This is a genomic window from Bradyrhizobium vignae (assembly GCF_004114425.1).
In the GTDB taxonomy this organism is placed as follows: domain Bacteria; phylum Pseudomonadota; class Alphaproteobacteria; order Rhizobiales; family Xanthobacteraceae; genus Bradyrhizobium; species Bradyrhizobium vignae.
This window is the reverse complement of the sequence record NZ_RDQF01000026.1, coordinates 1-56807: the sequence shown is the minus strand read 5'-3', so window position 1 is coordinate 56807 and position 56807 is coordinate 1. Positions and strand designations below refer to the sequence as shown.

Sequence of the window (56807 nt, the reverse complement as noted above, 5' to 3'; positions counted from 1 at the left end):
ACCGCCTGCTTGCCTATGACCGCGCCACCGGCCGTGGCGTGGTGCTCTCCTACGACTTCGCCTGGAAGGGCAAATCGACGGAAGGCCTGCCGCGCGAGACCGCCGACAGCCCATATCTGAAGACACCGCGCCAGGGCTTTGCCGATCACGCCCCCGGCGAATATCAGGCCACCGTCGAGACCGCGCGCGCAGCCTTCGCGCGGGGCGATCTGTTCGAGGCGGTGCCGGGCCAGCTGTTCGCCGAGCCCTGCGACCGCTCGCCGGCCGAAGTGTTCCAGCGCCTCTGCGTCATCAATCCGTCGCCCTATGGCGCGCTGATGAATCTCGGCGAGGGCGAGTTTCTCGTCTCGGCTTCGCCCGAGATGTTCGTGCGCTCGGACGGCCGCCGCGTAGAGACCTGCCCGATCTCGGGCACGATCGCACGCGGCACCGATGCGATCGGCGATGCCGAGCAGATCCGCCAGCTCCTGAACTCGGAGAAGGACGAGTTCGAGCTCAACATGTGCACCGACGTCGACCGCAACGACAAGGCACGCGTTTGCGTGCCCGGCACCATCAAGGTGCTGGCGCGCCGCCAGATCGAGACCTACTCAAAGCTCTTTCACACCGTCGATCACGTCGAAGGCATGTTGCGTCCCGGCTTCGACGCGCTCGACGCCTTCCTCACCCATGCCTGGGCGGTGACCGTGACCGGCGCGCCGAAGCTCTGGGCAATGCAGTTTGTCGAGGATCACGAACGCTCGCCGCGGCGTTGGTATGCCGGTGCAATCGGCGCGGTGAATTTCGACGGCAGCATCAACACCGGCCTCACCATCCGCACCATCCGCATGAAGGATGGCCTCGCAGAGGTGCGCGTCGGCGCCACCTGCCTGTTCGACTCCGATCCCGCCGCGGAAGACCGCGAGTGCCAGGTCAAGGCGGCTGCACTGTTCCAGGCGCTGCGCGGCGATCCGCCGAAGCCGCTGTCGACCTTCGCGCCCGATGCCACCGGTTCGGGCAAGCAGGTGCTGCTGATCGATCACGACGACAGCTTTGTCCATATGCTCGCCGACTATTTCCGCCAGGTCGGCGCCAGCGTCACCGTGGTCCGCTATGTGCATGCGCTCGACATGCTCAAGCAGAAGAGGTGGGATTTGCTGGTGCTCTCGCCCGGTCCCGGACGTCCTGAGGACTTCGGGATCAAGAAGACCATCGATGCGGCGCTGGAGCAGAAGCTGCCGGTGTTCGGCGTCTGCCTCGGCGTGCAGGCCATCGGTGAATATTTCGGCGGCGAGCTCGGCCAACTCAGCCATCCCGCCCACGGCCGGCCCTCGCGGGTCCAGGTGCGCGGCGGGCGCCTGATGCGCAACCTGCCGAACGAGATCGTCATCGGCCGTTATCACTCGCTCTTCGTCGAGCGCGATAGCATGCCGGAGGTGTTGTCCGTCACCGCCAGCACCGAAGACGGCGTCGCCATGGCGCTCGAGCACAAGACCCTGCCGGTCGCCGGCGTGCAATTCCATCCGGAATCGCTGATGTCGCTGGGCAACGAGGTGGGCTTGCGTATTGTCGAGAATGCGTTCCGGCTGGATGCTGGGACGAATTGAATGAGTGTCGTCATTGCGAGGAGCCCGCGACAAAATTGCGAAGCAATTTTGCGCTGGCGACGAAGCAATCCAGACTGCTGCCGCGGAGAAGAACTGGATTGCTTCGCTTCGCTCGCAATGACGGTGGAGAAGCCAGAGCGAGATAACCATGACCTTTGACCACGACATCAAGGCGAGCGTCCGCACCATCCCGGACTATCCGAAGCCCGGGATCATGTTCCGCGATATCACGACCCTGCTTGCGGATGCCCGCGCGTTCCGCCGCGCCGTGGACGAGCTCGTCAATCCCTGGGCCGGCAACAAGATCGACAAGGTCGCCGGCATGGAAGCCCGCGGCTTCATCATCGGCGGGGCGGTGGCGCACCAGCTCTCGGCCGGCTTCGTGCCGATCCGCAAGAAAGGCAAGCTGCCGCACACCACCGTGCGCATCGCCTATTCTCTCGAATACGGCATCGACGAGATGGAGATGCATGTCGACGCCATCCAGCCCGGCGAGCGCGTGATCCTGGTCGACGACCTCATCGCCACCGGCGGCACCGCCGAAGGCGCGGTGAAGCTGCTGCGCCAGATCGGCGCCAACGTCGTCGCCGCCTGCTTCATCATCGACCTGCCCGAGCTCGGCGGCGCCACCAAGCTGCGCGCCATGGACGTGCCGGTGCGCACGCTGATGACGTTCGAGGGGCATTGAGCGGACAAGAAATACAGTCCGTCTTATAACGCCATTGGCTGCGGCCTCGGTTCACCTCTCCCCGTGGTCGACCGTGGTCGGGAAAGATGGGCACCAAGTCGGCGGCCCAAGAAGCCTACGATCGTTGCAGGATCAGGCTGAGCTCGAGCTCCCGGAAGGCGATGTAATTCCGCCGGGTCCATTGGTGCAGCTCGGTGGAAGAGTCCTTCTCCTGGCGCAGATAGCCGGTGAAGGAGAAGGTCAGCCGGTCGATATAGGTTTTGAGGAAGCCGGGCAGCGCCGGTAAGCGGAACAGCCGGCCGCCTTCCATCGCGGCCGGCAATTCGCCGCGCACGACATATTCGTTGTCGACCGTGATCAGATTCATCCGCGGGATCTGCCCGCGCAGCATCTCGTGGGCGCGGGCCGAGACGCGGTCTGTGTCCGCGACGAACAGGATCTGCGGCGCGACGTGGCGGCGTGCGGCTTCCTTCAGAAGGCCGATCTCCTCGGTCATCTTGAAGAATTCGTCGAAGGCATGGAAGCCGAGATCGATCACCTTGGCGAGGCCGTCATCGACGATGACGCGGTCCATCAGCTGCATCTTGCCGTAGGTGTCGGTCACGTCGGCGGTCTCGGTGATGCCAGGCAGGTAGTCCAGCAGCGACGGCTCCTTCAGGTTGACGTCGAAGGCCGCGACATTGCCGTTCTTGAGCAGCAGGAATTCGGCGAGCAGCCGCGCCAGCAGGGTCTTACCGACCTGCGGGCGGGGCGAGCAGATGATGTAGACGGGCGTTGCGGGCATTATGGACTATTATTTGAGCCAACTCGTCGCCCAATCCAGCCGTATCCGCCCAATGGCCGCAACTATTTTTCGCTGTTGCGGGTCACCGGCTTCGAACCGACGATGTCGGTCAGGCGGATGCGGTCGAACTCGCTCCAGACGTTCGCCAGCCAGTGCCGGACATAGCCGCGCAGCACGAACGAATAGTTGGCGGCATCGTCGTTGATGCCCTTGTTGGCGACGAATTTCAGGAACGGGACGGAAGACACCTCGACCTGCTCATAGGCCATTTCGTTGAGCTTGGGGATGGTCAGCTCGGTCGCGTCCTTGATGCGGTGGAAATACGAATTGTAAGTCGCCTGGTCCCACTGGAAGAACTGGGTGTCATTGATGAAGTTCTTCACCAGGAAATATTTTGCGCCGCCCATGAAGCCGGCGGTCTCGGCGATCTCCTCCAGCGAGGCGATCGAGGGTCCCAGGATGTGGAACACGGCAAAGGTGATCTGGCCGGCCTTGGCGGCGTCGAGGAACCCGATGTCGCGCAGCGAGGCCAGCGCCGGCGAGAGCAGGCCGGCGCGGACATCGATCACGGTCACCGACGGGCTCACGGTATTGAGCGTGTCGAAGATCTTCATCTGGTCGGCCGTGGTCGTCATGTCGACGATCTCGGTGATGTCGGGGTGGAAGCGCTTCAGGGTTCCGCGCGGAGACTCCGTGTCGAACGCGCGCGTCGGCACGTTGTTGGCTGAGAAATAATCGAGCAAGGTACGCGACACCGTGGTCTTGCCGACCCCGCCCTTGTCCGCGCCCACCACAACCACTGCCGGCTTTGCCATTGCTGTCCCCTAACGCGCCCCCGATCGCGAGGTCGCAATCGGCCAGGCCCCAAATCGATGTCCCAAAAGACGTCCCAGGTCTGCTGTTGGGCGCGAACATGGCAGAAACAAGGGAGAATTCAATTCCTTGCGCCCCTGTTGCGGCAATTCCCGAGGTTTTTCCCTATCGGTGTCAAACCTGCCACGAACGGCGCCCGATCGCGTGGCTCAGTGGCGGCCCCATGGTCCCATCGGATTGGCTGGAAGGACGCCTGAGGGGCTTGGTGTGGGAACGGGCGGCGGATTGGCCGGAGCGGCTGCATCGCCCCATGGCCCGTGCGACAGCGGCGGTGGGGTATCTTGCGCTCCGGGCTGTTCCATCTCGGGTTGATCAGTCTCTTCAGTGGGGCCTGGCAGGGGACCAGGGTCACGGCCGCCGGCGAACTTGACCAGCGCATCGACCCGGGACTGCACGGAAGGGTGGGTGGCGAACAAATCGGCAAAGCCTTCGCGCGGATTGTCGACGCAGAGCTCCATCACGGCCGAGGTCGCGCCGGGCAGTTCGCCGCGGCCCTCGATCTTGCGCAGCGCCGAGATCATGGCATCAGGGTCTTTCGTCAGCTCGACCGAGCCGGCATCGGCGAGATATTCGCGCGACCGCGATAGCGCGAGCTTCACCACCTGCGACAGCAGCCAGGCCAGAACGATCAGCACGACCGCGATGATGATGACGATGATCGCGCCGCCGCCGGAGCTCTTGCTGTCGCTCGACGACGAGGACGACCGCGACGACGAGGAGGAGCCCGAGGACCATGAGCCGCCGGAGCTCGGGCTCCAGTCGAAGCTCGTGAACAGGCGGAAGAACAATTCGCCGAAGAAGCCGACCGCACCGGCGATGATGACGGCGACCACCATGAGCTGCACGTCGCCGTTCTTGATGTGGGTCAGCTCGTGGCCCAGCACCGCCTCGATCTCCTTGTCGTTCAGCGCATCGAGGAGACCGGTGGTGACGGTGATCGAATATTGCCGCGGATTGAGGCCCGTCGCGAACGCGTTCAGCGCCGGGCTCTCCATGATCTTCAGCTTCGGCATGGTGATGCCGCGCGAGATGCAGAGGTTTTCGAGCAGATTGTAGAGCCGCGGCTGTTCCTGCCGGGTCACGTCGTGGCCGCCGGTCACGGCGTCGATCATCGACTGGTGGAAGAAATAGGCGATCACGACCCAGGCGGCCGTCACGATCGTCGCAACGGGCGCCGCGACGATCAGGTCGTGGAAGGCGCGTTTCAAATAATAGGCGACAGTCTCGTTGCCGTTGATGACGACCTCGGCGACCAGCGCGCCGGCATAGACCAGCACATAGACCAGCACGAACAGGCCGGCGAGCAGCAGCATCGAACGAAACTTGTTCGAGGCGATGTGCGTGTAGAGACCATACGCGGCCATGGCTGCTTCCGTTGGCTTCCGTCATTCCGGGACACGCCAACGGCGTGAACCCGGAATCCAGAGCTTAGTGTCTCGCTCGAGGTTCCGGGTTCGCGTCTTCGACGCGCCCCGGAACGACGAAGGTGAGGGGTCATGTTGCAATCAGAACTTCACCTGCGGCGCCGCCTCGACCTCGGTGCGGCTCGTGCCGAGATCGAAGAAGTCCTTCCTGGTGAAGCCGAACATGCCGGCGAACAGGGCGGCGGGCATCTGCTGGATGCCGGTGTTGTATTCCTGGACCGCGTTGTTGAAGAAGCGACGGCTGGCCGCGATCTTGTTCTCGAGATCGGAGAGCTCGGATGCGAGCTGCTGGAAATTGGCATTGGCCTTGAGGTCGGGATAGGCTTCCGACAGCGCGATCAGCCGGCCGAGTGCGCCGGAGAGCTGGTTCTCCGCCGCGGACACCTGAGCCGGTCCCTGCGCCGCCATCGCCGAATTGCGCGCCTTGATGACATCGTCGAGCGTGCCGCGCTCGTGCGAGGCATAGCCCTTCACGGTCTCGACCAGGTTCGGGACCAGGTCGTGGCGCTGCTTGAGCTGCACGTCGATATCGGCAAAGGCCTGGCCGACGCGCTGGCTCAGCGCCACCAGGCGGTTGTAGGCGCTGAAGGCGAACAGCACGAGGACGACGATGACGCCGAGAACGATCCAGCCGGTCGACATGAAGAACTCCTGAAGCGGGAAGAAGCAGGCGCTAGGGTAGACCAAATTGGCGCAGGGCGAGAGCCCCGGCATGGAGGGAAGGTAAGGCTTGGTCGGACGAGGAACCGTCCGAGTTCAAGGGAAGCACGGCCGGCGGAATTAACTTTCGGACATGATCGCATCGCCCCAGCGCCAGCGCCGGGCGTCGGCATAGGCCGTCTTGTCGCGCCGCGGGACTTTCGTCAGCGCGACCCCAGCCTCGGTGCAGAGCTTGGCCGTGATCTCGGCCTTGCCGACATCCGGCGGCGCCAGCACGCGCGCGGCGCGCGTCGCCGGCGGCGCGCGTGTCAGGGCGACGTAGATGAAGCGCTCGTCCTCGAACGGCACCTCGGCGCCCTTGATCTGGCGATGCGCCTGGGAGCGCGGCAGGCGTTGGGAGAAATGGCACCAGTCGGGCGGGATGAGCGGGCAGGGTCTGTCGTGAGGGCAGGGGGCGGCGACGTGGGCTCCGGCCGAGATCAGTTGTTGCCGGAGCGCGAGGATGCGGGCATAGCCCGCGGGCGTGCCGGGCTCGATCACGACCAACGCATGGCGCGCTTTCGCCCACATCGCTTCCGCAAGCTTGCGCTGGTCGCCTTCGTTGAGCTCGCCAATGACGTAGCTGGCGACGACGAGGTCGGCTTGCGAGACCTCGGCGAGGTTGCCGCCGGCATCGCCGGGAAGATGGCGACACTCCGCGAGGCGCGTGCTGTTGCGCGCCAGTTCCAGCGCGAGCCGGCTCAGCGTGGCGTTGGCGTCGAGCAGCGTGAAATCGCGCAGCGACGGAAAGGCTTCCGCGGCGGCCCAGCTCGCGGTGCCCGGACCTGCGCCGACGTCGAGCAGCGTTTCAGGCGCAAGGCCAGGCGCGATCTCGGTCAGCGCATTCAGGCTGGCGGCCACGGCCGCGTAGGTCGCCGGCATCCGCGCCAGCGCATAGGCGAGCGCATCGGCCTCCGATTTGATGGTGCCGGAGCCGCCGCCGGCGCGATAGGCGGTCGAGATCTTTTGCGATCGCTGTGCGGCGTCGGTCCGCGAGAAGCCCTGGAGCTTGCCGTCGAGGGCGGCCTTGAGTTCAGCGGGGAGAATGGGCGAGATCATGTTTGCCCACCGTCATTCCGGGGCGCGCGCAGCGCGAACCCGGAAGTTCGAGATTGTAGCGCGAGATTCCGGACTCTCGCCCCGCGAGCCCCGGAATGACGCCGGAGATATCACGCCACGTTCTGGTCGAGGATCTCCACGGCCTCTTGCAGGCTCACCGAGACGAGCTGCGAGACGCCGCGCTCGGCCATGGTGACGCCGAACAGCCGGTTCATCCGCGCCATCGTGATCGGGTTGTGCGTGATGATGATGAAGCGCGTGTCGGTCGAGCCGGTCATCTCATGCAAGAGGTTGCAGTACCGTTCGACGTTGTGGTCGTCGAGCGGTGCGTCGACTTCGTCCAGCACGCAGATCGGCGAGGGATTGGTGAGGAACACCGCGAAGATCAGCGCCATCGCGGTCAGCGCCTGCTCGCCGCCCGAGAGCAGCGACAGCGTCTGCGGTTTCTTGCCCGGCGGCTTGGCGATGATTTCGAGACCGGCTTCCAGCGGGTCGTCGCTCTCGATCAAATGCAGCGCGGCCTCGCCGCCGCCGAACAGCTCGACGAACAGGCGCTTGAAGTGGTTGTTGACGACGTCGAACGAGGTCAGGAGCCGCTCCCGCGCTTCCTTGTTCAGGCTCTGGATACCCTGGCGCAGCCGCTTGATGGCTTCGACCAGGTCGTCGCGCTCGGTGACGAGGCCGGTGTGCTGGGTCTCGACCTCGCGCAGCTCTTCCTCGGCGCGCAAATTGACCGCGCCGAGGCGCTCGCGGTCGCGGCGCATCTTTTCGAGGTCTTCCTCGATGTCGTGCAGCGGCGGCAGCTCCGCGCCCGGCTCGATCTCGGCAAGGCCGGCGACGGCCTGCGGCTCGACTTCGAGCATGTCGCGGATCTCGCGCTCGATGTCCTCGAGCCGGCGCCGCGCGCCTTCCATGCGCTCCTCGGCGCGCGCCGTGGCCTCGCGAGCGCTGGAGAGCGCTTCGAGCGTCAGCTTGGCGACGCGATCGGTCTCCGCCATCGCGCTTTCCGCGGCGGCGAGCGCGTCGGCGGCCATGCGGCGGTCGTTCTCGGCGTATTCGATCTCGGTGATCAGCGCGCTGCGCTTCTCGGCGAACACTTGCGGTGCGTTTTCGAGTTCGCTGCGCTCGATCGTGAGTTCGGCGATACGGGCCTGGATGGTGTCGATGTGGGAGGCCGCGCTCTCCTTGCGGTTCTGCCACTCGGTGCGTTCGGCGAGGATCGCCTGCACGCGCCTGTCGGCGAGCTCGGCCTCGCGTGCCAGCGCCTGCGCCTCGGCGCGGACCTGGGCGGCCATGCGGCGGTGGCCCTCGATGTCGCTGCGGACGGCGGCGAGCTGGGTCTCGGTGTCCTCGCTCGACGGCAGCTCGCTGATGCCGGCCGCGGCATATTCGTAGGCGGCCTCGGCCTCGGCGCGATCGGCGGCGAGACGGCTGTGCGCTTCCGACAGCGTCGCCTTGCGGGCGGCGTGGCGGCTGATCTCGCGCTCGGCATTGGCGTGGCGCTCGCGCGCGACGTTGAGCTCGCGCTGCGCGGCGCGCCAAGCTTCGCGGCTGGCACCTTCGGTGCTCGCGGCCATCTGCAGCTCGGACTCGGCGTTTTCCAGCGCCTGGCGCTTGATCTGCGCGTCGATGCGGGCCTGCTCCAGCTCGTTCTCGATATCAACGAGGCGGGCGCGCTCGGCAAGACGCCGTGCGGCGCCGGTCGGGGCGTGCGCCGCGGCGACAAAGCCGTCCCAGCGCCAGACGTCGCCTTCGGGTGAGACCAGCCGCTGGCCAGTCTTGAGCTGCGAGACCAGCTCGGCGCCGCGCTCGCGCGGCACCACGCCGATCTGGGCCAGGCGGCGCGCCAGCTCGGCCGGCGCCTGCACGTGATTGGAAAGCGGCACGGCGCCCTCGGGCAGCTCCGGATCGCCCTCGGTGTGTCCGACATTGGTCCAGCGCATCGGCGCTGACGGATCGATCGGCGCGTCGAGATCGTCGCCGAGCGCGGCGCCGATCGCCTTTTCAAATCCCTTGTCGACAGTGATGCCGTCGATGATCGGCGGCCACAGGTTCTTGGTCTCGCCGTTGACGATCTTGGAGATGGTGCGCGCTTCGGTCTCGAGCCGCTGCACGCGCTTGTCGGCTTCGACCAGCGGCGCGCGCGAGGATTCCAGCGTCTGACGCGCGGCAACGTGCGCGGCTTCGCTCGCCTGCGCCGCGGCTTCGGAAGCTGCCAGCGTCTGCTCCGCGGTCTCGACCAGTGCGGTCAGCTCATCGAGATCGCCGAAGCCGCCGGTCGCCTCAGTGAGCTTCTGCTCTTCCGCGGCGACGTTCGCGATCTCCTGGTCGAGCCGGGCGAGCTTGTCGCGGTGGGTGCGGACGTTGGCTTCCAACTGGTTGCGCTTGGCGGTGAGGTCGGCGAGCGCGGTGGTCAGCTCGGCGAAGCGCTGCTCGGTTTCGGTCAGCACCGCCTCGGCTTCGGCGACGCGCTCGTCGACGCCGGAGCGCTTCTCGACGCGCGACTTGATCTCTTCCTTCAGCTCGGCGTCTTCGGTGTCGAGCCGCTGCAGCGCGACGTCGGCATCCATGGTCTGCTGCTGGGCGCGCGAGATGTCGCCTTCGAACTGGGCGAGGCGGCGCTCGAGCTCGGCGACGCGCTCCTTGGCGCGCTCTTCCTCGCGGTCGAGCTGTTCGCGGGCATTGGTGAGGCGTTGCAGTCCGGCGGCGGCGCGCGCTTCGGCATCGCGCAGCGCCGGCATCTCGGCGGCGCGGATCGCCTGAATGCGGGCGGCTTCGGCCTGGTGCTGGGTGCGCTCGGCCATCTCGCGGACGGCGAGATCATGGGTCTGGCCGGATTCGTTGACGTCGGCATGGGCGCCGATCCAGCGCAGATGGAACAGGGTGGCCTCGGCCTTGCGAACCTTGGCCGCGACCTCGCGGTAGCGCACGGCCTGGCGGGCCTGCTTCTTCAGGCCTTCCATCTGCCCGGAGAGCTGGCCGATCACGTCCTCGACGCGGGTGAGGTTGGTCTCGGCCGCCTTCAGCCGCAGCTCGGCCTCGTGACGGCGGGCGTGCAGGCCGGCGACGCCGGCAGCATCTTCCAGCACGCGGCGGCGCTGCTCGGGCTTGGCCTGGATGATCTCGCCGATCTTGCCCTGGTGGACGAGGGCCGGCGAACGCGCGCCGGTGGCTGCGTCCGCGAACAGGATCTGCACGTCGCGCGCGCGCACGTCGCGGCCGTTGATGCGATAGACCGAGCCAGCCTCGCGCTCGATGCGACGGGAGATCTCGAGAATCTGGCTGTCGTTCATCGCCGCAGGCGCGGTGCGATCGGCATTGTCGATCGTCATCGTCACTTCGGCATGGTTGCGCGCCGGACGGTTGCCGGAGCCGGCGAAGATCACCGCGTCCATGTCGGCGGCGCGCAGCGACTTGTACGAGGTCTCACCCATCGCCCAGCGCAGCGCTTCGACGAGATTCGACTTGCCGCAGCCGTTGGGACCGACCACGCCGGTCAGACCGGGCTCGATGACGAAGTCCGTAGGCTCAACGAAGGACTTGAAACCGTGAAGGCGCAGGCGGGTGATTTTCATAAGCACGCATCTCTGTTGGCAGGCACGAATCCCCCTGCCGGGACAATACCATGGAAGGCAATGTCGCTATCCGGGCGAGTCGCGCGAGGCGCCTCATGCGGCTGGACAATGGCCGCGGTGCGCCGCGAGGGCAACCGGCGAAAGCCGCTTTTCCCAAGGGATTTATGCCGGGAAAGATACGGCTTTCGAGATGCGAATCAGGATCTTGACGAGCGAATCAGCTCTTCAGGAGCGGATTGATCTTCTTGGCGAACTCCTCGAACGAGGCTTCGCCCTTGATCTTCTCGCCGTTGATGAAGAAGGTCGGTGTCGAATCCACCTTCAACACGTCGCTGGCATATTTCTGGTCGGCGGCGATCTTGTCGAGCAGCGCCTGGTCCTTCAGGCAGGACTCGACCTGCGGCTGGGTGAGGCCGGCCTGCTTGCCGATCCGCGTCAGGGTCTCGGTGGTGTTCTTCACCACCCAGTCGTTCTGCTGGCGGAACAGCATGTCGGTGACCGCGAAGTATTTCGGCGCGTCGTCCTTGGCGATGCAGCGCGACAGCATGGAGCCGGCGGCGGCTTTGATGTCGAGCGGGAACTCGCGGAAGATGTAACGCACCTTGCCGGTGTCGATGTATTCCTTCTTGATCTTCGGGAACACCTGCTCGTTGAAGGCGGCGCAGTGCGGGCAGGTCATCGAGGCGTATTCGGTGATGGTGACGGCGGCGTCCTTCGGGCCGAGCGCCATGTCGGGCAGCGACACCGGCTTGGCCACATCGGCGGCGGACTGCGCCATCGCGTCGGAAATGAACCGCAGCGGCGAGATCCCGGCGAGCGCGGCAAGCCCGGTCAGCGACAGCATCGTGGTGAAGGCGCGGCGGGTGATGATCAAGGTCGGCTCCCGGGATTGGCAAGGTTCGCCCGAGGTTCCCCTTCGGGCGGCCTGTCGCTAGCTTGAAACGTCGCCTGAGGCAATGGCAGGCCGCAGGCACGGGTTCAGTTTGGGCGCGGAATGAGGCTCAATTTCGCTTGATGGCGGCCCCGAGCCGCGCCAGCGCCGTCTTCAATTGCTCATCTTCGATGTCGGTGAGGCTCTCCGCCACCTTGGCGACCGCCTTGGGGTCTGGCGGGCCGGGCCGCTTCCGGCCCCTCGGCCGCGACAGGGGGGCCTGGCGGAAGGCCAGCTTGCCGACCGCGCTCCAGCCGAAGAAGCGGTTGACCCGTTCCAGGATCACGTCGGCCGAGTGCTGGATCTCCAGCGCCATCGGCCCCTCGACCCGCAGCACCAGGGTTGCCGGCTCCTGCGGCTGACCCTCGACCGGGCGTGGCCATTGCATCTTGAGTGGCTCGGCATGGGCCGCGATCTCGGGCCCCGCAATCTGCGCCCACCGCGTCACCAGTTCGCGTGCGGCGAAGCCCTGCTTGGCATAGGCCTCGGCAAAGACGTCATTGAGCAGGATCCCGAGCGGTTTTGCGCTGATGGGACCGGGCTTGAAGATGGGGCCGGATTTGGACATGGCGGGCTTTATAGCACCTCGGGCGGGCCACCACGAAGAAAGACGTGGATGCCCGCGACCAGCGCGGGCACGACGTGGAGAGATTGGCATGGGGCCGTTACAGTGAGCGCATGAGCCGCAGATCCGCCCTGAACCTCAAATCGAAACCAATTCGACCGGAGACCTCATCGCGTCCGACGCTGCTCCTGCAATGGTACGATCGCCATCGCCGCCGACTGCCCTGGCGCGCCGCGCCCGGGGAGGCGTCGGACCCTTACCGCGTCTGGCTCTCCGAGATCATGCTGCAGCAGACCACGGTGAAGGCGGTCGGGCCCTATTTCGAAAAATTCGTCGCACGCTGGCCCGACGTTACGGCGCTAGGGCGGGCCTCCCTCGACGACGTGCTGCGGATGTGGGCCGGGCTCGGCTACTATTCGCGCGCACGCAATCTCCACGCCTGCGCGGTGGCGGTGGCGCGCGAGCACGGCGGCGTCTTTCCCGACACTGAGGAAGGGCTACGAGCGCTGCCGGGGATCGGGCCCTACACGGCGGCGGCGATCGCGGCGATCGCCTTCGATCGGCGCACCATGCCGGTCGACGGCAATATCGAGCGCGTGGTATCGCGCCTGTTCGCGGTCGAGGACGAGCTGCCGCAGGCAAAACCTTTGATCCAGCAACTGGCGGCGACGTTGCTGGCGGATTCCCGCGCCGGTGACAGCGCACAGGCGTTGATGGATTTGGGCGCCTCGATCTGCACGCCGAAGAAGCCGGCCTGCTCGCTGTGCCCGCTGAACGAGGACTGCACGGCGCGCGCGCAAGGCTCCCAGGAGACGTTCCCGCGCAAGGCGCCGAAGAAGAGCGGGACGCTCAGGCGCGGCGCCGCCTTTGTGATCACGCGTGGCGACGAACTGCTCGTCCGCTCGCGGCCCGAGAAGGGCCTGCTGGGCGGCATGACGGAAGTGCCGGGCTCGGACTGGCTGGCCGGCCAAGAGGACGCGGCGGCGAAACAGCAGGCGCCGGAGCTGAAGGGGTTGTCGCGCTGGCAGCGCAAGGTGGGCGTGGTCACCCATGTCTTCACGCATTTTCCTCTGGAGCTGGTGGTCTACACGGCGCAGGTGGAAGCCCGCACCCGCGCGCCCGCTGGCATGCGCTGGGTACCGATCGCGAGCCTCGCGGACGAAGCGCTGCCCAACGTCATGCGCAAGGTGATTGCGCACGCACTGGATGTTTGATCGGCCCGTGCTCCTGACAGCACGCTGGCAGCAGCGCTGCGCTATCACGGCGCGATGGAGCCTCGCATGGTCAAGACCGCGCTCGACGATTTTCCAAGGCCGCCCTGCGCCGAGTTGCTCGGATGGCGCCTGCTCGATGCCCGTCCGGAGGAGGGCTGGATCAGACTGGGCTTCGAGGCCAAACCTGAATTCTGCAACCCCGCAGGTTTCATCCAGGGCGGCATGCTTTCGGCGATGCTCGATGACACCATGGGTCCCGCCGTGCTGGTGATGAGCGAGGGGCGGCTCTACACCACCACCATCAGCATGACCGTGAATTTTTTGGCGCCCGCCAAGCCTGGCCCGATCGTCGGCGAGGCCAGGGTGACGCAGCTCGGCAGGACGATCGCGTTCGTCGAGGGCAAGCTGATGGCGGAAGACGGCACGGTGCTCGCGACGGCAAGCGCGAGCGAGCGGTTGCTGGAAGCGGCGAGGGTGGTGAAGTGAGGCGCGACTCCAGCCGCGTGCTCCACTTCCCTTCTTCTCTCATGTCCGCCGAAGCCTTGGCGAAGGCGGATGTGGGAGAAGGTGGCGCGAAGCGCCGGATGCGGGGCATCTGTCCGCGAATTCAAACTAAGAGAGGAATGCGGAAACAACCCCTCACCCAAGGGAGTCCGCGTCTACTGGCGGCGATGCCGTCTCCCACAAGGGCCGAGGGCACATTCATGCGCATCTCGCTTTGAGCGAGAGCATCATGCTCCCGCGCGCGCATCCTTGCTCACGATCGGCGGCTTCGCATTCAGCGCTTCCACCTGGAAGCCCGCAACGCGCTTGTAGTTGGCGGCAACGTCCTCCAGCTCCTGCTGGGACAACACGTCGGTGACCACCTCGTAGCCGTCAGGCGCGCGCTCCTCGACCAGCTGCATCACCTGCTCGGGGCCGTTCTTGCGGTTGAGCAGGACGAGGTCGGCGGTTGCGGGCCGGCGCTCGGCTTCATAGGCGAGCAGCGCTGCTTGCGTCGGGCCATGCGCCAGAATCTCGCGCGTGATGACGCGGGCATCGAGGATCGCCTGCGAGGCGCCGTTCGAACCGATCGGGTACATCGGATGCGCGGCATCGCCCATCAGCGTGACGCGGCCGAAGGTCCATTGCGAGACTGGATCGCGGTCGACCAGCGGATATTCATAGGCGTGCGGGCAGTTCCTGATCAGGCCGGGCACGTCGAGCCAGTCGAACTGCCAGCTCTCGAACCAGGGCAGGAATTCTTCGCGCCGTGCCGTGCGGTTATAGTCTTCGCGGCGCCACTGATAGGTCGGTGGCATGTGGCGCTCCGCGACCCAGTTGATGAGGTGGTTGCCGTTTGCGTCGGGCTCTTTCGAGATCGGATAGCAGACGAATTTCAGGATCTCGTGGCCGGCCATGATCATTGTGCGGCCGGTCAGGAAGGCCTTTGCCGGCGTGACGCCGCGCCAGAGGATGCGGCCGTTCCAGATCGGCGGGCCTTCATTGGGATACAGCTTTTCTCGCGCGGCGGAATGGATGCCGTCGGCGGCGATCAGGATCGCGCCCTCGAAAGTGCCGGCGGCCTTGCCGGTCGCCTTGTCGATGAAGTCGGCGCGCACGCCGTCCGCCGTCTCGGTCCAGCCGGTCAGATGATGGCTGGTGAGGATGTTCTCGCGGCCGAGCCGCTCGACCGCGGTGTCGAGCAGGAGCTGCTGCAGCGTGCCGCGGTGGATCGAGAATTGCGGCCATTTGTAACCGGCGTCCAGTCCGCGCGGCTCGCTCCAGATCGGCTTGCCGTGCTTGGAGAAATAGGCGAGCTCGCGGGTGCGCACGCCGCTGGCGTCGAGCTTATCCATCAGGCCGAGTTCGATCAGCTCGCGCACCGCATGCGGCAGTACGTTGATGCCGACGCCGAGCGGCTTCAGCTCCGCGACGCTCTCGAACACTTTCACGGGAACGCCGATTTGATGCAGGCTGAGCGCAAGGGTCAGCCCGCCGATGCCGCCACCGGCGACGAGTACCGTCATGAGAAAACTCTCCAGTTGCAGGCGTCTTGGCACAGCCGGGCGGAGGTGGGCAACTGCGAAGAGGATGTTGTGCTATGGACCTTGGGGTCGACAGCCGTTATTTTCCAGCTTTCTCATGAGGTCCGACATGCTCAAGCTCTACTACGCCACCGGCACCTGCGCGCTCGCCACCTACATCACCTTGGAAGAGGCCGGCGCCGACTACACGGCCGAACGGCTGAGCTTCAAGGACAACCAGCAGAACAGCCCGGACTATCTCGCCATCAACCCGAAGGGCCGCGTGCCCGCGCTCGTCACCGATCGCGGCGTCCTGACCGAAACGCCGGCGATGCTGGCTTACATCGCGCAAGTGTTCCCCAAGGCGAAGCTCGCGCCGCTCGACGATCCCTTCGAGTTCGCCCAGGTGCAGTCGTTCAACTCCTATCTCTGTTCGACCGTGCACATCAACCACGCCCACAAGATGCGCGGCGCGCGCTGGGCGACGGAGGAGAGCTCGTTCGCCGACATGAAGGCTATGGTGCCGAAGACCATGGCGGCCTGCTTCAAGCTCATCGAGCAGAAGATGTTTCGGGGGCCCTGGGTGATGGGCGAGCAGTACACGGTCTGCGATCCCTATCTCTACACGCTTTCGACCTGGCTCGAAGGCGACAGCGTCGACATCAATGCGACGCCGAGGATCGCTGATCACTTCAAGCGCATGTCGGATCGCCCGGCGATCCGCAAGGTGATGGACGCGCAGAAGGCGTGAAGGCAGCGCGGCTCTCGGGCAAAGACGCAAAGCGCCGTGCCCACCATCTTCGTCCGGCGACAACAGATGGTGGGCAGGCTTCGCTTTGCCCACTCCTTACGAGAGCTACCCAACGCGCCGCTCCTTCTTCGCTAGCTCCCGTCCGGTCTCCAGCATCAGCCGCCGCAGCCAGATCGAGCCCGGGTCCATCTGGGCCCGCGTCGGGTGGAACATGAACTGCTCGTCGATCCCGGGGTCGAGCGGCGGCGTCACCGTGACGAGGCCGAGCTGCTTCGACAGCGCCGCGATCAGCCGGCGCGGCACGAAAGCGACGAGGTCGGTGCGCGCGGCGACGTGCAAGGCTTCGAGATAGCCCGCCACCACCAGCGAGATGTGTCGCTCGATGCCTTTGCTGCGCAGCCAGGTGTCGATCAGGTCCTCAGCGCTGCCGCGGATGATCACGCCGACATGGCGCGCGGCCAGGAACGCCTCGCGCCGTTTCAGCTTCGCTCCAATGGGATGGCCGCGCCGCACCGCCAGCGCGTCGCTGTCAGTGTAGAGCAGCTGGCGGTGAAAGCCCTTGAAGGCATTGCCGATCGAGATCACGAGGTCGATGGTGCGGGCGAATTCGGCGTGGAAGATCGCCGATCCCCGCCAGGGCACGACGTCGATGCGGACATTCGGTGCAGCCCGCGTCACCTTCTCCATCAGCGGGGGCATCAACAGCTCGACCGCGAGGTCCGGCATCATCAGACGGAACTGCCGCTCGCTGCGAGCGGCATCGAATTCGTCAGGGACGAACAGCCCGCGCACCTGGTCGAGCGCCTGCGCCAGCGGCGCGCGCAGGGCTTGCGCCCGCGGCGTCAGCTCCATCCGCGCGCCGGTGCGTACCAGGAGCGGATCGCCGAAGATGTCGCGCAGGCGCTGGAGCGCATGGCTCGCCGCCGGCTGCGACAGCCCGAGCCGTAACGCCGCGCGGCTGACATTGGCCTCGCGCAGCAATGCGTCGAGGGCGGTCAACAGATTGAGGTCAAGCGCATTCAAATTCATGGTGTGAATATATATCATATCTACTATCGATTTGAAGAATTCTGATCGACCAGCGATGATCTTCGCGATGTCACACCACGGAGATGCCGCCATGAACGCGACCGCCAACAAGAAACTGATGCAGGATATCTTTGCCGCTGCCGCCGATCCCGATCCAGCCGCGCGCGATCGCGCGCTGTTCAGCGCCAGCCTTGCCGACGACGCCAAATGGATCGTGACCGGGCAATATTCCTGGTCCCGCACCTTTTCGGGCAAGGAGGCGATCCTCAACGATCTGCACGGCTATGTGCGCACGCGCCTGCGCGACCGCACGCGTACAATCGCCCATCGCTTCATTGCCGATGGCGACGTCGTCGTCGTCGAAGCCAAGGGTGACAACGTCACACCCGAAGGCGTGCGTTACGACAACGACTATTGTCTGGTGTTTCGCCTCGAGGACGGCAAGATCAAGGAGATCCGCGAGTACTGCGACTCTGTTCTGACCGAGAAGGCGCTCGGCCCGTTTCCACAAACGGCCGCGAGAGCCGCGGGCTGACGGCTTGAGCCCGATCTGGTCTGCCGGCCGGCGCCATTCGTTACGGCCTGCGAGGGTCGTATCGGTCTGGCGCAAGCTGGCGGAGATCATCCGGCTGCGGCGAGAGCGCGCGCGGATGCACTGCCAGCTCGCCGCCATGAGCGAGCGTGAGCTTCTGGATTTCGGGATGACGCTGTCGGAGATTGCGTACGAGCTGAAAAAGCCTGTCCGGCGGAAATAGAGAGATCCAAGATGCAGCCTCTATTTATGGGCGCCCGATCGGTACTCATCCTGGCAAATGCATGCACCACGCTGCATGCGGCTGCTGGTCTGCGCGAAAGCCTTGCTCGATTGCCGATAAAATCAGCAAATTATCGTGCGCTGATGCGCATGCCCGCGAAGAATTTGAAGGTTCAATTAAGAAGTGTCCCCCATTGTGTCGCGGTGCAGCGTGGGTCGCCAGGGCGCGGCGTGCGGCTGCCGGAGTGGCCGTGACGATCGCCGGAGCTGTCCGACCCCTCGAATTCAAATGCATCTGGGTGGACAGTGGGAATGCCGAAATTTCGTTTGCGGATCAGGGGACGCCTGTACGCAGGCTTCATGGCCCTGGTGGCGGTCGGTCTCGTGATGGCAGTGGTTGCCGTCTGGAATTTGCGGTACGTGCAGGATCAGGTCGCAAGACAATCCGCCCTCTCCGACAGCACGGCACGGGTGCTGGAAATATCAGCCCATTTGCAGGCGATCCAACGGGCCAACCTGCGCTACGTCTACGACGCCAACGAGCCTGCAATGAAGGAGGCGCAAGAGCGGGAAACCGCGGCGACCGAGCTGCTGCGGGTGGGCGCGCAGGGGACGCTCTCCGAGGAGCGGCGAGCGCTCTACAACGGCCTGATCGACGACATCGCCAAGATGCGACGCCTGCGTGACAATCTCGGGGACGCCGTCAACGAGGTGAGAACCGGCAAGGCGACGCTGCTCCCCAGTGGAGAGGAGCTGGCCGTCAAGATGGGCAAGCTGGTCGACGCGGCGCGGGCTGCCGTCGATGAAGACACGGCGGCCCTGGTCGCCGACCTCGAATCCAGAATCCTTCTTGTTCGGGTCGCAACCTGGCGTTTCCTAGCCGTGCGTGATGTCCAGGGGCCTGCGAATTTCAGGGCGAGTGTGGACAGGGCAGCGCAACGGCTCGCGGCCATCGAAAAGAGCCCGCAGGCGGCGGAGTTGCGCGCCACGCTCACGCCGGTGAAGACCTCGCTCGGAATCTACAAATCGGCATTCGAGACGACGTCCGCCGCGATGCTTCAAGCCGACGAGATCTACCACAAGAACCTCGCGCCCCTCATCGTCGACAGTATCGGCAAGCTCAAGGCCGCGGAAACGACCCTGAAGAAGGACTACCGGGACTCGCGCAACAATGCCGAAGCCGTGATCGCCAGCACGACGACCGTTCAGGAGATCGCCGGCGGGCTCGCCATCTTGTTCGGTGGCATCGTCGCCTTCCTGATCGGGCGCAGCATCGTTGGTCCCCTGACCTCGATGACGCACGCGATGGGGCGGCTTGCCGGCGGCAATCTCGAGGTCGAGATTCCCGGCCGCGGCAGGGCTGACGAGGTCGGCGACATGGCCAAGGCGATCCAGGTGTTCAAGGACAACATGATCGAGACCGAGCGCATGCGGGCCGAGCAGGCCGAGCTCGAGGCGCGGCAGGCCGAGAGTCGCAAGAAAGAAATGGTCCGGCTTGCCGATCAGTTCGAGCAGGCGGTCGGTGAGATCGTGAACACGGTATCGTCGGCGTCGAGCGAGCTCGAAGCTTCCGCAGGCACCTTGACCACGACCGCCGCGCGGGCCCAGGACCTCTCGACGGAGGTCGCCAGCGCGTCGCAGGAGGCTTCGGCCAATGTGCAGGCGGTCGCCTCGGCGACCGAGGAGCTCTCCTCCTCGGTATCCGAGATTGCCCGTCAGGTGCAGGAATCCGCCCGCATCGCCACCGAGGCCGTCGGTCAGGCGAGCAGGACCAACGAGCGCGTCGGCGCGCTCTCCAAGGCCGCCGCCCGGATCGGTGACGTGGTCGAGCTCATCAGCACCATCGCCGGCCAGACCAACCTCTTGGCGCTGAACGCCACGATCGAGGCGGCGCGTGCGGGCGAAGCCGGCCGCGGCTTTGCGGTGGTCGCTTCCGAGGTCAAGGCGCTCGCTGAGCAGACTGCGAAGGCCACCGGCGAGATCGCCCAGCAGGTCTCCAGCATCCAGGCCGCGACGGAGGAGTCGGTCGGCTCGATCAGGGAGATCAGCGGCACCATCGAGCGGCTGTCGGAGATTTCGTCCACGGTCGCCGCCGCCGTGGAGCAGCAGGGCGCGGCGACGCAGGAGATCTCCCGCAACGTCCAGCAGGCGGCCCAAGGCACGCAGCTCGTGTCGTCCAACATCAGCGACGTGCAGCGCGGCGCCTCCGAGACCGGCTCGGCCTCCTCGCAGGTGCTGTCGGCGGCGCGCTCGCTCTCGGCCGACAGCAACCGCCTCAAGCTGGAAGTGGCCAAGTTCCTGAGTTCGGTCCACTCCGCCTGAAGTCTCAAACGCAAGAGGCCACGCGCATGCGCGTGGCCTCGAAGAGCGGCGCGCTCAAGCCACCTTGGTCGTCATGTGCTTGAACATGTTGCTGCGCGCTTCGTCGTCCATCTCGGCCTTGAAGGTGAACTTGTCCTTCAGGGCGATGGCGCGTGCCGCCGCCGGGCGTGCCGAAATCTCGTCGACGAGCCGCTTCACATTCGGGTATCGCGCAAAGGCGTCGTCGCCGAGCTTGAACGGCACCATCCGCGCCCAGCCCCACAGCGCCATGTCGACGATCGAATAGCTGTCGCCCACCATGTAGCGGCGGTCTTTGAGGTGACCGTCGAGAATCTTGTAATGGCGATCGGTCTCGTACTGGTAGCGGTTATGGGCGTAATCGTGGTTCTGGTCCTTCGGCGCAAAATGCTTGAAGTGCACGGCCTGGCCCGAATAGGGCCCGACGCCGGTGGCGATGAACATCAGCCAGGACAGCAATTCGGCGCGGTTCGTGGGCAGGAACTTGCCGGTCTTCTCGGCGAGATAAAGCAGGATGGCGTTCGAGTCGAACACGATGGTGCCGCCATCGTCGATCGCCGGCACCTTGCCGTTCGGGTTGATCTTGAGGAACTCCGGCGTGAACTGCTCGCCCTTGCGGGTGTCGACCGCGACCGGCTGAAACGGCAGGCCGGACTCTTCCAGATAGAGCGCGACCTTGGTCGGGTTCGGCGATCCGTTGAAATAGAATTTGAGCATCACACATCTCCTCGGTGTCTGTTGCCGCGTGCGCACGAGGCGTCGTTGGGCGGGCCTTGTCTTGCCTGAGCCCGTTGCGGGAGAGCAACCGGCGAGTTTGCCGGGCGGTGTCTGCGCGTGGCGCAGATCAGGCGGCGTAACAGAGGCCGATTGCCGCCGTAATGACCATGGCCGTGCCCACGGCCTCCAGCCGCAGGCCGAGCCGCGCGGCGAGATGCATGTCGGAGGCCCGCGCCGCGCGCTCCGATCCGCGCGCGTAGCCGTGAACGATGACGTCATGGTTGAAATTGTCGTGCGCCTCGTTGCTGCTGGCGAGCCCGACGCAGATCACGAGCACGCCGAACAGCGCCAGACCGAAGAAACCGAGAAGCGCGATCAGGAACATCGGAAACATGCCGACCAGGAAGATCGGCAGCAGCGGCACCAGCAGCAATGTCTCGGACTGTCGTCGCATGGAGCCCAACCGGTCAGGACGGGGCTGATCGGGCGAATCTAGTCCTGGCAGGGGCGGCTTTCAACCATCCGCCGCCGTCATTCCGGGCCGCGCCTCTTGGCGCGAGCCGGGATCCATTGGGCCGGATGTGCTGTAGCAGGATGGATTCCGGGTTCGCGTTTTGCGCGCCCCGGAATGACGGAGGGAGGGCTACTCCGCCGCCATGCCGGCGCGGATCTCGGCACGCAGCTCGTCGATCAGCTTGAGACCCTTCTTGGTTTCGACGTGCCAGAAGGTCCAGCCGTTGCAGGCCTGCGCGCCTTGCGCGACCGCGCCGATGCGGTGGATCGAGCCGACCTTGTCGCCGAGCATGATGGCACCGTCGGCGCGCACCAGCGCGCCCAGCTTCTTCTTGGCGTCGAACAGTTTCGTGCCGGGCATGATCATGCCGCGCTCGATCAGCTCGGAGAACGCGACGCGCGGTGCCTCGCGCGCTGTCATGAACGGGGCAAGGCTTGCCTCAGGCAGCGGCTCCACCGCGGCGATGCGTGCTTCCGCGGCTTTCGCATAGGTCTTGTCGCGCTCGAAGCCGATATACGAGCGGCCGAGGCGCTTGGCGACAGCGCCGGTGGTGCCGGTGCCGTTGAAGGGATCGATCACGAGATCGCCTGGTTTCGATGACGACAGCAGCACGCGCGCGAGCAGCCCTTCGGGCTTCTGCGTCGGATGCACCTTCTTGCCGTCGGCGCCCTTGAGACGCTCCTCGCCGGTGCAGAGCGGGATCAGCCAGTCAGACCGCGCCTGCACGTCCTCGTTGGCGGCCTTCAGCGCCTCGTAGTTGAACGTGTAGCCCTTGGCCTTCTCGTCACGCGCGGCCCAGATCATCGTTTCGTGCGCGTTGGTGAAACGGCGGCCGCGGAAGTTCGGCATCGGATTGGTCTTGCGCCAGACGATGTCATTCAGGAGCCAGAAGCCGAGATCCTGCATGATCGCGCCGACGCGGAAGATGTTGTGATAGGAGCCGATCACCCAGATCGTCGCGGATGGCTTCATCGCGCGGCGGGCGGCAAGCAGCCAGGCGCGGGTGAAATTGTCATACGCAGCAAACGAATCGAACTTGTCCCAGTCGTCATTGACGGCATCGACATGGGATTCGTCGGGGCGCTTGAGATCGCCCTTGAGCTGGAGATTGTAGGGCGGGTCGGCGAACACCAGGTCGACGCTGCCTGCCTGAAGCTTCGACATCTCGGCGACGCAATCGCCGACGATGATGCGATGCGACGGAGACTCGAAATTTGTGCGGGGCGCCCTTGCAGACGCCCCGCGACGCGACTCTACCATGACTCAAGAACTCTGACTCAGGCGACGCTGTCGGCGACGCGGGACCAAACAACCGACTGACCGCTACATTGAAGCGGCAAAGTAAAAATCGACTTAACCCGCTACTTTTGTGAGCAGGCCGTGCATCGCCGCTTGTGCGCGTGTTGTCGCGCGCATGCGCCTTGTTTTACAGTGTATTTCGCGTTTGCTCGGCTCGCGGCCGCAATCATGGCTGCAAGATGGCTGCAAATTTCCCTCGGAAAAAATTGCTCGACCCTCGGAAAAAATTGCTGGCACCGACATGCTGTCGCACTAGGCAATTTTTGCCGGCCACGATATTGATAAACGCAACGGAAATTTTACGTGTGTGGCGCGTTGAGCTTTCGCACCATTGTGCGCCGTCGAAACTGAATCAGGGACCCCAGAGGAAAGGCCGCCATGCGCTACGATGACTTCCGCCGCAGCGACGACATCGAGGATCGTCGCGATGAGGGTGGTGGCTTTGGCGGCGGTGGAGGAGGCGGGTTCGGTCTGCCGATGGGCGGCGGCGGGCTCGGCATCGGCACCATCATCGTGCTCGGCCTGATCGGCTATGCCTTCGGCATCGACCCGCGCATCCTGATCGGCGGCGCCGAGATCCTCAGCGGCGGCGGCCATGCGCCGACCTACCAGACCGACCGTCAGGCGTCCTCGGGCAAGCGCGGCGCGCCGACCGACGAGATGGGCAGCATGATCTCCGGCATCCTCGGCGAGATCGACGACCGCTGGAGCGAGATCTTCCAGGCCAGCGGTCAGTCCTATACCGGTCCGAAGATCGTGCTGTTCCGCAACGCCACCAATGGTGGCCGCTGCGGCATGGCGCAGTCGGCGATGGGGCCGTTCTACTGTCCACCTGATCGCACCATCTTCCTCGACACTTCGTTCTTCCGCGAGGTCGAGACGCGCTTCCGCGGCTGCTCCGGCAAGTCGGCGTGCAATTTCACCACCGCCTACATCATCGCCCATGAGGCCGGCCATCACATCCAGAACCTGCTCGGCATCATTCCGCGCGTGACGCGGCTGCAGCAGCAGGCCGGCTCGAAGGCCGAGGCGAATGCGCTTCAGGTGAAGGTCGAGTTGCAGGCGGATTGTCTCTCCGGCGTGTGGGTCAATCGCGAGGCGAAGAAGCGTCCGAACTTCCTCGAGCCCGGCGACATCGACGCCGCGCTGACCACGGCGAGCGCGATCGGCGACGACACGCTGCAGCGCCAGGCCACGGGCCGCGTCGTGCCTGACTCCTTCACCCACGGCTCGGCGGCGCAGCGCAAGCAGTGGTTCATGACCGGCTACCAGCAGGGCACGGTCCAGGCTTGCAACACATTCGGTGCGGGAGCGTTGTAATTCTCGACACCTTGCCCCGGACGCAGCGCAGCGCTTCTTCAGCGGTGCGCTGCAGAGCCGGGGGCCCACAATGCCGGTCTCCCAAGTCTCCGAACTGGGCCCCGGCTCTGCGGCGCGGCGCTGATGCGCCGCACCTTGTCCGGGACACGAAAGACGCAACATGACCTCCATCGACGAAACAAAGCAGTTCATCCCGCTGAATATCGCGGTGCTCACCGTGTCCGACACGCGCGCGCTTGCGGATGACAAGTCCGGCCAGACCCTGGTCGACCGTCTCCTGGCTGCGGGCCATCATCTCGCCGCGCGCGAGATCGTCACCGACGACGTCGAGGCGATCCGTGCCGTCATCCGCCGCTGGATTGCCGATAGCGGCATTGACGTCGTCATCACCACCGGCGGCACCGGCTTTACGGGACGCGACGTGACGCCGGAGGCGATCGAGCCGCTGTTCGAGAAGCGCATGGACGGTTTCTCGATCGCGTTCCACATGCTGAGCCACGCCAAGATCGGGACGTCGACGATCCAGAGCCGTGCCACCGCCGGCGTTGCGGGCGCGACCTACATCTTCTGCCTGCCGGGTTCGCCCGGCGCCTGCCGCGACGGCTGGGACGGCATCCTCGCAGCCCAGCTCGACTACCGCACGCGCCCCTGCAATTTCGTCGAGATCATGCCGCGGCTGGACGAGCATTTGCGCCGCCCGAAGGCGCAAGGCGCGACGGTGTGATGATTGTTGCTTGAATGCTGAGCTAAATGCTGAGCTAAAGCATGATCCGGAAAAGTGCGAAGCGGTTTTCCGGAAAGATCACGCGCAAACAATAACCTAGAGCGCGATGACGATTCATCCAAATCTCATCGCGCTTTAGGGGCGGACCGCTTCCTTCTGCGCTTGTGGGAGAAGGTGGCGCGAAGCGCCGGATGAGGGGTATCCATCCGCATCGGTGAGATATCCCTCACCCGAGCGAGCTTGTGTTTGCTAGTTGACATGCCCTCTCCCGCAAGGGGAAGAGGGCACAGCAACGCGCATCTCGCTCGCTGCGAGATCGTCAGAGATCCCGTTCCCACGTTTCCCCAATCAAATCTTGCCCGAAGCTGTGATGCGGCTCGGTCGCGACCAGGTTGAATCCCGCACTCTTGTAGATCCCGCGCGCGGCGACCAGGATGCTCTGCGTCCACAGAGTCATCTTGCTGTAGCCCCTCTCGCGGGCGCCCTGGATGCATTGCTCGACCAGTGCGCGGCCGACACCGAGTCCGCGTGCTTTCTTCTCCACCTGCAACAGGCGCAGCTTCGCAATCTCGTCCGTGGCCTTGACCAGAAAGATCGAGCCGATCGGCTCGCCTTCCATTTCCGCGATCCAGCAGTGCTCGCGCGCGGCGTCGTAGTTCTTGATGAACTGTGCGCAGATCTCGGCGACCAGCGCCTCGTAGCTGATGTCCCAGTTGTAGTCCGCGGCATAGGCGGCGCCTTGCCGTGAGATGACCCAGCCCATGTCGCCGACGCGATGGCTGCGCAGCACGAAAGCCGCGGGCCGGCTTCGACGCTGCCCCAGCACCGCCTCGATGGTTGCCATGGCCTGCGTGAGCCGCGTTGCATCGTCGGCCGAAAGCTGAGCCAGCATCGCAGCGACCTCGTTTTGCGAGCTCAGGTTCAGCTTGGCGAAAGCCTGGCGGCCCTTGGCGGTGAGGCTGAGCTGGTATTGCCTACGATCCGCGGCCAGGGGTGTTCGCGTGATCAGCCCTTTTTCGTCAAAGCTCTGGACGATGCGGCTGAGATAGCCGGGGTCGAGACCAAGCTCGTTTCCGATTTCTTTTGCCGCAAGGTCGTCGCGATGCGCCAGTTCATAAAGAACGCGCGCCTCGCTGAGCGAAAACGGGGTCTTGCCAAGGTGCTGGTCGAGCACGCCGAGCTTGCGGGTATAGAAGCGGTTGAAGGCGCGGACCGCTGCGATGTGGTCGTCGGAGACCTGTTCGGTCGATTTGGACAGCATGGGATCACCTCGATATTTGCCATTGTCAATTAATTATTTGACGTTGGCAAGTATCTCAGCCGACCATGACGATCCGACTGCGCAGCATGGTCCGGGACGACCGGCCGAGCCGCCGGAGCAGCCGCGCTTCGGAATGGCGGGCGTGGGGCGGGTAGCCGCCGATCCGGTCGTAATGCTCACGCGCGATCAACAGCCCTTGATCGCCGAGTGGACCGACGAGCTTGCGCGCCACGGCCCAGAGAATGTCGCGCAATGCGGTATTTGCGTAGGGCGAACGCGCATAGCGGAACACCGCCGCCCGATCCCGGCCGCTGGTGGCGACGGCCTGGATGAACTGGGTGGTCTCCTCGATCCAGCCGGTTTCCAGCACGGCGCCTGCAGGCAGGAACATGAGCCATGGCGATCGGGCCTGCCGTGCGCCGGCGGCGAGCGCGGCGCCTTGCGAAGATCCCTCGAACCCGATGAAACGGCAGCCCGCCACGTCGGCAACGCGCTCGATGACACCGTTGCGAGTGCCGTCGACCAGCAGAACCTCACGGATGACACCGGCGGCGGCGCCGGGGACCAGCGCGGCCAGGGTTGCGACCGCCGTCTGCTCGACACCGTCGGTCGGAATGATGACGCTCAGCATGATTGAGGCTTCAGGGTCGGCACTTCGGGAGAAGCGTAGCGTTCTAATGATGTTGTCATAAACCCGTAGCGTTGCCGAGTGCAACTTTCCGGCGGCGCTTCGGCATGCGATGGTAAACCCGCAGCCAGTCATCGCAGCCAAATGTGTCATGTGCGGGGTGGAAATATTGCCGAATGTTTCGGCACAAGCTGATTCCGGCGGTATTAAACCGAAGCTTCATGGCGAGATTCGCTGCGCGCGGGCAGTCGGTCCCTCTCAGAGGAGACTTCAGCTTGCAAGAAAGGGCGAATGAAGATGTGCGATCTCGGTCCCGGGAGAGGCCTCACATGAACGCCGATCAACCCGCCGTCAGCATGGTGCCAACGTCGCCGAAGCAGGGGACTGCGCCGACCTTGCGGATCCGCGCGCTGATGCTCGGCGAGCGCATCAATGCTTCCAGCCTGGAGATCGGCACGCTGGTGTCCTCGACGCCGGCCGCCTTCCGCGTCCATGCCGGCCTTGCCGCAATCTTCCGCTACGGCGTCGTGGTGCTGATCGGGCTGCTTCCGTCCGAGGAGAAGGTCCTCGTCGATAATCTGAAGTCGCGTGTGACCGGAGAGCTCAGCCCGTACGAGGAGGAGATCGCACAGGTGCAGCTCTGCAACGATGAGGCCGCCGAGACGATCCAGCCGGGCGGGCCGATCTGCCTCGCCAAATTCTCCGACGACCGGCTGCTGCTGGTCGCGGATGCGCTCGCCAAGAGCACGTCGCTGGCGCGCGACGAGCGCCGCGTCGCCGCGGTCTTCGACGTGATCGAGCCGTTCGCACGGGAGCTCGCCGAAGGCGGCCGCACACCGCGCCGGCGCAAGGGCATTCTGCAATTGATCGGTAATGCACTGCTGGTGCAGCAGCGCGTCGCGGGCCGCGTCGCGGTCGCCGAGAAGCCCGACGTCCTCTGGGAGAAGCCAGAGCTCGATCGGCTCTATTCCCGTCTCGAGGACGAGTACGAGTTGAAGGAGCGCCTCGACACGCTCGAGCGCAAGCTCACCGCGGTGTCGGAGACCGCCAACGCACTGACCGACATCATCGACACCCAGCGCTCGCTCCGCCTGGAGATCGCGGTCGTGGTCCTAATCGTGATCGAGGTCGCGATCGGGTGTTTTCAGATATGGTCGGGGACTCATTAGTGCTCGATGAATTTATCCGCGAGCGAGATGCGCGTGACTGTGCCCTCGCCCCTTGTGGGAGAGGGCAGCGATACCAGGAGACACAAATTCGTTCGGGGTGAGGGGTCTGGCTCCGCGAACTCATTGCTTATGCGAACGCGGACAGAACGCTTCGCCCACCTGGAGTCGCCATCGCTCGCAGCACCCTTGCGCAGTGCCGTGCGATCGTCAGTTCCTCATTCGTTGGAACGACGAACACCTCGACGCTGCCATCGCCCCGGCTGATGCACTCGCGTGCGGCATCATTCGCAGCAGCATCGATGCGCACGCCCATCCAGGCGAGACACTCGCCGATCGCGCCGCGGATCTCCTTGGCATGCTCGCCGATGCCGCCGGTGAAGATCAGACCGTCCAGCCCTTCGAGCGTGGTCGACATCATCGCAATCCCCTGCGCCGCACGGAAGACGAAGAGATCGACCGCCTCTCGCGCCGCAGCCTCGCCGCTCGCCAGCAGCGTGCGCATGTCCGCGGAGGTGCCGGAGACGCCGAAGAGGCCTGACTCGTGATAGAGCAGGTGTTGGACCTCCTCGACCGACATGTTCTCGTGTTGCTGCAGATAGAGCAGCACGCCGGGATCGATCGTGCCGCAGCGCGTGCCCATCACGAGGCCGTCGAGCGGCGTCAGCCCCATCGTGGTGTCGACGCTGCGGCCATTGCGCAATGCGCAGAGGCTGGCGCCGTTGCCGAGATGCGCGATGACGATGCGCCTCGCCGTGAGCTCCGGCGCGATCTCGGCCAGGCGTCCTGCGACATATTCGAAAGACAGGCCGTGGAAGCCGTAACGCCTGACGCCACGCGCCTCGAAGCGCCTGGGAATGGCGAAGCGGCTCGCCGGCGGCGCGAGGCCGTGGTGGAAGGCGGTATCGAAACACGCGATCTGCGTCAGCCCGGGCCGGAGCGCCGCGAGCGTGCGGACTGGCGCAAGGCAGCGCGGCTGGTGCAGCGGGGCCAGCGGTGTCAACGCCTGCAGCTTCGCGGTGAGATCGTCCGTCAGGACGACAGGGCCTGAATAATCCGGCCCGCCGTGAACGATGCGATGGCCGACGGCACGGAGGCTGCGTTCGCCGAACCGGTCCTCGACGAAGGCGAGCACGTCGGCGAACAGATGACCGTCCTCGGCATCCGATGCGTCTCTCCGCGTCTCGACCAGGTCCTCCCCCGCGGCGCTCCTCACGATGAGCCGGGGTTTTGCCTCGTGTTCGTCGAGCTGGCCCTTGCACAGCAGGATGGGATCGGCCGCCGCAATCTCGAACAGGCCGAACTTGATGCTCGACGATCCCGAATTGAGGGCGAGGACCGTGTTCGACATGGCTAGTCGCCGGCTTCGGCCGGCGTGTTGCCGCCGGCGCTGTTCGGCCAGACCCAGTCGCGGATCTCAGGCATATCCTCGCCATGCTCGCGGATGTAGCGGGAGTGCTCGATCAGTCTGTCGCGGAATCGCTGCTTCACTTGTGCGGCCCTGGTCGCGAGCCCGGGCACGCGCTCGATCGCCTCGATGGCGAGGTGGTAGCGATCGAGCTCGTTGAGAACGACCATATCGAAGGGCGTCGTCGTGGTGCCTTCCTCGGCAAAGCCGCGCACATGCATGCCGGCATGATTGGTGCGGTTATAGGTCAGCCGGTGAATGAGATGAGGGTAGCCGTGATAGGCGAAGATCACCGGCTTGTCGCGCGTGAACAGGCTGTCGAAGTCGCGGTCGGACAGGCCGTGCGGATGCTGCTCCTTGGGTTGCAGCGTCATGAGGTCGACGACGTTGACGACGCGGATCTTCAGATCCGGCAGTGCCTTGCGCAAGAGATCGACGGCGGCGAGCGTCTCCAATGTCGGCACGTCGCCGGCGCAGGCCATCACCACGTCGGGCTCCTCCTTTTCGTCCTCCGTTCCGGCCCAGGTCCAGATGCCGATGCCGGCATCGCAGTGTGTCGCCGCGTCCTGCATCGACAGCCATTGCGGCGCCGGCTGCTTGCCGGCGACGATCACGTTGATGCGGTTGTAGGTGCGCAGGCAATGGTCGGCGATCCACAGCAGCGTGTTGGCATCCGGCGGGAAGTAGATGCGGACGATGTCGGACTTCTTGTTGGCGACAAGGTCGACGAAACCGGGGTCCTGATGGCTGAAGCCGTTATGGTCCTGCCGCCAGACATGCGAGGTCAGAAGATAGTTGAGCGAGGCGATCGGGCGCCGCCACGGCAGGTCGCGCGTAACCTTCAGCCATTTGGCATGCTGGTTGAACATGGAATCCACGATGTGGATGAAGGCTTCGTAGCAGGAGAAGAAGCCGTGCCGTCCGGTCAGCAGATAGCCTTCCAGCCAGCCCTGGCAGAGATGCTCGCTCAAGACTTCCATCACGCGCCCATCCTGCGCGAGATGCACGTCGTAAGGCTCGATCGGTTCCATCCAGACGCGTTCGGTCGCTTCGAACACGGCGTCTAACCGGTTCGACGCCGTCTCGTCCGGGCCCGCGATGCGGAAATTGCGTTGTTGCGCATTGAGGCGAATGACGTCGCGCAGGAATTTGCCGAGCTCGCGCGTCGCTTCCGCCACGGTGCCGCCGGGCTGCGGCACCTCGATTGCGAAGCTGCGAAAGTCGGGCAGCTTCAGCTCTTTCTTCAGGAGGCCGCCATTGGCATGTGGATTGGCGCCCATGCGCCTGACGCCTTCGGGCGCGAGCGCCTGGAGCTCGGGAATGAGCGCGCCGTTCGCGTCGAACAGCTTTTCGGGCTCATAGCTGCGCATCCAGTGTTCGAGCAGCTTGAGGTGCGCCGGGTTCTCGCGGCAGCTCGCGACGGGCACTTGATGCGCGCGCCAAAAACCCTCGACCTTCTTGCCGTCGACTTCCTTCGGGCCAGTCCAGCCCTTCGGGCTGCGCAGCACGATCATCGGCCAGCGCGGCCGCCCGACGCTCGTGCGCCCGTCACGGGCGTGCTGCTGGATCGAGCGGATACTGGCGAGCGCGACATCGAGCGCATCCGCCATGGCGTGGTGCATCAATTTGGGATCATCGCCCGCAACGAACAGCGGCTCATGGCCGAACCCATGGAAGAGATCGCGGATCTCCGCATCTTGCATCCGCCCGAGCACGGTCGGATTTGCGATCTTGTAGCCGTTGAGATGCAGGATCGGCAGCACCGCGCCGTCATGGGCCGGGTTCAGGAACTTGTTCGAATGCCAGGACGCAGCTAACGGGCCGGTTTCCGCCTCGCCGTCGCCGACGACGCAGGCGACGATCAAATCGGGGTTGTCGAATGCCGCGCCATAGGCGTGCACCAGCGCGTAGCCGAGTTCGCCGCCTTCGTGGATCGAGCCCGGCGTCTCCGGCGCCGCATGGCTCGGAATGCCGCCGGGGAAGGAGAACTGCCTGAACAGCTTGCGCAATCCGTCGGTATCCCGCGCGATGTCGGGATAGATCTCGCTGTAGCTGCCTTCGAGGTAGGTGTTGGCGACCATGCCCGGTCCACCATGGCCGGGACCGCAGACATAGATCACGTTGAGGTCCAGCGCGCGGATGACGCGGTTGAGATGGGCGTAGATGAAGTTCAGGCCGGGCGTCGTGCCCCAATGGCCGAGCAAACGCGGCTTGATGTGCTCGGGTCGTAACGGCTCGCGCAGCAGCGGATTATCGAGCAGGTAGATCTGCCCGACGGAGAGGTAGTTGGCGGCGCGCCAATAGCGATCGAGCAGACCGAGGTCGCTGCTCGCGGCGGCCGTTTTTTGTTGAATTGTCATGTTCCTGTCGGCTTTCACCCAGCGATCGTCACCAACTTTGTTCCGGCGCGATCGATCCCTGTGCGGGATCAAACGAAATCGTCGCGACCGGCGTGTTGCGTGATGTCAAAGGCGCGCGCCCGAAATTTGGGTGGCTACTTTGCATGGGGTTGTTTTCGCGTTTTTTGTTCTTGTTCTTGATTTGTTCCGTTTGCGTGCTATGTTGGGCTCATGAGTCGAGCATCCTCTCGTGCCCTCAAGCACCCGCCGGTCACGGCGCCCTCCGAGCCGGCGGGTGCGCCTTCAGATTTCCCCGAGCTTGGCGTCGCCATCGACCGCGCGCGCCGGCGAGGGCGGGGAGCACAATCCAATGCCACCGGCCGCTACGAGGCCGAGGCGCGCGTCGCTTTCGATGACGGCTGGCAGAGCCTGGAAGAGCTGCCGCCGTTCAGGACCACGGTCGGTGTCGACACCTCGCGCAAGGTCATCACCCGGAACGACTCCCCCGACATCGGCTTCGACCGCTCGATCAATCCGTATCGCGGCTGCGAGCATGGCTGTGTCTATTGCTTCGCGAGGCCGACACATGCCTATCTCGGCCTCTCGCCGGGGCTGGACTTCGAGTCAAAACTGTTCGCGAAGCCTGAGGCACCTTCGCTGCTGGAGAAGGAGCTCGCCGCACCCGGCTACGAGCCGCGGATGATCGCGATCGGCACCAACACCGATCCCTATCAGCCGATCGAACGCGAGCGAAAGATCATGCGCGGCATCCTCGAGGTGCTGGAACGCGCTAGCCATCCGGTCGGCATCGTCACCAAGTCGGCGCTGGTCGTGCGCGACATCGACATTCTCGCGCGGATGGCCAAGCGCAACCTCGCCAAGGTCGCGATATCCGTCACCTCGCTCGACCCGAAGCTGGCGCGCACCATGGAGCCGCGGGCCTCGACACCACCGAGGCGGCTGGAGGCGCTGAAGCAGCTCTCTGATGCCGGCATTCCCACCACGGTGATGGTTGCGCCCGTGATTCCGGCGCTGAACGATTCCGAGATCGAACGAATCCTCGATGCCGCCGCCCACGCCGGCGTCAAGGAGGCCTCGTACGTGCTGCTGCGGTTGCCGCTGGAGGTCCGCGATCTCTTCCGCGAATGGCTGATGGCGAACTATCCGGACCGCTACCGCCACGTCTTCACCCTGATCCGCGACATGCGCGGCGGACGCGACTACGATGCGAAATGGGGCGAGCGGATGAAGGGCACCGGCCCGATGGCCTGGACCATCGGCCGCCGCTTCGAGATCGCCTGCGACAGACTCGGCCTCAACAAGCGGCGCTCCAAGCTGACGACGGACCACTTTGCGCGGCCGAAGCGGAACGGCGACCAGCTCAGCCTGTTCTGACCGGACAAACGGAAGAGGCATAGCGTGGTTAAGGAACTCGCCGTGCCGGTGCCACGACTGACCGTCATTACGTTGGGTGTCAGCGACATCCGCGCGAGTATCGCGTTTTACGACGCACTCGGCTTCTCGCGCCGCCTGAAGGCGACCGGCGAGGCGGTCGCCTTCTACGACACCGGAGGTCCGGTGCTCGCGCTTTATCATTGGGATCGGCTCGCGGCCGACGCATCGGTGCCTGACCGGCCGAGGCCCACGACCTTTCGTGGCACCACGCTCGCCTGGAATTGCGCGACGCGCGGGGAGGTCGATCAGGTGCTGGCCTTCGCCATCGGGAAGGGAGCCGCCTTGCTGAAGGCGGCGCACGAGACCGATTACGGTGGCTATTGCGGCTATTTTGCTGATCCCGACGGCCATGTCTGGGAGGTCGTGGTCGCGCCTGGCATCGAGGTGGGCGAGGACCGACGGGTGCATCTGGCGGAATAGGGGCGGCCAGCCTGAATAACGGGAATTATCCTGGGTTCCAGGTTGCGCTGGCGAAGCCCCTTGCGCACGATCCCGGCCATGATTCGGGACAAGTCCGCCAAGAATCCAGCCAAAGACGCGCCCAAGAAGCAGGCCGCGAAGAAGGCCGCGCCTGACAAGGCGGTCAAGACGCCTGCGGCTGGCGCTCCGCAGGTTGCTGCCGGCAAGAAAGGTATCATTGCCATTGCTCCCCCCAGCTTTCGTCGCGAGCGCGCGTTGATCAAGCGCGGCGTCTGGCCGGTCGCCGGTTGCGACGAGGCCGGCCGCGGCCCGCTCGCCGGCCCCGTGGTGGCGGCGGCGGTGATTCTCGATCCCGACCGCATTCCGCGCGGCATCGATGATTCCAAGCGCCTGACCGCCGAGGAGCGCGAAAAACTGTTCGACAAGATCTGCGCCACCGCGCAGGTCTCGGTTGTCGTCGCCTCGCCCGCGCGCATCGACCGCGACAACATCCTGCGCGCCTCGCTATGGGCGCTGAAGCGCGCCGTGGTGGCACTGCCCGAGACGCCCAGGCACGTCTTCGTCGACGGCCGCGACCGGCTCGACACGGAATGCGATTGCGAGGCGGTGATCGGCGGCGACGGCATCGTGCTGTCGATCGCCGCGGCATCCATTGTCGCCAAGGTTACCCGCGACCGGCTGATGTGCGCGCTGGCGCAGGACTGCCCCGGCTACGGCTTCGAGCAGCACAAGGGCTATGCCGTCCCCGAACATCTCGAGGCGCTCGACCGTCTCGGCCCGTCCATCCATCACCGCAGCTTCTTCGCCCCCGTCGCCGCCGCCCGCGCCAAGCACATGCCTTGGACCGTCGCGCCGGAGCGGGACTTGTTCTCGGTGACCGAGGTCGAGGTACAGATGGACGCGCAAATTGAGATCGACGGATCGGCAACTCTCTAGGACGACGGCCCCGCCGCACCCTCATCCGTCATGGCCCGGCTTGATCCGGCCATCCGCGTGTGGATCTTCGGGCCTTCGCCGCGCCGGCTTCGACCGCGCAGGCGGGATAAGCCCGGGCATGACGAGCACACCAAAGTTGCCACGACGCGCAGCGCCCATTATCAAATCGAATGTGAGCGAATAGGGCCGGCTGGACTGGCTGCATCATTCGGACGTTGCATGCGGTTTACCTCCCTGGTCATCGAGCTCATTCGCGCCCGGCCGCGGCTGATCGTATGGATCGCCGTGCTGCTTCAGGCGGCGATGTGGCTGTTCGTGGCGCTGGTGTTCTACCGCAGCCCGCCCGGCACTCTTGCGACGCTGCTGGCCTTCGGCCGCGAGTACCAGGTCGGCACCGACCTCGGCCCGCCGCTGCCGGTCTGGCTCGCCGACATCGCCTATCGCGCGGCCGGCGGTCATATGTTCGGCGTCTATGTGCTTGCCGAGGTGTGCGAGATCGCGACCTTCATCGCGCTCTTTCATCTGTCTCGCGCCGTGGTCGGCTCCCAGCACGCGGTGCTCGCCGTGCTCCTGACCATGACCGCGCTGGCGTTCTCCTCGTCCGCGCTCGACTTCGGGCCGCTGGTCCTGGCGCGGCCGCTCTGGGCGCTATTGCTGCTGCACTCCTGGCAGATCATCGGCCAGCGCCGCGGCAATGCCTGGTTCGCCTGGTCGATCGAAGCGGGACTCTTGCTGCTGACGACGCCTGCGGCGATCTTTCTCCTCCTGCTGATCATCATCTTCGCGATCTCGACCGCAGCCGGGCGCAGGACGCTGCGCGGGCTCGATCCGCTGTTTGCACTGATCGTCGTCGCCGTGCTGGCGCTGCCCTATGCGGTCTGGCTGATGCGCGCCGAGACGTTGACGCTGCCGGCCTTGCCGCAAGTCACCGAGCTCAGCGCCCGCGCGCTGCATGCGGCCTGGCTGCTCGGAGGATTGGTGCTCGGGGCGGCGACGATTCCGGCGCTGACCTTTCTCAATACCGGGCTGTTCGCCGACAAGGGCGAGGAGCCGCCGATCATCTATCGCCCGCCGGTCGAGCCGCTCGCGCGCAGCTTCGTCTACTTCTTCGCGCTGGCTCTGCCACTCGGCGCGGTGCTGATCTCCGGCTTGATGGGGCTCGACTCCGTCGTCGGCGGCGCCGGTGTCGTGCTGGTCATGTCGGGGCTCGCCGCGGTCGTCGCGGCCGGCGATCTCATCGCGATGCGCCGCGCGCGGATGCTGCGCATGGTCTGGGCTGCCGCCGTCGTCGCACCCGCCGCCGGTGTGGTGCTCGCCGTGCTGTTCCTGCCCTGGACCGGTGCCAACGAGATTGCGACCTCGATGCCGGCGCGTGCGATCTCAGACTTCTTCGACGAGAGCTTTGCCCGCCGCACCAACCATCGCTTGCGTGCCGTCGCCGGCGAGCCCCAGCTCGCCAGCCTGATCGCACTGCATTCCGGCCGGCCGCATCTCTTCATCGACGCCGATCCGGCACGCACGCCGTGGATGAATCGGTCCAAGTTCAGCGAAACTGGCGGCGTCGTGGTCTGGCGCGCCTCCGATACCGCCGGAACCCCGCCGCCGGACATCCTCAAGCGCTTCCCCGGCATCGTGCCTGAAGTCCCGCGCGCCTTCGAATGGCTGGTGACGGGCCGCCAGCCGCTGCTGCGCATCGGCTGGGCCATCGTGCGGCCGAAGGGGACGTGAGGTGCTCTCTCCGCCGTCATTGCGCGGAGCCCTTGCGACGAAGCAATCCAGAGTCTCTCTCCGGAAAGATTCTGGATTTGCTTCGCTGCGCTCGCAATGACGGGGAGAGAGCGTTCTGCCCCTCGCTATCCCGACAGCACCTTCGCGACTGCGCGCAAATCCTGCCAGGCCAGCCGCTTGTATGACGGCGAGCGCAACAGATAGGCCGGATGGAAGGTCGGCAGCGCGCGGATGGTGCGTGCGCCGGTGTCATAATCGAACCAGCGCCCGCGGGTGCGCATGATGCCTTCGCGCGTTCCCAGCAGCGTCTGGGTCGAGGGATTGCCGAGCGTCACCAGCACATCCGGGTTCACCAGCTCGATCTGGCGCTGGATGAAGGGCAGGCAGATCTGCGTCTCCTGCGGCGTCGGCGTGCGGTTGCCGGGCGGCCGCCAGGGAATGACGTTGGCGATGTAGGCTGTGGTGCGGTTGAGCCCTATGGCCCCCATCATCAGATCGAGCAGCTTGCCGCTGCGCCCGACGAAGGGCAGTCCCTCGATGTCCTCGTCGCGCCCTGGCGCCTCGCCGACGAACATAATGCGCGCCTTGGGATTGCCGTCGGCGAACACCAGCCGTGTCGCGGTGTGCTTCAGCGCGCAGCCCTCGAAAGTTTGCATCAACTCGCGCAATGCCTCCAGCGTCGGGGCGGTGCGCGCGGCCTCACGCGCCGAGGCGATGGCGACGTCCGGTGCAGGCGCGGCTTCACCACGTATGACCGCGGGCGCGGCGACCGGCCGCGGCGCCTCGAGCGGTGCCGTGCGCGCGGAAGGTGGCGGAGCGTCGATTTCCGCCAGGCGGTCTATCGGTTCCTCCGCAAGCGCGCAGTCGACACCGGCCTCCAGATAGAAGGCGAGCAGCTCTCGGACGGTGGGTGCGGGTTCGGGGATCATGGGAAAGTCTGACTTTTATATCACCTTGGATGGCCTTGCATCCCGGCGGAACGCGATTCCGAGGTTGTCCTACCCGGAAAAATCGGAAACAAGAGGGCGCAAACGACCGAGGACCGTCTCAAGGGCTGAGATCAGATGAGCACCGAAGAACTTCCCCCGCGCGAATCCATGGAATTCGACGTCGTCATTGTCGGCGCCGGCCCCTCGGGTCTGTCGGCCGCGATCCGGCTGAAGCAACTCAATGCCGATCTCAATGTGGTCGTGGTGGAGAAGGGCTCCGAGGTCGGCGCACATATTCTCTCGGGCGCGGTGATCGACCCGGCCGGACTCGACAAGCTCATTCCGGACTGGCGGGAGGATGCCGACTGCCCGCTGAAGACGCAGGTCAAGGACGACCGCTTCTACTGGATGACGGGCGGCGGCGCGATCAAGCTGCCGAATTTCATGATGCCGCCGCTGATGGACAATCATCACTGCTATATCGGCTCGCTCGGCAATGTCTGCCGCTGGCTGGCGCGCAAGGCCGAGGCGCTCGGCGTCGAGATCTATCCGGGCTTTGCCGCGGCCGAGGTGCTCTACGACGAGGGGGGCAAGGTCAGGGGCATCGCCACCGGCGACATGGGAATCGGCCGCGACGGCAAGCCGAAGGATTCCTTTACCCGCGGTATGGAATTGCTCGGCAAGTACACGCTGTTTGCCGAAGGCGCCCGAGGCAGCCTGACCAAGCAGCTCATCAACAAATTCGCACTCGACGCCAAGGCTGAGCCGCCAAAATTCGGCATCGGCCTCAAGGAGGTTTGGCAGATCGATCCCGCCAAGCACCAGAAGGGCTTGATCCAGCATTCGTTCGGCTGGCCGCTCGACATGAAGACCGGCGGCGGCTCGTTCCTGTACCATTACGACGACAATCTCGTCGCTGTCGGCTTCGTCGTGCACCTCAATTACGACGATCCCTATCTGTCCCCGTTCGACGAATTCCAGCGCTTCAAGACCCATCCCTCGATCCGCGGCACCTTCGAAGGCGCCAAGCGGCTCGCTTATGGCGCGCGCGCCATCACCGAGGGCGGCTATCAGTCGGTGCCGAAGCTGAGCTTCCCCGGGGGCGCGCTGATCGGTTGCGCGGCCGGGTTCGTCAACGTGCCGCGCATCAAGGGCGTGCACAACGCGATGGGCACCGGCATGCTCGCCGCCGAGCACGTCGCAGCCGCGATTGCCGCCGATCGCGCCAATGACGAACTCGTCGAATACGAGAATGCCTGGCGCACGTCGTCGGTCGGCAAGGATTTGTTCCTGGTCCGCAACGTCAAGCCGCTGTGGTCGAAGTTCGGCACCGTGCTCGGCGTCGCGCTGGGCGGCTTCGACATGTGGTGCAACACGCTGTTCGGCGGCTCGCTGTTCGGCACCCAGTCGCACCTCAAGCCCGACCGCGCCACGCTCGATCCTGCCAAGAGCCGCGCGCCCAGGAATTACCCGAAGCCCGATGGCAAGATCACCTTCGACAAGTTGTCCTCGGTGTTTTTGTCCAACACCAATCACGAGGAGGACCAGCCGATCCATCTGAAGGTGGCGGACATGAACCTCCAGAAGGCCTCCGAGCATGACGTCTTCGCCGGCCCCTCGAATCGCTACTGCCCGGCCGGCGTCTATGAATGGATCGAGGAGGGGGCGGGCCCGCGCTTCCAGATCAATGCCCAGAACTGCGTCCACTGCAAAACCTGCGACGTGAAGGATCCCAACGGCAACATCACCTGGGTTCCCCCGGAGGGCGGCGGCGGCCCGAACTACGAGGCGATGTAAGGGCGGGCTCACTGGTGATCTGACGCACGTTCGCGTGAGAACCCGGCCGCGGCCACCCGCCGCGGCCACGATAAGGCCATAGTAGCGGCGTCTTGGGGCGCGGGTGGCCGGTTTGGGGCGTGCGGAGGCGATCGTCCGGTCCGAATCCTTGCGGCGAAGCGCCAAAAGCGGCATTGTCGGCCTGACGGTTCCGGGTCCCGATGCCACCGGCCGCGTTCGCATGCGATACGGCCTTCTGCTGCAAACCCAGGCAATACCAACTCAAGGCGAGCCCTGATGTTTTCAAATCGTTTCAACCGCTGGACTGCTGCCGCCATCGTCCTCACCGCGATCACGACGGTCCCCGGCGCGGTGCTGGCGCAGACGCCGGATCATCCGGAGAGCACGGCGGCGCAGTTTCCGACCCGAAACGATCTGAAGTCGCTGACCGGTGCCGGCAGCTATCTCGCCGCGCGCCACGCCAGCGTCGAGCGTGACGCGGCGTCCGCCGCCGCATTCTACCGTTCGGCGCTCCGCACCGATCCGAAGAACAACGAGCTGCTCGACCGTGCCTTCATCTCCTCGGTCGCGGACGGCGACATCGACGAGGCGGTCAAGCTGGCCGAGCGCATCCTCACCATCGACAAGACCAACCGTGTCGCGCGTCTCGTCGTCGGCGTGCATGATCTCAAGCTGAAGAAGTACCCTGCTGCGCAGACCAATATCAACCAGTCGATCCGCGGTCCGATCACCGATCTCGTCGCCACGCTGCTGTCGGGCTGGGCCGCCTATGGTGCGGGCGATGCCAAGGGTGGTGTCGCCGCCATCGACAAGCTGGCAGGTCCGGAATGGTATCCGCTGTTCAAGGACCTTCATGCGGGCATGATCCTGGAGCTCTCCGGCAAGGAGAAGGACGCCGGCACCCGCTTCGAGCGCGCCTACAAGCTCGATGATTCCATGCTGCGCGTGACCGAGGCCTATGCGCGCTGGCTGTCGCGCAACAAGGATTCCACCGCCGCGACCAATGTCTACCTGGCCTTCGACAAGAAGCTCGCGCGTCATCCGCTGATCCAGGAAGGTCTGCGCGAGACCAAGGCCGGCAAGAAGATGCCGCCGCTCGTGGATTCCGCGCAGGCCGGCGCCGCCGAAGCGCTCTATGGCATCGGCGCGACGCTGACCCGCCGCGGCGGCGAGGATCTGGCGCTGGTCTATCTCCAGCTCTCGCTCTACCTGCAGCCGAGCCATCCGCTGGCACTGCTCTCGCTCGCCGATCTCTACGAATCGGTGAAGCGGCCGCAGATGGCGATCAAGGTCTATGAGCGCGTGCCCGCGTCCTCGCCGCTCAAGCGCAACGCCCAGATTCAGCTCGCCATCGATCTCGACTCCGCCGACCGCACCGACGAGGCGATCAAGATCCTCAAGGGCGTCACCACGGAGGATCCCAAGGACCTCGAAGCCATCATGGCGCTCGGCAACATCGAGCGCGGCCGCAAGAAGTTCGGCGACTGCGGCGCGACCTACTCGCAAGGCATCGACGTGCTGCCGGCCGGCAACGACAAGGCCAACAGCGTCTGGTACTACTATCGCGGCATCTGCGAGGAGCGCTCCAAGCAGTGGGCCAAGGCCGAAGCCGACATGAAGAAGGCGCTCGAGCTGCAGCCCGACCAGCCGCACGTGCTCAACTATCTTGGCTATTCCTGGATCGACCAGGGCATCAATCTCGACGAGGGCATGAAGATGATCAAGCGCGCCGTCGAGCAGCGTCCCGACGACGGCTATATCGTCGATTCGCTCGGCTGGGCCTATTACCGCATCGGCAATTATGAGGAGGCGGTGAAGAACCTCGAGCGCGCGATCGATCTCAAGCCCGAGGATCCCACCATCAACGACCACCTCGGCGATGCCTATTGGCGCGTCGGCCGCACGCTGGAAGCCAAGTTCCAGTGGTCGCATGCGCGCGATCTCAAGCCCGAGCCGGAAGAGCTGCCGAAGATCGAGGCCAAGATCGCCAATGGCCTCACCGAGGATAATTCCAACTCTTCCGCGGCGCAGGCCGAGAAGAAGAAGGACGACGGCAAGGGCGGCTGAGATCTGGGGCAAGTTGGGGGCTGTCGCCGATGCCGGCGTTGATTGAAGAAGGGCGGGCGAAGGTCAATTTGAGCCTTCGCGTCATCGGCCGTCGTGCCGACGGCTATCATGATCTCGAAAGCGTGGTTGCGTTCGCCGACTGTGCCGACAGGCTCACGCTGGAGCCCGACGGCGAGCTGAAGCTCACCACCACCGGGCCGCTGGCTGCGGCTTGCGGCGACACTGCTGACAATCTCGTGCTCAAGGCCGCCAAGCTTCTGGCCGAGGCTGTCCCTGGCCTGAAGCTCGGCGCCTTCTCGCTCGACAAGGTGCTTCCGGTTGCCGCCGGCATCGGCGGCGGCTCAGCGGATGCCGCAGCGGCGCTGCGGCTCCTCGCGCGTCTCAATGATCTATCGCTCGATGATCCCCGCGTTCAGAAAGTCGCGCTCGCGACCGGCGCCGACGTGCCGGTGTGCCTCCTCTCGCGCGCCTGCGACATGACCGGCGTCGGCGAGCAGCTGTTGCCGCTCGCGCTGCCGAGCATGCCCTGCGTCTTGGTCAATCCGCGCGTGCCGGTTGCCACCAAGGACGTGTTCCAGGCGCTGGGCCTGCGCAACGGCGAGCTTCTGGTTGGCGCTACCTCGGTCCTCGAAGCGCCGGCGTGGCCGGAGGAGGGGGCCTCGATCGCCGATTGGGTCGAGGTTCTCGAAACGGTCGCCAATGACCTCGAAGCGCCGGCGATGCGCATCGAGCCTGTCATCGGCGAGGTGCTGGACGCCTTGCGTACGTCCGCCGGCGTCAAGCTCGCCCGGATGTCCGGCTCCGGCGCGACGTGCTTTGCGATCTACGGCGCACCGGTCGAGACGCACGCCGCCGCCGAAAAGATCCGCCGCGATCACCCCGGCTGGTGGGTGCATGCGGGGACGTTGAGCTAGCTCTGTTCGTCATAGCGAGCGTAGCGAAGCAATCCAAATCTCTCAGCGGTGACAGTCTGGATTGCTTCGCTACGCTCGCAATGACGTGGATATAGTCGAGCTAGCCTAAGCCATCCTCGGCCAATTCCAGAAACCGCCGGATCTCGTCCAACACCTCCTGCGGCTTGTCATGCTGCAGCCAGTGTCCCGCCCCGGCGATGGTCTTGATGCGCGCGTTCTGGAAATAGCGCTCCAGGCCTGCGGCCTTTGCGCCGGCCAGAAAACTTTTGCCGGCATTGAGCAGCAGCGTCGGGCAGGCGATGCGTGACCACAAGGCGACGTGATCGTCGGGCCAGAGCCGGTGCGGCGCGCTGGCACGTTGGTAGGGATCGAACTTCCAGCTATAGGTGCCGTCCTCGTTCCGTCGCGCGCCATGCGTGGCGAGATGCAGCGCGAGGTCGCGCGACAGCCGCCTGTTGTGAAGCACCATCTGCGCGGCCGCGTCCGCTAGAGTCGAATATCGACGCGGCGTCCGGTCGTGCAGCTTGTCGAGTTGGGCCACCCATTTGCCGATGCGCTCATGCACCGGCGGCTTTGGTGCATCCGGCAACATGGTCACGCCGTCGAGGACGACCAGCTTCGTGACCTGCTCGGGGAATGAACCTGAAAAGATCAGGCTCACCATGCCGCCCATCGAATGGCCGATGAGACCGACTTGAGGCGCTGCAATGGTGCGGACGAGCTGGGTAAGATCGTAGACATATTCGGTCAGCGCGTAGCTGCCGCCCCTCGTCCAATCGGAATCGCCGTGACCGCGCAGGTCGGGTGCGAGCACGTGAAAATGCGGCTGCAACGATCGGGCGATGTGATCCCAGCTGCGGCAATGATCGCGGCCCCCATGGACCAGGATCAGAGCGGGCGCGCCCTCGTTGCCCCAGTCGGCGTAATGCAGCCGCAGGCCGTGCGATTCATAGAAGCGGCTTTGCGGGGTGCTAGCCATTTGCCGGCCGCCGCGCCAAGGCAAGCGAGAGGCCGAGGCCCGCGATGAAGACGCCGGAGCCTTGCGTGAGGCGCCGCATCAGCTGCGGCCGTCCGATCAGCTGCGCGCGCGTTGCCGAGGCCATCAGCACCACCACGACGTCGGCGAGTGTGTTCAGTGCCACCGAGATCGCACCGAGCAGGATGAATTGCAGCGTCGGGTTCGATCCCGCGGGATCGAGAAACTGCGGAATGAAGGCGAGAAAGAACGCCGCAGTCTTCGGATTCAGCGCCTCGACCAGCACGCCGTCGCGGAACGCGCGCTTGTCGCCGACGGCTTCGCTCTCGAGCGACTGCGCACGCACGGCGCCGCGAAACGTCCTGATGCCGAGCCAGACCAGATAGAGCGCGCCGACGAATTTCACGGCGGCAAACAGTTCCGCGCTGGCCAGGATGATCGCGGAGATGCCAAGACTGCCGGCCACGACATGGACCATGCCGCCCAGCGCCGTGCCCGCGGTCGAGGCAAAGCCGCTCGCGCGGCCGTCCGAAAGTGTTCGCGCCGCGACGTAAAAAATGCCGGGGCCGGGAATCGCCGCAATTAGGAATGCTGCGGCCAGGAACAGCCAGAAATTGGTTTCGGTCATCCTGTTTTCGTAGCTGAGCGAGCGGCGATTGCAAGGCCTCTCGCTTAGCCCATCCGGCGGAAGATCACGCTCGCATTGACTCCGCCGAAGCCGAACCCGTTGGAGATCGCATGCTGCATCGGCATCGGCCGTGCGGCACCGGCGACAATGTCGATGCCGTCAGCGCCAGGATCCGGGTTTTCGAGATTGAGCGTCGGCGGCGCGATCTGATCGCGCAGAGCGAGCACGGCGAAGATTGCTTCCAGCCCACCGGCCGCGCCGAGCAGATGGCCGGTGGCCGATTTGGTCGCGCTCACCGCAATGCCCCGATTGCGGCCGAACAGCGTGGCGATGGCGCCGAGCTCGCTCTCGTCGCCGGCCGGAGTCGACGTCGCGTGCGCGTTCAGGTGCTGCACATCCGGGGGCGCGAGCTTCGCCTGCCGTAGCGCGATCTCCATGGCGCGGCGGGCGCCGTCGCCATCCGGTGGACCCGATGTCATGTGATAGGCGTCCGCCGTCGTGCCGTAGCCGACGATCTCCGCGATCGGCTTCGCACCGCGCGCGAGCGCATGCTCCAGCGCCTCGATCACCAGGATGCCTGCACCTTCGCCCATGACAAAGCCGTCGCGGTCGCGATCGAACGGCCGCGAGGCGCGTGCGGGTTCGTCGTTGAAGCCGCTCGACAGGGCTCGCGCCGCCGCAAAGCCGCCGAGGCTGACGATATCGATGCAGGCCTCGGCGCCGCCGCAGATCGCGACATCGGCCTCGCCGAGGCGGATCATGCGTGCGGCATCGCCGATCGCCTGCACGCCGGCCGCGCAGGCCGTGACCGGCGTGCCCAGCGCGCCCTTGTAGCCGTATTTGATCGAGACGTGGCCGGCGGCGAGATTGGCGAGGAAGGAGGGAATCGTGAACGGCGACAGCCGCCGCGCGCCGCGCTGCTCGGTGGTGCGCACGGCCTCCGCCATTGCGGGAAAGCCGCCGACGCCGGAAGCGATGATCGTCGCGGTGCGCTCCAGCGCGGCTGCGTCCTGCGGCGTCCATCGGGCTTGCGCGACCGCTTCTGCCGTGGCGAGCAGTGCGAACAGAATGAAGCGGTCCATCTTGCGTTGGTCTTTGGGCGCCGCGGCCTGCGCCGGATCGAAGCCGCCTTCGGCATCATCGGCCTTGTCGGGCACGAGCCCGGCAATGCGCGCCGGCAGCGCCTGCGCCCATTCGGGCAGCGGCCGCAGCCCGCTTTGCCCGGCGAGCAACCGCCGCCACGACAATTCGACACCGCAGCCGAGCGGCGACACTGCGCCCATTCCCGTCACGACGATACGACGCATGTCAGTCTCCGGCCGGCGCGACGGCCGGGTTCATTGCCTTGAGTGAAGCGAGGTGCTTGCGCATGCCGCGGCTGGCGCGTGGCCCGGGAATGGCGATGGTATTGGCGAGCGTGATAGGCTGCATGTTGGCCGCGTCGACCACGACCGGATCGAACGGGCGTGCGCTGTTCCGGTTCGCCAGCAGGATGGATTCGCCTTTGGGCGCGAGATGCTTGTTGCCCCAGGCGAGCAGCGTAGCGATCACGGGAAAGAAATCCCGCGCCTTGTCCGTCAGCACATATTCGTAGCGTGGCGGCCGATCTTGATAGCGGCGGCGCGTGAACATGCCGCTCTCGGTGAGATGGGCGAGCCGCCGCGATAGGATGTTCGGTGCAATGCCGAGGTTTTGCGAGAACTCATCGAACCTCGTCGCCCCCTGAAATGCATCGCGCAGGATCAGGATGCTCCACCATTCGCCGACCGTTTCCACGGCGCGGCCGACGGGGCATTCCAGGATCGAGGGGGATTTTGGCTGCATGGCGGGAAAGTATGGGGGTTACTTGCAAAATGCAAGTGACTGGGTGTGCTAGGATGCGGAGCGAATGAGGCTGGGTTCTGCTGGTGAGACAAAGCGCAGTTGCTGCAAAGCCGGGGCCCATACTGCTGATCGCTGGATGTCGCATGGGGCCCGGCTCTGCGCAGCAGCGTTTCACGCTGCAGCGGGTCGGGGACACGAGAGCGAGCGGTGCCGGACGCGCCACACTCCGTCATTGCGAACGTAGCGAAGCAATCCAGGCCGTCTCCGCGACGGGATTCTGGATTGCTTCGCTGCGCTCGCAATGACGCTGTGGAGACAGCGCACACATATCCATCACCGTCACCCTGAGGTGCTCGCCTCTTCGGCGAGCCTCGAGGGATAGGCTAACAATCGCGCGTCGATCGATAAAGAGTAAGCGCCGTCGCCTAATGCGACCGCGCCAAACAGAACGCCACGACCTGCTCCAGCGCGCTCTTCATCGGTGAGGGCGGGAACAGCGCGAGTGCATCGACGGCCATGTCGCCGTAGTGCTGGGCGCGGCTCAGCGTATCCTCGAGCGCGCGGTGCTTGTTCATCAGGCCGATGGCGTGATCGAGGTCGCCATCGCCGATCTCGCCGCGCTCAAGCGCCCGGATCCAGAACGCGCGCTCGGTGTCGTTGCCGCGGCGGAAGGCGAGCACGACGGGCAGGGTGATCTTGCCCTCGCGGAAATCGTCGCCGGTGTTCTTGCCGAGCTTGGCGCTCTTGCCGCCATAATCGAGCACGTCATCGACGAGCTGGAAGGCGATGCCGAGATTCATGCCGACCGAGCGGCACGCGGTCTGCTCCGCCTTGGGGCGGTTGGCGATGACAGGGCCGACCTCGCAGGCGGCTGCGAACAATTCGGCGGTCTTGCCGCGGATCACGGCGAGATATTCGTCCTCGGTGGTCGCGGTGTTCTTGGCTGCGGCCAGCTGCATCACCTCGCCCTCGGCGATGGTGGCGGCGGCCGCAGAGAGGATGTCGAGCGCGCGCAGCGAGCCGACCTCGACCATCATGCGAAAGGCCTGTCCCAGCAGGAAGTCACCGACCAGCACGCTCGCCTCGTTGCCCCAGAGCATGCGCGCCGACAGCTTGCCGCGGCGCATCTCGCTCTCGTCGACGACGTCGTCGTGGAGCAGGGTGGCGGTATGCATGAACTCGACGGAGGCAGCCAGCTTGATATGGCCGTCGCCGGTGTAGCCGGCGAGATTGGCCATGGCGAGCGTCAGCATCGGGCGCAGGCGTTTGCCCCCGGAGGAGATCAGGTGGTTGGCCACTTCCGGGATCATGGTCACATCCGAACCGGTCCGCGACAGGATCGTGGCGTTGACGCGCTCCATATCGGGGGCGACAAGGGCAACCAGCTCTTCGATCGACGCGCCGGGAGTTTCGAAAGGTACGATGACGGCCACGCCGGTCTCCAATATTTGCCCCGAAAGGGCTATTCTGATGGAAATACAATAGAAACTGGCGGCGGATGCGGCAAGGCCCGCGGAACCATTGACATTTGCCGCTTTAGCGACCTTCAGGCAGGAGACCTGCGTTTTGCGCGAACTGGTTCGGACCAACGATATGGTGCTGGTATCGGCGATTGGCGCGCTGCTCGACGGCGCCAACATCCATCATCTGGTGCTTGACCAGAACATGAGCATCATCGAGGGCTCGCTCGGTATTTTGCCGCGGCGGATCCTGGTTCATGAGGACGACGCCCAGGAGGCTAGGGAGCTCCTCACCGAAGCCGGCCTCAGCCACGAATTGCGCAGCGATGATTGAGGCCACAGATATTACCGAGGACGCCTTTCTCGGCGGGCAGTTGCGCTTGCGGCAGAAGCGATCCGGCCATCGCGCCGGGCATGACGCCATCCTGCTTGCGGCGGCGACCGGCGCCCAGGCCGGAGACCGCGTGGTCGATTTCGGCGCCGGCGTCGGCACGGCGGGGCTCGCGCTCGCTCGGCGCGTAGAGGGGATCAGGCTCAGCCTGGTCGAGATCGATCCGGAACTGGCGGAGCTCGCGCGGGCCAATGCCGCGGCGAACGCGATCGCCGCCGAGACCATCGTGCTCGACGTCACCGCGGATGCGCAGGCGTTTGCAGCAAACGGACTTCCGCCTGACAGTGTCGACGCAGTGCTGATGAACCCGCCCTTCAACGATCCCGCACGCCATCGCGGCTCGCCGGATCAGGCACGTCACGCCGCCCATGTGGCGACGGGGGAGACCCTGCATGCGTGGGTGCATGCAGCGCGGCGTATCCTCCGATCGAGCGGTGCGCTGACTCTGATCTGGCGCGCGGACGGAATCGCGGACGTCATGGCAGCGCTGTCACGCGGCTTCGGCAGCCTCGCGATCCTGCCGGTCCATGGCGAAGCGGGAAAGCCCGCGATCCGTGTTCTGGTCCGCGCAGTCAAAGGCGGCCGGGCTCCGACACGGTTGCTGCCGGGCCTCATGCTCAACGAAGAGTCAAACGTGCCTAAAAAAGAGGTAAGGGATATTCTGGAAGGAAAGGCGGAGGTGACGCTGGCGGAGCCGTGAGGCTTACTGCGGAAGCGATTCCGACTGCTGCTCTTGCGGAGAGGTGAAGCGAATCGCCGTGAAAAGCGCACCGATCAGCAGCATCAGCAGATAAATCTTCATGGCGTTTCCTCCGCTGCCTATTGCAGCTTCCCAACGGAAGATCTGCAAAACACGTTCCAGGCACTTCCAATGACACTCGCGTGATAAGAAATGGTTAATCAGAGGTAACGGCATGGCCGAACATTCGAACGATCGAGAGAGTTCCGGCCTGGCCGACAAGCTCATGCAATATCTCCCGGCGCGCTTCCGCCCCGGTGCGGCGGTGGTGCCGGTGGTGCGGCTGTCCGGCGTGATTGGTGCGGTGACGCCACTGCGTCCCGGCTTGACGCTTGCTGGCGTCGCGCGGGTGCTCGAGCGCGCGTTTTCCTATCGGCACGCCAAGGCCGTGGCGTTGGTGATCAATTCGCCCGGCGGCTCGCCGGTGCAGTCGCGCCAGATCTACTTGCGGATCAAGCAGCTGGCGGCGGAGAAGAAGCTGCCGGTGCTCGTGTTCGTCGAAGACGTCGCGGCCTCCGGCGGCTACATGATCGCCTGCGCCGGCGACGAGATCATCTGCGATCCCTCTTCGATCCTCGGCTCGATCGGTGTTGTCGGCGGCAGTTTCGGTTTTCAGGAGGCAATCAAGCGGCTCGGCATCGAGCGGCGCCTCTACACCGCAGGCGAACACAAGGCGATGCTCGACCCGTTCCTCCCGGAAAACCCCGATGACGTCGTCAGATTGAAGGCGATCCAGCGCGAGATCCACCAGATCTTCATCTCGCTGGTCAAGGAGAGTCGCGGCGCGCGGCTGAAGGGAGCGGACGACGCGCTGTTCACGGGCGAATACTGGGCCGGCGAGAGCGCCATCGCGCTGGGGCTCGCCGACGGCATCGGCGATCTCCGCTCAACTCTTCGTGCCCGCTATGGCGAGAAGGTTCTCACGCCCGTGATCGTGCAGCCGACTGGGCTGCTCTCCGGCCTCTTGGGGCGAAAAGCGCCCGGCGCGGGGCAGCTTTCGGCCCTGGAATCAATGGCCGGCCTGCCGGACGAACTGATCTCTGCGGTGGAGACGCGGGCGATTTGGGCGAAATTCGGGTTCTAGGCTCGGGCCCTCCCGCGCCATTTGGCCCGAGGTGAGCCAATTGCGGCGCAGGTCCATCTGCGCGACAATGTGCGTGGGGGCTGAGCATTGAATAAGGATCGACCGATGCCGCCGTTCGTCGCTTTCGCGGGCGTCCTGGGCGGGCTTGCCGTGGTCCGCTGGGCCTACAAGACCGCTGTCCGGATCAACCAGGAACTGGAGGAGATGCGCCTGTCGCGCGTCGCTGAAGCCGCCCGTATGGGGGATATCCAGACGCTGAAGCGTGACCCCGTGACCGGAGCTTACCGGCCGGGGTAGCCGGCGTTCTTTTTCGCACACCGTCATTCCGGGGGCGGTCGGCGGGACCGAACCCCGGTGCGCGATTGTGCACCTGAGAATCTCGAGATTCCGGGTCCGATGCTCCGGGCGTCCCGTCGCATCGTCCCGGAATGACAGTCATTTCCGCCCCCTTTGCCTTGATTCCCATCCCCGCCGTCGATACGGTCCCGCGCGATTCAAAACCCCCCGCGAGAGCCTGATCTGACGATGGACGCCTCATTGCCCGCCCATATGCGCCCGGAACGCTCGTTCCAGGGCTTCATCCTCGCGCTCCAGCGGTTCTGGGCCGAGCAGGGCTGCGTGATCTTGCAGCCTTACGACATGGAAATGGGCGCGGGCACCTTCCATCCGGCGACCACCCTGCGCGCGCTCGGGCCAAAGCCATGGAACGCGGCCTATGTGCAGCCCTCGCGCCGGCCCAAGGACGGCCGCTACGGCGAGAACCCCAACCGGATGCAGCACTACTACCAGTTCCAGGTGATCATGAAGCCGTCGCCGCCGAACCTTCAGGAGCTGTACCTGAAGTCGCTCGCGGCGATCGGCATCGATTCCGCCGTGCACGACATCCGCTTTGTCGAGGACGATTGGGAGAGCCCGACGCTGGGCGCCTGGGGCCTGGGGTGGGAGTGCTGGTGCGACGGTATGGAGGTCAGCCAGTTCACCTATTTCCAGCAGGTCGCGGGCTTCGAATGCGCGCCGGTTGCGGGCGAGCTCACCTATGGCCTCGAGCGCCTCGCGATGTACGTGCAGGGCGTCGACCGCGTCTACGACCTCAACTTCAACGGCCGTGATGGCGACTCCAAGGTCACTTATGGAGACGTCTTTCTGCAAGCGGAGCAGGAATATTCGCGGCACAACTTTGAATACGCCGACACCGCGATGCTGTTCGAGCAGTTCAAGATGGCGGAGGCTGCCTGCAAGAATTACCTCGACGCCGGCTGGCGCGAAGGCGGCAACAGCAAGCAGCATCTGATGGCGCTGCCGGCCTATGACCAGTGCATCAAGGCGAGCCATGTCTTCAATCTGCTCGATGCCCGCGGCGTGATCTCCGTGACCGAGCGGCAGAGCTACATTCTGCGCGTGCGTGAGCTGGCCAAGGCTTGCGGCGAGGCCTGGATCCACACTGAAGCGGGCGGAGCGGCCTGATGCCCGATCTTTTGCTTGAACTCTTCTCGGAAGAAATTCCCGCGCGCATGCAGGCCAAGGCGGCCGACGATCTGCGCCGCATGGTCACCGACAAGCTGGTTGCCGAAGGCCTGGTCTACGAGGGCGCGAAAGCCTTCGCGACGCCGCGCCGTCTTGCGCTCACCGTGCACGGCATTCCTGCGCGCCAGCCTGATCTGAAGACCGAGCGCCGCGGCCCCAAAGTCGGCGCGCCCGACGCGGCCGTGCTGGGCTTTCTCAAAGCGACAGGATTGAAGTCGCTGGACGAGGCCAAGATCCAGCGCGACCCCAAGGGTGATTTCTACATCGGCTTGATCGAAAAGCCCGGCCGCGACGCAATCGACGTGCTCGCCGAATTCCTGCCCGTCATCATCCGCACCTTCCCCTGGCCGAAATCGATGCGCTGGGGCGCGCGTTCCGGAAAACCCGGCTCGCTGAACTGGGTGCGTCCGCTGCACGCGATCACCGCGACCTTCGGGCTCGAGACCGAAGAGCCGGATGTCGTGAAGTTTGCGGTGGACGGCATCGAGACCGGCCAAACCACCTACGGCCACCGCTTCCTCGCGCCGGCGCCAATTCAGGTGCGCCGCTTCGAGGACTATGAGGCAAAGCTACTCGATGCCAAGGTCGTGCTCGACCCCGAGCGCCGCAAGGACGCCATCCTCACCGACGCCAAGCAGCTTGCCTTTGCGCAAGGTTTCGAGCTCGTGGAGGACCAGACCCTGCTCGATGAGGTCGCGGGCCTGGTCGAATGGCCGGTCGTGCTGATGGGCTCGTTCGAGCCGGAATTCCTGACAACGCCCGGGGAGGTGATCCGCGCCACCATCCGCAATAACCAGAAGTGCTTTGTCGTCAGCGATCCCAAGACGGGCAAGCTCGCGAGCAAGTTCATCCTGGTCGCCAATATCGAGGCGACTGACGGCGGCAAGACCATCGTCGCCGGCAATGAGCGCGTCATCCGCGCGCGCCTGTCGGACGCGAAGTTCTTCTACGAGACGGACCTCAAGACCAAGCTTGAGGATCGTCTGCCGAAGTTCGAGCAGATCGTGTTCCATGAGAAGCTCGGCACCCAGGCCGCGCGCATCAAGCGCATCGAGCGTCTCGCCGCCGAGATCGCGCCTTTGGTTGGCGCCGATGTCGCCAAGGCGACGCGTGCTGCGCATCTGGCCAAGGCCGATCTGCTGACCGAGGTCGTCGGCGAATTCCCCGAGGTCCAGGGCCTGATGGGCAAGTACTACGCCTTGGCGCAGCGCGAGGACGCCTCCGTCGCCGCTGCGTGCGAAGAGCATTACAAGCCGCAAGGCCCTGCCGATCGCGTCCCGACTGATCCGGTCAGCGTTGCGGTCGCGCTTGCTGACAAGCTCGATACGCTGGTCGGCTTCTGGGCGATCGACGAAAAGCCGACGGGCAGCAAGGACCCCTATGCGCTGCGGAGAGCGGCGCTGGGCGTGATCAGGCTGATTGCCGAGAACGCGCTTCGTCTGTCGTTGATGAAGGTGGCGGAGTCCGCGTTCGCCGGCCTCTCGGTGAAGTCCGCCGATGCGCAGAAGCTTCCGAGCGACCTGCTCGCCTTCTTCGCCGACCGTCTGAAAGTCCAGCTTCGCGAGCAGGGCGCGCGGCACGATCTCGTCGACGCCGTGTTCGCCCTCGGCGGCCAGGACGATCTCTTGATGATCGTGCGCCGCGTCGAGGCGCTCGGAAAATTCCTCGACACTGACGACGGAAAGAACCTGCTCGCCGGCACCAAGCGGGCCAGCAACATCCTTTCGATCGAGGAAAAGAAGGACAAGCGGACCTTCGACGGTGCGCCGGATGCTGCGCTTTACAGCCTCGCTGAGGAAAAGGCGCTTGCCAAGGCGATTGGCGAGGTGAAGGCGGGAGCCGGCGCCGCCGTCGCCAGGGAAGACTTTGCTGCCGCCATGAGCGCGATGGCAAAGCTGCGCCCGCCGGTGGATGCGTTCTTCGACAAGGTCCGCGTCAACGACGAAGATCCGAAGGTGCGCGAGAACCGTCTGAAGCTGCTGAACGAGATCCGCAGCGCCACGCGGGCGGTGGCGGACTTCTCGAAGATCCAGGATTGAGGCGAGGCGAGGCCGCGCAATAAGCACCACCGTGCGCGAAGCGCGAACCATGGTGCGCAATTGCGCACCTGAGAATCTCGAGGTTCCGGGTTCGGTCCTGCGGACCGCCCCGGAACGACGGTGCTCCGAAGCACAAAAAAAGCCCCGCCCGGCGGGGGGAGGACCGGGCGGGGCCTGATGTCCGATTAAACACTGCTCGCGCCAGCCTGATGTGACGCGCCGGACATCGAATGGAGCGGCAGCGTTTTAGTCCAGCACCTCGACGATGCGGCGCGAGCGCGGCTCGACCAGCACGGTTTCGCCATTCACGACGGTATAGCGATAGGTCGTGGCGCCGAAGCGTTGCGGCACGTCATAATAGGTGATGCCGCTCTCGGGGAGGATGGCGCCGACCACCACGCGATCCGGAGTGCGGAAGGCTGGCACGCGTTGTTCGATGACGTATTCGCGGAAGGCCGGCCGCTGTTCGACGGCAATCGTCGGGGCGCTGTCGACCACGGCGGGTGCGCGTCCAATGGTGACATCGCTTTGCGCCTGCGCCGCAAGGGGCGAGCCGATCGCGGCCGCGAGCGCTGCAAGAGCAAGAATCCTGTTCCGCATGGATAACTCCTTCGACGTGATTCTGCGGGACGCGCCAGTGGCGCGACTGCTTGCCAATGCGGGCCTTAAGCCAATGTTCCGGGAAAGACCTGCCGCATTCGCGGCAATTTCGGGCAGTTTTCGTGAGTGCCGGGAACTCGCGGCGCGTCTTGCGCATCTCTACTCCCGGAACCTGGCCGGCTATGATCCGCGCGCGATTCGCCTCACCTCCACAGAAAGATTGTTCATGCACATCACCGTCGCCCACATTTCGCCGATCCTGTCGTTGATTGCGGGCGTGCTCATCCTGATCATGCCGCGGCTGCTCAATCTCATTGTCGCGATCTTCCTCATCGTCAACGGCGCGATCGGGCTCGGGCTCCTGAAGTGGCTGCGCTTCTAGGCGTTCACTTTTCGGAACTGTCCGACTTGCGCGGGCGCGCCCAAAATGGTGTAAGGCCCGCGATTTCCCATTCCTCTCGCAGGTTGTGTGCAAGCTATGGCCAAAGCCGCCTCGAAGCCCAAGAAAATCCCAGCGAAAATGCCAGCGAAATCAAAGTCCTCCTCCGTCGCGAAAGCCGCGCCGCCGGCCCGCAAGGCGCTGGCCAAGAGCGCGCCGAAGCCGGTCGCCAAATCTGTTGCCAAGCCCGCTGCTAAGCCGGCGGCAAAGGCCGTGAGGAAGGCGGCTGCGCCGAAGGTCGCTGCGAAGCCTGCACCGAAGAAGGCAGCGCCCGCCAAGGCGGCGCCGGCCGCGGCGAAGGCCGGCAAATGGGTCTACACGTTCGGCGACGGCAAGGCCGAGGGCCGCTCGGAGATGCGCGACCTGCTCGGCGGCAAGGGCGCCAACCTCGCCGAGATGGCCAATCTCGGCCTGCCGGTGCCTCCCGGCTTCACCATCCCGACCTCGGTCTGCACCTATTTTTACGAGCACGATAAGACCTATCCGAAGGAGCTGAAGCCGCAGGTTGAGAAGGCGCTGGACTATGTCGGCAAGTTGACCGGCAAGGTGTTCGGCGACACCAAGAACCCGCTGCTCGTCTCGGTGCGTTCCGGCGCGCGCGCCTCGATGCCGGGCATGATGGACACCGTGCTCAATCTCGGCCTCAACGACCAGACCGTGGAAGCGCTGGCGGAATTGTCTGGCGACCGCCGCTTCGCCTATGACAGCTATCGCCGCTTCATCACCATGTATTCCGACGTGGTGCTCGGCTTCGAGCATCATCACTTCGAGGAAATCCTCGATACCTTCAAGGATAGCCAGGGCTACACGCTCGACACCGATCTGTCCGCCGAGGACTGGGTCGAATTGGTCGGTAAGTACAAGGACGCGGTCGCGCGCGAGACCGGCAGGGAATTCCCGCAGGATCCGCACGACCAACTCTGGGGCGCGATTGGCGCCGTGTTCTCATCCTGGATGAACGCTCGCGCGGTGACCTACCGCAAGCTGCACGACATTCCGGAATCCTGGGGCACCGCGGTCAACGTACAGGCCATGGTGTTCGGCAACATGGGCGAGACGTCGGCGACCGGCGTTGCCTTCACCCGCAATCCCTCGACCGGCGAGAGCAAGCTCTACGGCGAGTTCCTGATCAACGCGCAAGGCGAGGACGTGGTGGCGGGCATCCGCACGCCGCAGGACATCACCGAGGAGGCGCGCAAGGAGTCGGGCTCCGACAAGGCGTCGATGGAATCGGCGATGCCGGAGGCTTTCAAGGAGTTGACGCGGATCTACACGCTGCTCGAGAAGCACTACCGCGACATGCAGGACATGGAGTTCACGGTCGAGCAGGGCAAGCTCTGGATGCTCCAGACCCGCGGCGGCAAGCGTACCGCCAAGGCGGCGCTGCGCATCGCGGTCGAGCTCGCCAATGAGGGCCTGATCTCGAAGAAGGAAGCGGTGACGCGGATCGATCCCGCTTCGCTCGACCAGCTCCTGCATCCGACCATCGATCCCAACGCCAAGCGCGACGTGATCGCGACCGGCTTGCCGGCGTCCCCGGGTGCTGCCTCCGGCGAGATCGTGTTCTCCTCGGACGAGGCCGCCAAGCTTCAAGGCGACGGGCGCAAGGTCATTCTGGTCCGCATCGAGACCAGCCCCGAAGACATCCACGGCATGCATGCCGCCGAAGGCATTTTGACCACCCGCGGCGGCATGACCTCGCACGCGGCGGTGGTCGCGCGCGGCATGGGCAAGCCTTGTGTCTCCGGCTGCGGCACCATCCGTGTCGATTACGGCCGCGGCACCATGAGCATCGGCTCGCGCACCTTCAAGACCGGAGATGTCATCACCATCGACGGCTCGCTCGGCCAGGTGCTCGCCGGCCGGATGCCGATGATCGAGCCGGAGCTGTCCGGCGAATTCGGCACGCTGATGAATTGGGCCGACCAGGTCCGCAAGATCGGCGTCCGCGTCAATGGCGACACGCCTGATGACGCGCGCACCGCGATCAAGTTCGGCGCCGAAGGCATCGGCCTCTGCCGCACCGAGCACATGTTCTTCGAAGAGACGCGCATCCGCACGGTGCGCGAAATGATCCTCTCCGAGGACGAGCAGTCGCGCCGCGCAGCGCTCGCAAAGCTGCTGCCGATGCAGCGCGCCGACTTCGTCGAGCTGTTCGAGATCATGAAGGGCCTGCCCGTCACGATCCGCCTGCTCGACCCGCCGCTGCACGAGTTCCTGCCGCACACCCATGCCGAGGTCGAGGAAGTGGCGCGCGCCATGAACACCGACCCGCGGCGTCTCGCCGACCGCGCCCGCGAGCTCTCGGAGTTCAATCCGATGCTCGGCTTCCGCGGCTGCCGTATCGCGATCGCCTATCCGGAGATCGCCGAGATGCAGGCGCGCGCGATCTTCGAGGCGGCGGTCGAGGCGCAGAAGCGTACCGGCAAGGCCGTCGGCCTCGAGGTGATGGTACCGCTGATCGCGACCAAGGCCGAGCTCGATCTCGTCAAGGCGCGGATCGATGCCACCGCGCAGGCCGTGATGCGCGAAACCAACACCAAGCTGGCCTATCAGGTCGGCACCATGATCGAGCTGCCGCGCGCCTGTCTGCTCGCGGCGGAGATCGCGGAAAGCGCCGAGTTCTTCTCGTTCGGCACCAACGACCTGACGCAGACGACCTACGGCATCAGCCGCGACGACGCGGCGAGCTTCCTCGGTCCGTACGTCGCGAAGGGCATCCTCTCGGTCGATCCCTTCATATCTTTGGATCAGGAAGGCGTCGGCGAGCTCGTCAAGATCGGTGTCGCCCGCGGCCGCAAGACCCGCGCCTCGCTCAAGGTCGGCATCTGCGGCGAGCACGGCGGCGATCCCGCCTCCGTCGCCTTCTGTCACCATATCGGTCTCGACTACGTCTCCTGCTCGCCCTACCGCGTGCCGATCGCCCGCCTCGCCGCGGCGCAAGCCGCGCTCGGGAAGGAGATCGCGAGCCAGGCGTGAGCAACGCACAATTTGAATGCGAGAGAGGCGGGGCCAAAACCCCGCCTCTCTCATTCTACGCAACGCTCTCTCCACACCGTCATTGCGAGGAGCCCTCGCGACGAAGATTCCATGGGGAGTGGATAGCGACCAGGTCTGAGGCCAGACTGAGGGTTGCTGAATCCATTCAACCTGGAGACGACGATGTTGCTCGATCATCCTTCCGACGGACTGGCCGCTATCCG

The 56807-nt window shown here is 65.2% G+C and carries 50 protein-coding genes and 1 pseudogene (1 of these 51 running past the window's edge); 27 read left to right on the top strand and 24 right to left on the bottom strand.

The features are described from left to right. A protein-coding gene (locus EAV90_RS22035; protein WP_122404826.1) for an anthranilate synthase component I crosses the window boundary here: on the top strand, positions 1-1586 show its 3' portion. It extends 580 nt beyond the left edge of the window; 1586 of the gene's 2166 nt are visible here — the last part of the coding sequence; the start codon falls outside the window, past its left edge; the stop codon is at positions 1584-1586. Positions 1587-1734: 148 nt separating this feature from the next. Next, positions 1735-2274: an adenine phosphoribosyltransferase gene (locus EAV90_RS22030; RefSeq protein WP_122404825.1), complete on the top strand. Its 540-nt coding sequence runs from the start codon at positions 1735-1737 to the stop codon at positions 2272-2274. A gap of 115 nt (positions 2275-2389) precedes the next feature. On the opposite strand, the gene EAV90_RS22025 is transcribed toward EAV90_RS22030, so the two are convergent. The 8 genes from EAV90_RS22025 to EAV90_RS21990 all read right to left on the bottom strand — a co-directional run bounded on the left by EAV90_RS22025 (position 2390) and on the right by EAV90_RS21990 (position 12187). Then, a complete protein-coding gene (locus tag EAV90_RS22025; RefSeq protein ID WP_162500405.1) occupies positions 2390-3058 on the bottom strand; it encodes a hypothetical protein in 669 nt (222 codons plus the stop codon). Positions 3059-3120: 62 nt separating this feature from the next. Further along, positions 3121-3873 carry a P-loop NTPase family protein gene (locus tag EAV90_RS22020; RefSeq protein WP_122404823.1) on the bottom strand — a complete coding sequence of 251 codons (753 nt, stop codon included), beginning with the start codon at positions 3871-3873 and terminating at the stop codon, positions 3121-3123. Positions 3874-4080: 207 nt separating this feature from the next. After that, on the bottom strand, positions 4081-5295 hold the full coding sequence (locus EAV90_RS22015; protein ID WP_122404822.1) for a M48 family metallopeptidase: 1215 nt from the start codon (positions 5293-5295) through the stop codon (positions 4081-4083). A gap of 141 nt (positions 5296-5436) precedes the next feature. Then, positions 5437-5997: a LemA family protein gene (locus EAV90_RS22010; RefSeq protein WP_122406825.1), complete on the bottom strand. Its 561-nt coding sequence runs from the start codon at positions 5995-5997 to the stop codon at positions 5437-5439. Between the two features lie 138 nt (positions 5998-6135). Further along, entirely contained in the window at positions 6136-7113 is a 978-nt protein-coding gene (locus EAV90_RS22005; RefSeq protein WP_122404821.1) for a small ribosomal subunit Rsm22 family protein, read from the bottom strand. 110 nt (positions 7114-7223) lie between these two features. After that, entirely contained in the window at positions 7224-10688 is a 3465-nt protein-coding gene (smc, locus tag EAV90_RS22000) for a chromosome segregation protein SMC (protein WP_122404820.1), read from the bottom strand. Positions 10689-10905: 217 nt separating this feature from the next. Next, complete coding sequence (locus EAV90_RS21995; RefSeq protein ID WP_122404819.1) at positions 10906-11562, bottom strand: DsbA family protein; 657 nt, start codon at positions 11560-11562, stop codon at positions 10906-10908. Between the two features lie 127 nt (positions 11563-11689). Further along, positions 11690-12187, bottom strand: coding sequence for a DUF721 domain-containing protein (locus EAV90_RS21990; protein ID WP_122404818.1), 498 nt, complete (start codon positions 12185-12187; stop codon positions 11690-11692). Between the two features lie 110 nt (positions 12188-12297). Between EAV90_RS21990 and mutY the strand changes: the two genes are divergently transcribed. Together mutY and EAV90_RS21980 are read left to right on the top strand one after the other, a co-directional pair. Further along, positions 12298-13398 carry an A/G-specific adenine glycosylase gene (mutY, locus tag EAV90_RS21985; RefSeq protein ID WP_129144647.1) on the top strand — a complete coding sequence of 367 codons (1101 nt, stop codon included), beginning with the start codon at positions 12298-12300 and terminating at the stop codon, positions 13396-13398. A gap of 66 nt (positions 13399-13464) precedes the next feature. After that, complete coding sequence (locus EAV90_RS21980) at positions 13465-13884, top strand: PaaI family thioesterase (protein ID WP_122404816.1); 420 nt, start codon at positions 13465-13467, stop codon at positions 13882-13884. Positions 13885-14129: 245 nt separating this feature from the next. Here the strand turns inward: EAV90_RS21980 and EAV90_RS21975 are convergent, their stop codons facing one another. Then, on the bottom strand, positions 14130-15407 hold the full coding sequence (locus EAV90_RS21975; protein WP_122404815.1) for a flavin-dependent oxidoreductase: 1278 nt from the start codon (positions 15405-15407) through the stop codon (positions 14130-14132). Between the two features lie 127 nt (positions 15408-15534). Here EAV90_RS21975 and EAV90_RS21970 point away from each other — a divergent pair, with 127 nt between their 5' ends. Further along, positions 15535-16155: a glutathione S-transferase family protein gene (locus tag EAV90_RS21970; RefSeq protein WP_122406824.1), complete on the top strand. Its 621-nt coding sequence runs from the start codon at positions 15535-15537 to the stop codon at positions 16153-16155. A gap of 105 nt (positions 16156-16260) precedes the next feature. Here EAV90_RS21970 and EAV90_RS21965 read toward each other — a convergent pair whose 3' ends face one another. Next, on the bottom strand, positions 16261-17184 hold the full coding sequence (locus EAV90_RS21965; protein ID WP_122406823.1) for a LysR family transcriptional regulator: 924 nt from the start codon (positions 17182-17184) through the stop codon (positions 16261-16263). 91 nt (positions 17185-17275) lie between these two features. On the opposite strand from EAV90_RS21965, the gene EAV90_RS21960 reads away from it, so the two are divergent. Further along, positions 17276-17719 (top strand): nuclear transport factor 2 family protein, encoded by a 444-nt coding sequence (locus EAV90_RS21960; RefSeq protein ID WP_122406822.1) that lies wholly within the window; start codon positions 17276-17278, stop codon positions 17717-17719. A gap of 531 nt (positions 17720-18250) precedes the next feature. After that, positions 18251-20260 carry a methyl-accepting chemotaxis protein gene (locus tag EAV90_RS21950; protein WP_162500404.1) on the top strand — a complete coding sequence of 670 codons (2010 nt, stop codon included), beginning with the start codon at positions 18251-18253 and terminating at the stop codon, positions 20258-20260. Positions 20261-20314: 54 nt separating this feature from the next. On the opposite strand, the gene EAV90_RS21945 is transcribed toward EAV90_RS21950, so the two are convergent. From EAV90_RS21945 to EAV90_RS21935, 3 genes are all read right to left on the bottom strand, one after another. Beyond that, entirely contained in the window at positions 20315-20995 is a 681-nt protein-coding gene (locus EAV90_RS21945) for a glutathione S-transferase family protein (protein WP_162500403.1), read from the bottom strand. A 127-nt stretch (positions 20996-21122) separates the two neighbouring features. Beyond that, positions 21123-21449 carry a hypothetical protein gene (locus EAV90_RS21940; protein ID WP_122404812.1) on the bottom strand — a complete coding sequence of 109 codons (327 nt, stop codon included), beginning with the start codon at positions 21447-21449 and terminating at the stop codon, positions 21123-21125. A 189-nt stretch (positions 21450-21638) separates the two neighbouring features. Next, the gene (locus EAV90_RS21935) at positions 21639-22769 is read right to left on the bottom strand and encodes a site-specific DNA-methyltransferase (protein WP_129144646.1); all 1131 of its coding nucleotides are present in this window, start codon (positions 22767-22769) and stop codon (positions 21639-21641) included. A gap of 417 nt (positions 22770-23186) precedes the next feature. Between EAV90_RS21935 and ypfJ the strand changes: the two genes are divergently transcribed. Together ypfJ and moaB are read left to right on the top strand one after the other, a co-directional pair. Continuing rightward, positions 23187-24128 carry a KPN_02809 family neutral zinc metallopeptidase gene (gene ypfJ, locus EAV90_RS21930; RefSeq protein WP_129144645.1) on the top strand — a complete coding sequence of 314 codons (942 nt, stop codon included), beginning with the start codon at positions 23187-23189 and terminating at the stop codon, positions 24126-24128. Positions 24129-24288: 160 nt separating this feature from the next. Continuing rightward, positions 24289-24852 (top strand): molybdenum cofactor biosynthesis protein B, encoded by a 564-nt coding sequence (moaB, locus tag EAV90_RS21925; RefSeq protein ID WP_122404809.1) that lies wholly within the window; start codon positions 24289-24291, stop codon positions 24850-24852. 319 nt (positions 24853-25171) lie between these two features. Here moaB and EAV90_RS21920 read toward each other — a convergent pair whose 3' ends face one another. After that, positions 25172-26113, bottom strand: a complete 942-nt coding sequence (locus tag EAV90_RS21920; RefSeq protein ID WP_122404808.1) for a bifunctional helix-turn-helix transcriptional regulator/GNAT family N-acetyltransferase — start codon at positions 26111-26113, stop codon at positions 25172-25174. Between the two features lie 55 nt (positions 26114-26168). After that, a complete protein-coding gene (locus tag EAV90_RS21915) occupies positions 26169-26744 on the bottom strand; it encodes a glycosyltransferase family protein (RefSeq protein WP_122404807.1) in 576 nt (191 codons plus the stop codon). A 326-nt stretch (positions 26745-27070) separates the two neighbouring features. On the opposite strand from EAV90_RS21915, the gene EAV90_RS21910 reads away from it, so the two are divergent. After that, the gene (locus tag EAV90_RS21910) at positions 27071-27910 is read left to right on the top strand and encodes an RMD1 family protein (RefSeq protein ID WP_122404806.1); all 840 of its coding nucleotides are present in this window, start codon (positions 27071-27073) and stop codon (positions 27908-27910) included. Between the two features lie 127 nt (positions 27911-28037). Here the strand turns inward: EAV90_RS21910 and EAV90_RS21905 are convergent, their stop codons facing one another. After that, entirely contained in the window at positions 28038-29258 is a 1221-nt protein-coding gene (locus tag EAV90_RS21905; RefSeq protein WP_122404805.1) for an acetate/propionate family kinase, read from the bottom strand. Between the two features lie 2 nt (positions 29259-29260). Beyond that, complete coding sequence (locus tag EAV90_RS21900) at positions 29261-31675, bottom strand: phosphoketolase family protein (protein ID WP_164937054.1); 2415 nt, start codon at positions 31673-31675, stop codon at positions 29261-29263. A 210-nt stretch (positions 31676-31885) separates the two neighbouring features. Here EAV90_RS21900 and EAV90_RS21895 point away from each other — a divergent pair, with 210 nt between their 5' ends. From EAV90_RS21895 to EAV90_RS21880, 4 genes are all read left to right on the top strand, one after another. After that, a complete protein-coding gene (locus EAV90_RS21895) occupies positions 31886-33049 on the top strand; it encodes a PA0069 family radical SAM protein (RefSeq protein ID WP_122404803.1) in 1164 nt (387 codons plus the stop codon). Positions 33050-33073: 24 nt separating this feature from the next. Further along, complete coding sequence (locus tag EAV90_RS21890; RefSeq protein ID WP_122404802.1) at positions 33074-33529, top strand: VOC family protein; 456 nt, start codon at positions 33074-33076, stop codon at positions 33527-33529. A gap of 78 nt (positions 33530-33607) precedes the next feature. Next, positions 33608-34465: a ribonuclease HII gene (gene rnhB, locus EAV90_RS21885; RefSeq protein WP_122406820.1), complete on the top strand. Its 858-nt coding sequence runs from the start codon at positions 33608-33610 to the stop codon at positions 34463-34465. Between the two features lie 219 nt (positions 34466-34684). Beyond that, positions 34685-36193, top strand: coding sequence for a glycosyltransferase family 39 protein (locus tag EAV90_RS21880; RefSeq protein WP_122404801.1), 1509 nt, complete (start codon positions 34685-34687; stop codon positions 36191-36193). A gap of 125 nt (positions 36194-36318) precedes the next feature. Here the strand turns inward: EAV90_RS21880 and EAV90_RS21875 are convergent, their stop codons facing one another. Continuing rightward, on the bottom strand, positions 36319-37122 hold the full coding sequence (locus EAV90_RS21875; RefSeq protein ID WP_122404800.1) for a uracil-DNA glycosylase: 804 nt from the start codon (positions 37120-37122) through the stop codon (positions 36319-36321). Positions 37123-37257: 135 nt separating this feature from the next. On the opposite strand from EAV90_RS21875, the gene EAV90_RS21870 reads away from it, so the two are divergent. From EAV90_RS21870 to EAV90_RS21860, 5 genes and pseudogenes are all read left to right on the top strand, one after another. Beyond that, entirely contained in the window at positions 37258-38919 is a 1662-nt protein-coding gene (locus EAV90_RS21870; protein WP_129144643.1) for an electron transfer flavoprotein-ubiquinone oxidoreductase, read from the top strand. A gap of 276 nt (positions 38920-39195) precedes the next feature. Further along, positions 39196-40551: pseudogene (locus EAV90_RS21865) on the top strand (tetratricopeptide repeat protein); the annotation flags it as partial. Next, positions 40512-40724: a hypothetical protein gene (locus EAV90_RS41740; protein WP_376707277.1), complete on the top strand. Its 213-nt coding sequence runs from the start codon at positions 40512-40514 to the stop codon at positions 40722-40724. The pseudogene EAV90_RS21865 and the gene EAV90_RS41740, both read left to right, overlap by 40 nt. Then, on the top strand, positions 40630-40986 hold the full coding sequence (locus tag EAV90_RS41735; protein WP_407194488.1) for a tetratricopeptide repeat protein: 357 nt from the start codon (positions 40630-40632) through the stop codon (positions 40984-40986). The genes EAV90_RS41740 and EAV90_RS41735 overlap by 95 nt, the downstream gene beginning before the upstream one ends. A 29-nt stretch (positions 40987-41015) precedes the next feature. Continuing rightward, complete coding sequence (locus EAV90_RS21860) at positions 41016-41900, top strand: 4-(cytidine 5'-diphospho)-2-C-methyl-D-erythritol kinase (protein ID WP_162500401.1); 885 nt, start codon at positions 41016-41018, stop codon at positions 41898-41900. Positions 41901-42000: 100 nt separating this feature from the next. On the opposite strand, the gene EAV90_RS21855 is transcribed toward EAV90_RS21860, so the two are convergent. From EAV90_RS21855 to EAV90_RS21835, 5 genes are all read right to left on the bottom strand, one after another. Beyond that, positions 42001-42879: an alpha/beta fold hydrolase gene (locus EAV90_RS21855; protein ID WP_122404796.1), complete on the bottom strand. Its 879-nt coding sequence runs from the start codon at positions 42877-42879 to the stop codon at positions 42001-42003. After that, on the bottom strand, positions 42872-43504 hold the full coding sequence (locus tag EAV90_RS21850; protein WP_122404795.1) for a LysE family translocator: 633 nt from the start codon (positions 43502-43504) through the stop codon (positions 42872-42874). The genes EAV90_RS21855 and EAV90_RS21850 overlap by 8 nt, the downstream gene beginning before the upstream one ends. A gap of 44 nt (positions 43505-43548) precedes the next feature. Beyond that, a complete protein-coding gene (fabF, locus tag EAV90_RS21845; RefSeq protein WP_122404794.1) occupies positions 43549-44811 on the bottom strand; it encodes a beta-ketoacyl-ACP synthase II in 1263 nt (420 codons plus the stop codon). Between the two features lies 1 nt (position 44812). Continuing rightward, the gene (locus EAV90_RS21840) at positions 44813-45328 is read right to left on the bottom strand and encodes a winged helix-turn-helix transcriptional regulator (RefSeq protein ID WP_122404793.1); all 516 of its coding nucleotides are present in this window, start codon (positions 45326-45328) and stop codon (positions 44813-44815) included. Between the two features lie 425 nt (positions 45329-45753). Continuing rightward, the gene (locus EAV90_RS21835; protein WP_122406818.1) at positions 45754-46761 is read right to left on the bottom strand and encodes a polyprenyl synthetase family protein; all 1008 of its coding nucleotides are present in this window, start codon (positions 46759-46761) and stop codon (positions 45754-45756) included. A gap of 133 nt (positions 46762-46894) precedes the next feature. Here EAV90_RS21835 and EAV90_RS21830 point away from each other — a divergent pair, with 133 nt between their 5' ends. From EAV90_RS21830 to glyS, 6 genes are all read left to right on the top strand, one after another. Continuing rightward, positions 46895-47122, top strand: a complete 228-nt coding sequence (locus EAV90_RS21830) for a putative signal transducing protein (protein WP_122404792.1) — start codon at positions 46895-46897, stop codon at positions 47120-47122. After that, positions 47115-47879: a tRNA1(Val) (adenine(37)-N6)-methyltransferase gene (locus EAV90_RS21825; RefSeq protein ID WP_122404791.1), complete on the top strand. Its 765-nt coding sequence runs from the start codon at positions 47115-47117 to the stop codon at positions 47877-47879. The genes EAV90_RS21830 and EAV90_RS21825 overlap by 8 nt, the downstream gene beginning before the upstream one ends. A gap of 214 nt (positions 47880-48093) precedes the next feature. Next, positions 48094-49002, top strand: coding sequence for a S49 family peptidase (locus EAV90_RS21820; protein WP_122404790.1), 909 nt, complete (start codon positions 48094-48096; stop codon positions 49000-49002). A gap of 105 nt (positions 49003-49107) precedes the next feature. Then, positions 49108-49299 (top strand): hypothetical protein, encoded by a 192-nt coding sequence (locus EAV90_RS21815; RefSeq protein ID WP_028178670.1) that lies wholly within the window; start codon positions 49108-49110, stop codon positions 49297-49299. A 228-nt stretch (positions 49300-49527) separates the two neighbouring features. Continuing rightward, the gene (locus EAV90_RS21810) at positions 49528-50466 is read left to right on the top strand and encodes a glycine--tRNA ligase subunit alpha (RefSeq protein ID WP_122404789.1); all 939 of its coding nucleotides are present in this window, start codon (positions 49528-49530) and stop codon (positions 50464-50466) included. Then, positions 50466-52565, top strand: coding sequence for a glycine--tRNA ligase subunit beta (gene glyS, locus EAV90_RS21805; protein WP_122404788.1), 2100 nt, complete (start codon positions 50466-50468; stop codon positions 52563-52565). The genes EAV90_RS21810 and glyS overlap by 1 nt, the downstream gene beginning before the upstream one ends. Positions 52566-52811: 246 nt before the next feature. Here the strand turns inward: glyS and EAV90_RS21800 are convergent, their stop codons facing one another. Beyond that, positions 52812-53165, bottom strand: a complete 354-nt coding sequence (locus EAV90_RS21800; protein ID WP_122404787.1) for a DUF1236 domain-containing protein — start codon at positions 53163-53165, stop codon at positions 52812-52814. A gap of 226 nt (positions 53166-53391) precedes the next feature. Here EAV90_RS21800 and EAV90_RS21795 point away from each other — a divergent pair, with 226 nt between their 5' ends. Next, positions 53392-53547, top strand: coding sequence for a DUF3096 domain-containing protein (locus tag EAV90_RS21795; RefSeq protein WP_008562090.1), 156 nt, complete (start codon positions 53392-53394; stop codon positions 53545-53547). Between the two features lie 96 nt (positions 53548-53643). After that, the gene (gene ppdK / locus EAV90_RS21790) at positions 53644-56583 is read left to right on the top strand and encodes a pyruvate, phosphate dikinase (RefSeq protein WP_162500400.1); all 2940 of its coding nucleotides are present in this window, start codon (positions 53644-53646) and stop codon (positions 56581-56583) included. The last annotated feature ends 224 nt before the right edge of the window (positions 56584-56807 follow it).

Coding starts and splice junctions, on each gene's coding strand:
- EAV90_RS22030 (WP_122404825.1), top strand. CDS start 1,735: ATGACCTTTGACCACGACATCAAGGCGAGCGTCCGCACCATCCCGGAC.
- EAV90_RS22025 (WP_162500405.1), bottom strand. CDS start 3,058: ATGCCCGCAACGCCCGTCTACATCATCTGCTCGCCCCGCCCGCAGGTC.
- EAV90_RS22020 (WP_122404823.1), bottom strand. CDS start 3,873: ATGGCAAAGCCGGCAGTGGTTGTGGTGGGCGCGGACAAGGGCGGGGTC.
- EAV90_RS22015 (WP_122404822.1), bottom strand. CDS start 5,295: ATGGCCGCGTATGGTCTCTACACGCACATCGCCTCGAACAAGTTTCGT.
- EAV90_RS22010 (WP_122406825.1), bottom strand. CDS start 5,997: ATGTCGACCGGCTGGATCGTTCTCGGCGTCATCGTCGTCCTCGTGCTG.
- EAV90_RS22005 (WP_122404821.1), bottom strand. CDS start 7,113: ATGATCTCGCCCATTCTCCCCGCTGAACTCAAGGCCGCCCTCGACGGC.
- smc (WP_122404820.1), bottom strand. CDS start 10,688: ATGAAAATCACCCGCCTGCGCCTTCACGGTTTCAAGTCCTTCGTTGAG.
- EAV90_RS21990 (WP_122404818.1), bottom strand. CDS start 12,187: ATGTCCAAATCCGGCCCCATCTTCAAGCCCGGTCCCATCAGCGCAAAA.
- mutY (WP_129144647.1), top strand. CDS start 12,298: ATGAGCCGCAGATCCGCCCTGAACCTCAAATCGAAACCAATTCGACCG.
- EAV90_RS21980 (WP_122404816.1), top strand. CDS start 13,465: ATGGTCAAGACCGCGCTCGACGATTTTCCAAGGCCGCCCTGCGCCGAG.
- EAV90_RS21975 (WP_122404815.1), bottom strand. CDS start 15,407: ATGACGGTACTCGTCGCCGGTGGCGGCATCGGCGGGCTGACCCTTGCG.
- EAV90_RS21970 (WP_122406824.1), top strand. CDS start 15,535: ATGCTCAAGCTCTACTACGCCACCGGCACCTGCGCGCTCGCCACCTAC.
- EAV90_RS21965 (WP_122406823.1), bottom strand. CDS start 17,184: ATGAATTTGAATGCGCTTGACCTCAATCTGTTGACCGCCCTCGACGCA.
- EAV90_RS21960 (WP_122406822.1), top strand. CDS start 17,276: ATGAACGCGACCGCCAACAAGAAACTGATGCAGGATATCTTTGCCGCT.
- EAV90_RS21950 (WP_162500404.1), top strand. CDS start 18,251: ATGCCGAAATTTCGTTTGCGGATCAGGGGACGCCTGTACGCAGGCTTC.
- EAV90_RS21945 (WP_162500403.1), bottom strand. CDS start 20,995: ATGCTCAAATTCTATTTCAACGGATCGCCGAACCCGACCAAGGTCGCG.
- EAV90_RS21940 (WP_122404812.1), bottom strand. CDS start 21,449: ATGCGACGACAGTCCGAGACATTGCTGCTGGTGCCGCTGCTGCCGATC.
- EAV90_RS21935 (WP_129144646.1), bottom strand. CDS start 22,769: ATGGTAGAGTCGCGTCGCGGGGCGTCTGCAAGGGCGCCCCGCACAAAT.
- ypfJ (WP_129144645.1), top strand. CDS start 23,187: ATGCGCTACGATGACTTCCGCCGCAGCGACGACATCGAGGATCGTCGC.
- moaB (WP_122404809.1), top strand. CDS start 24,289: ATGACCTCCATCGACGAAACAAAGCAGTTCATCCCGCTGAATATCGCG.
- EAV90_RS21920 (WP_122404808.1), bottom strand. CDS start 26,113: ATGCTGTCCAAATCGACCGAACAGGTCTCCGACGACCACATCGCAGCG.
- EAV90_RS21915 (WP_122404807.1), bottom strand. CDS start 26,744: ATGCTGAGCGTCATCATTCCGACCGACGGTGTCGAGCAGACGGCGGTC.
- EAV90_RS21910 (WP_122404806.1), top strand. CDS start 27,071: ATGAACGCCGATCAACCCGCCGTCAGCATGGTGCCAACGTCGCCGAAG.
- EAV90_RS21905 (WP_122404805.1), bottom strand. CDS start 29,258: ATGTCGAACACGGTCCTCGCCCTCAATTCGGGATCGTCGAGCATCAAG.
- EAV90_RS21900 (WP_164937054.1), bottom strand. CDS start 31,675: ATGACAATTCAACAAAAAACGGCCGCCGCGAGCAGCGACCTCGGTCTG.
- EAV90_RS21895 (WP_122404803.1), top strand. CDS start 31,886: ATGAGTCGAGCATCCTCTCGTGCCCTCAAGCACCCGCCGGTCACGGCG.
- rnhB (WP_122406820.1), top strand. CDS start 33,608: ATGATTCGGGACAAGTCCGCCAAGAATCCAGCCAAAGACGCGCCCAAG.
- EAV90_RS21880 (WP_122404801.1), top strand. CDS start 34,685: ATGCGGTTTACCTCCCTGGTCATCGAGCTCATTCGCGCCCGGCCGCGG.
- EAV90_RS21875 (WP_122404800.1), bottom strand. CDS start 37,122: ATGATCCCCGAACCCGCACCCACCGTCCGAGAGCTGCTCGCCTTCTAT.
- EAV90_RS21870 (WP_129144643.1), top strand. CDS start 37,258: ATGAGCACCGAAGAACTTCCCCCGCGCGAATCCATGGAATTCGACGTC.
- EAV90_RS41735 (WP_407194488.1), top strand. CDS start 40,630: ATGAAGATGATCAAGCGCGCCGTCGAGCAGCGTCCCGACGACGGCTAT.
- EAV90_RS21860 (WP_162500401.1), top strand. CDS start 41,016: ATGCCGGCGTTGATTGAAGAAGGGCGGGCGAAGGTCAATTTGAGCCTT.
- EAV90_RS21855 (WP_122404796.1), bottom strand. CDS start 42,879: ATGGCTAGCACCCCGCAAAGCCGCTTCTATGAATCGCACGGCCTGCGG.
- EAV90_RS21850 (WP_122404795.1), bottom strand. CDS start 43,504: ATGACCGAAACCAATTTCTGGCTGTTCCTGGCCGCAGCATTCCTAATT.
- fabF (WP_122404794.1), bottom strand. CDS start 44,811: ATGCGTCGTATCGTCGTGACGGGAATGGGCGCAGTGTCGCCGCTCGGC.
- EAV90_RS21840 (WP_122404793.1), bottom strand. CDS start 45,328: ATGCAGCCAAAATCCCCCTCGATCCTGGAATGCCCCGTCGGCCGCGCC.
- EAV90_RS21825 (WP_122404791.1), top strand. CDS start 47,115: ATGATTGAGGCCACAGATATTACCGAGGACGCCTTTCTCGGCGGGCAG.
- EAV90_RS21820 (WP_122404790.1), top strand. CDS start 48,094: ATGGCCGAACATTCGAACGATCGAGAGAGTTCCGGCCTGGCCGACAAG.
- EAV90_RS21815 (WP_028178670.1), top strand. CDS start 49,108: ATGCCGCCGTTCGTCGCTTTCGCGGGCGTCCTGGGCGGGCTTGCCGTG.
- EAV90_RS21810 (WP_122404789.1), top strand. CDS start 49,528: ATGGACGCCTCATTGCCCGCCCATATGCGCCCGGAACGCTCGTTCCAG.
- glyS (WP_122404788.1), top strand. CDS start 50,466: ATGCCCGATCTTTTGCTTGAACTCTTCTCGGAAGAAATTCCCGCGCGC.
- EAV90_RS21800 (WP_122404787.1), bottom strand. CDS start 53,165: ATGCGGAACAGGATTCTTGCTCTTGCAGCGCTCGCGGCCGCGATCGGC.
- EAV90_RS21795 (WP_008562090.1), top strand. CDS start 53,392: ATGCACATCACCGTCGCCCACATTTCGCCGATCCTGTCGTTGATTGCG.
- ppdK (WP_162500400.1), top strand. CDS start 53,644: ATGGCCAAAGCCGCCTCGAAGCCCAAGAAAATCCCAGCGAAAATGCCA.